Annotated in this window: 48 protein-coding genes, 1 tRNA gene and 1 pseudogene (1 of these 50 running past the window's edge); 27 read left to right on the plus strand and 23 right to left on the minus strand. The window is 68.6% G+C overall.

Annotation, left to right across the window (positions count from 1 at the left end):
* Nucleotides 1-583: 583 nt before the first annotated feature.
* The 3 genes from JD292_RS05575 to JD292_RS05585 form a co-directional block, all read right to left on the minus strand.
* Nucleotides 584-1,576 carry a C-terminal binding protein gene (locus JD292_RS05575; RefSeq protein WP_200131756.1) on the minus strand — a complete coding sequence of 331 codons (993 nt, stop codon included), beginning with the start codon at nt 1,574-1,576 and terminating at the stop codon, nt 584-586.
* Nucleotides 1,573-3,309 (minus strand): thiamine pyrophosphate-binding protein, encoded by a 1,737-nt coding sequence (locus JD292_RS05580; protein ID WP_200131757.1) that lies wholly within the window; start codon nt 3,307-3,309, stop codon nt 1,573-1,575. The genes JD292_RS05575 and JD292_RS05580 overlap by 4 nt, the downstream gene beginning before the upstream one ends.
* Nucleotides 3,310-3,406: 97 nt before the next feature.
* Nucleotides 3,407-4,900: a sodium:solute symporter family protein gene (locus tag JD292_RS05585; protein ID WP_200131758.1), complete on the minus strand. Its 1,494-nt coding sequence runs from the start codon at nt 4,898-4,900 to the stop codon at nt 3,407-3,409.
* A gap of 169 nt (nt 4,901-5,069) precedes the next feature.
* On the opposite strand from JD292_RS05585, the gene JD292_RS05590 reads away from it, so the two are divergent.
* Entirely contained in the window at nt 5,070-6,794 is a 1,725-nt protein-coding gene (locus JD292_RS05590; protein ID WP_200131759.1) for a PucR family transcriptional regulator, read from the plus strand.
* A gap of 97 nt (nt 6,795-6,891) precedes the next feature.
* Here the strand turns inward: JD292_RS05590 and speB are convergent, their stop codons facing one another.
* A complete protein-coding gene (speB, locus tag JD292_RS05595; RefSeq protein WP_200131760.1) occupies nt 6,892-7,839 on the minus strand; it encodes an agmatinase in 948 nt (315 codons plus the stop codon).
* Nucleotides 7,840-8,045: 206 nt separating this feature from the next.
* Between speB and JD292_RS05600 the strand changes: the two genes are divergently transcribed.
* Together JD292_RS05600 and JD292_RS05605 are read left to right on the plus strand one after the other, a co-directional pair.
* Complete coding sequence (locus tag JD292_RS05600; protein ID WP_200131761.1) at nt 8,046-8,627, plus strand: helix-turn-helix domain-containing protein; 582 nt, start codon at nt 8,046-8,048, stop codon at nt 8,625-8,627.
* Entirely contained in the window at nt 8,624-9,373 is a 750-nt protein-coding gene (locus JD292_RS05605; protein WP_200131762.1) for an SDR family NAD(P)-dependent oxidoreductase, read from the plus strand. The genes JD292_RS05600 and JD292_RS05605 overlap by 4 nt, the downstream gene beginning before the upstream one ends.
* Before the next feature lie 67 nt (nt 9,374-9,440).
* Here the strand turns inward: JD292_RS05605 and JD292_RS05610 are convergent, their stop codons facing one another.
* The 7 genes from JD292_RS05610 to JD292_RS05640 form a co-directional block, all read right to left on the minus strand.
* Entirely contained in the window at nt 9,441-11,009 is a 1,569-nt protein-coding gene (locus JD292_RS05610) for an SDR family oxidoreductase (RefSeq protein ID WP_200131763.1), read from the minus strand.
* Nucleotides 11,010-11,018: 9 nt separating this feature from the next.
* Entirely contained in the window at nt 11,019-11,933 is a 915-nt protein-coding gene (locus JD292_RS05615; protein WP_200131764.1) for a DUF1295 domain-containing protein, read from the minus strand.
* A 54-nt stretch (nt 11,934-11,987) separates the two neighbouring features.
* Complete coding sequence (locus JD292_RS05620) at nt 11,988-13,910, minus strand: AMP-dependent synthetase/ligase (RefSeq protein ID WP_200131765.1); 1,923 nt, start codon at nt 13,908-13,910, stop codon at nt 11,988-11,990.
* Between the two features lie 102 nt (nt 13,911-14,012).
* Nucleotides 14,013-14,816: a nitrilase-related carbon-nitrogen hydrolase gene (locus JD292_RS05625; protein WP_200131766.1), complete on the minus strand. Its 804-nt coding sequence runs from the start codon at nt 14,814-14,816 to the stop codon at nt 14,013-14,015.
* 12 nt (nt 14,817-14,828) lie between these two features.
* On the minus strand, nt 14,829-15,968 hold the full coding sequence (locus JD292_RS05630; RefSeq protein WP_200131767.1) for an alcohol dehydrogenase catalytic domain-containing protein: 1,140 nt from the start codon (nt 15,966-15,968) through the stop codon (nt 14,829-14,831).
* A 2-nt stretch (nt 15,969-15,970) separates the two neighbouring features.
* Nucleotides 15,971-17,440 (minus strand): purine-cytosine permease family protein, encoded by a 1,470-nt coding sequence (locus JD292_RS05635; protein WP_200131768.1) that lies wholly within the window; start codon nt 17,438-17,440, stop codon nt 15,971-15,973.
* Nucleotides 17,437-17,619 carry a hypothetical protein gene (locus tag JD292_RS05640; RefSeq protein ID WP_200131769.1) on the minus strand — a complete coding sequence of 61 codons (183 nt, stop codon included), beginning with the start codon at nt 17,617-17,619 and terminating at the stop codon, nt 17,437-17,439. The genes JD292_RS05635 and JD292_RS05640 overlap by 4 nt, the downstream gene beginning before the upstream one ends.
* Nucleotides 17,620-17,808: 189 nt before the next feature.
* On the opposite strand from JD292_RS05640, the gene JD292_RS05645 reads away from it, so the two are divergent.
* The gene (locus tag JD292_RS05645; RefSeq protein WP_200131770.1) at nt 17,809-18,780 is read left to right on the plus strand and encodes an Lrp/AsnC family transcriptional regulator; all 972 of its coding nucleotides are present in this window, start codon (nt 17,809-17,811) and stop codon (nt 18,778-18,780) included.
* Here the strand turns inward: JD292_RS05645 and tyrS are convergent.
* Nucleotides 18,777-20,099 carry a tyrosine--tRNA ligase gene (tyrS, locus tag JD292_RS05650; protein ID WP_304599284.1) on the minus strand — a complete coding sequence of 441 codons (1,323 nt, stop codon included), beginning with the start codon at nt 20,097-20,099 and terminating at the stop codon, nt 18,777-18,779. The genes JD292_RS05645 and tyrS overlap by 4 nt on opposite strands.
* A gap of 154 nt (nt 20,100-20,253) precedes the next feature.
* Here tyrS and JD292_RS05655 point away from each other — a divergent pair, with 154 nt between their 5' ends.
* From JD292_RS05655 to JD292_RS05670, 4 genes are all read left to right on the plus strand, one after another.
* Nucleotides 20,254-21,105, plus strand: a complete 852-nt coding sequence (locus JD292_RS05655) for an ABC transporter ATP-binding protein (RefSeq protein ID WP_200131771.1) — start codon at nt 20,254-20,256, stop codon at nt 21,103-21,105.
* The gene (locus JD292_RS05660; protein WP_200131772.1) at nt 21,102-22,427 is read left to right on the plus strand and encodes an FtsX-like permease family protein; all 1,326 of its coding nucleotides are present in this window, start codon (nt 21,102-21,104) and stop codon (nt 22,425-22,427) included. The genes JD292_RS05655 and JD292_RS05660 overlap by 4 nt, the downstream gene beginning before the upstream one ends.
* A 72-nt stretch (nt 22,428-22,499) precedes the next feature.
* Nucleotides 22,500-23,636, plus strand: coding sequence for an endonuclease/exonuclease/phosphatase family protein (locus JD292_RS05665; protein ID WP_200131773.1), 1,137 nt, complete (start codon nt 22,500-22,502; stop codon nt 23,634-23,636).
* 179 nt (nt 23,637-23,815) lie between these two features.
* Nucleotides 23,816-25,129 (plus strand): MFS transporter, encoded by a 1,314-nt coding sequence (locus JD292_RS05670; RefSeq protein WP_200131774.1) that lies wholly within the window; start codon nt 23,816-23,818, stop codon nt 25,127-25,129.
* Between the two features lie 155 nt (nt 25,130-25,284).
* Here JD292_RS05670 and JD292_RS05675 read toward each other — a convergent pair whose 3' ends face one another.
* From JD292_RS05675 to argF, 3 genes are read right to left on the minus strand one after another with little or no spacing between them, the layout of a single operon-like run.
* On the minus strand, nt 25,285-25,845 hold the full coding sequence (locus JD292_RS05675; RefSeq protein ID WP_369411160.1) for a GNAT family N-acetyltransferase: 561 nt from the start codon (nt 25,843-25,845) through the stop codon (nt 25,285-25,287).
* Nucleotides 25,842-27,305: an argininosuccinate lyase gene (argH, locus tag JD292_RS05680; RefSeq protein WP_439649265.1), complete on the minus strand. Its 1,464-nt coding sequence runs from the start codon at nt 27,303-27,305 to the stop codon at nt 25,842-25,844. The genes JD292_RS05675 and argH overlap by 4 nt, the downstream gene beginning before the upstream one ends.
* A gap of 37 nt (nt 27,306-27,342) precedes the next feature.
* Entirely contained in the window at nt 27,343-28,266 is a 924-nt protein-coding gene (gene argF, locus JD292_RS05685) for an ornithine carbamoyltransferase (RefSeq protein ID WP_200131775.1), read from the minus strand.
* A gap of 112 nt (nt 28,267-28,378) precedes the next feature.
* Here argF and JD292_RS05690 point away from each other — a divergent pair, with 112 nt between their 5' ends.
* Both JD292_RS05690 and JD292_RS05695 read left to right on the plus strand, forming a co-directional pair.
* Entirely contained in the window at nt 28,379-28,810 is a 432-nt protein-coding gene (locus tag JD292_RS05690; RefSeq protein ID WP_200131776.1) for a DUF6941 family protein, read from the plus strand.
* Entirely contained in the window at nt 28,807-29,586 is a 780-nt protein-coding gene (locus JD292_RS05695) for an HAD-IIB family hydrolase (protein WP_200131777.1), read from the plus strand. The genes JD292_RS05690 and JD292_RS05695 overlap by 4 nt, the downstream gene beginning before the upstream one ends.
* Nucleotides 29,587-29,672: 86 nt before the next feature.
* Here the strand turns inward: JD292_RS05695 and JD292_RS05700 are convergent, their stop codons facing one another.
* Together JD292_RS05700 and radA are read right to left on the minus strand one after the other, a co-directional pair.
* Nucleotides 29,673-31,178: a malate:quinone oxidoreductase gene (locus tag JD292_RS05700; protein WP_200131778.1), complete on the minus strand. Its 1,506-nt coding sequence runs from the start codon at nt 31,176-31,178 to the stop codon at nt 29,673-29,675.
* Nucleotides 31,179-31,244: 66 nt separating this feature from the next.
* A complete protein-coding gene (gene radA, locus JD292_RS05705) occupies nt 31,245-32,567 on the minus strand; it encodes a DNA repair protein RadA (RefSeq protein WP_200131779.1) in 1,323 nt (440 codons plus the stop codon).
* Between the two features lie 95 nt (nt 32,568-32,662).
* Between radA and JD292_RS05710 the strand changes: the two genes are divergently transcribed.
* The 3 genes from JD292_RS05710 to JD292_RS05720 all read left to right on the plus strand — a co-directional run bounded on the left by JD292_RS05710 (nt 32,663) and on the right by JD292_RS05720 (nt 33,856).
* Nucleotides 32,663-32,753, plus strand: a tRNA-Ser gene (locus tag JD292_RS05710).
* A 303-nt stretch (nt 32,754-33,056) separates the two neighbouring features.
* Nucleotides 33,057-33,512, plus strand: coding sequence for a prevent-host-death protein (locus JD292_RS05715; RefSeq protein WP_200131780.1), 456 nt, complete (start codon nt 33,057-33,059; stop codon nt 33,510-33,512).
* Nucleotides 33,513-33,514: 2 nt separating this feature from the next.
* Nucleotides 33,515-33,856 carry a hypothetical protein gene (locus JD292_RS05720; protein ID WP_200131781.1) on the plus strand — a complete coding sequence of 114 codons (342 nt, stop codon included), beginning with the start codon at nt 33,515-33,517 and terminating at the stop codon, nt 33,854-33,856.
* 79 nt (nt 33,857-33,935) lie between these two features.
* Here JD292_RS05720 and JD292_RS05725 read toward each other — a convergent pair whose 3' ends face one another.
* Nucleotides 33,936-34,175, minus strand: coding sequence for a PLDc N-terminal domain-containing protein (locus tag JD292_RS05725; RefSeq protein ID WP_369411161.1), 240 nt, complete (start codon nt 34,173-34,175; stop codon nt 33,936-33,938).
* Nucleotides 34,176-34,386: 211 nt separating this feature from the next.
* Nucleotides 34,387-35,109, minus strand: a complete 723-nt coding sequence (locus tag JD292_RS05730; protein ID WP_200131782.1) for a DUF4352 domain-containing protein — start codon at nt 35,107-35,109, stop codon at nt 34,387-34,389.
* Nucleotides 35,110-35,274: 165 nt separating this feature from the next.
* On the opposite strand from JD292_RS05730, the gene JD292_RS05735 reads away from it, so the two are divergent.
* The 9 genes from JD292_RS05735 to JD292_RS05775 all read left to right on the plus strand — a co-directional run bounded on the left by JD292_RS05735 (nt 35,275) and on the right by JD292_RS05775 (nt 44,748).
* Nucleotides 35,275-35,823 (plus strand): hypothetical protein, encoded by a 549-nt coding sequence (locus JD292_RS05735; RefSeq protein ID WP_200131783.1) that lies wholly within the window; start codon nt 35,275-35,277, stop codon nt 35,821-35,823.
* A gap of 543 nt (nt 35,824-36,366) precedes the next feature.
* Nucleotides 36,367-38,229, plus strand: a complete 1,863-nt coding sequence (gene hutU, locus JD292_RS05740; RefSeq protein WP_200131784.1) for a urocanate hydratase — start codon at nt 36,367-36,369, stop codon at nt 38,227-38,229.
* Complete coding sequence (locus JD292_RS05745; protein ID WP_200131785.1) at nt 38,222-39,337, plus strand: S-methyl thiohydantoin desulfurase domain-containing protein; 1,116 nt, start codon at nt 38,222-38,224, stop codon at nt 39,335-39,337. Before hutU ends, JD292_RS05745 begins: the two co-directional genes overlap by 8 nt.
* Before the next feature lie 49 nt (nt 39,338-39,386).
* The gene (locus JD292_RS05750) at nt 39,387-40,313 is read left to right on the plus strand and encodes an ABC transporter substrate-binding protein (RefSeq protein WP_200131786.1); all 927 of its coding nucleotides are present in this window, start codon (nt 39,387-39,389) and stop codon (nt 40,311-40,313) included.
* 156 nt (nt 40,314-40,469) lie between these two features.
* On the plus strand, nt 40,470-42,083 hold the full coding sequence (locus JD292_RS05755; RefSeq protein ID WP_200131787.1) for an HAL/PAL/TAL family ammonia-lyase: 1,614 nt from the start codon (nt 40,470-40,472) through the stop codon (nt 42,081-42,083).
* Complete coding sequence (locus JD292_RS05760; protein ID WP_200131788.1) at nt 42,080-43,135, plus strand: ABC transporter ATP-binding protein; 1,056 nt, start codon at nt 42,080-42,082, stop codon at nt 43,133-43,135. Before JD292_RS05755 ends, JD292_RS05760 begins: the two co-directional genes overlap by 4 nt.
* Entirely contained in the window at nt 43,132-43,794 is a 663-nt protein-coding gene (locus JD292_RS05765; protein ID WP_200131789.1) for an ABC transporter permease, read from the plus strand. The genes JD292_RS05760 and JD292_RS05765 overlap by 4 nt, the downstream gene beginning before the upstream one ends.
* Nucleotides 43,784-44,452 (plus strand): ABC transporter permease, encoded by a 669-nt coding sequence (locus tag JD292_RS05770; protein ID WP_200131790.1) that lies wholly within the window; start codon nt 43,784-43,786, stop codon nt 44,450-44,452. The genes JD292_RS05765 and JD292_RS05770 overlap by 11 nt, the downstream gene beginning before the upstream one ends.
* Nucleotides 44,449-44,748 (plus strand): hypothetical protein, encoded by a 300-nt coding sequence (locus JD292_RS05775; RefSeq protein ID WP_200131791.1) that lies wholly within the window; start codon nt 44,449-44,451, stop codon nt 44,746-44,748. The genes JD292_RS05770 and JD292_RS05775 overlap by 4 nt, the downstream gene beginning before the upstream one ends.
* Here JD292_RS05775 and JD292_RS12545 read toward each other — a convergent pair.
* Together JD292_RS12545 and JD292_RS05780 are read right to left on the minus strand one after the other, a co-directional pair.
* Nucleotides 44,743-44,874 (minus strand): annotated as a pseudogene (locus JD292_RS12545) (hypothetical protein); the annotation flags it as partial. The gene JD292_RS05775 and the pseudogene JD292_RS12545 overlap by 6 nt on opposite strands.
* A 24-nt stretch (nt 44,875-44,898) precedes the next feature.
* Nucleotides 44,899-47,325: a DUF5979 domain-containing protein gene (locus JD292_RS05780; RefSeq protein ID WP_200131792.1), complete on the minus strand. Its 2,427-nt coding sequence runs from the start codon at nt 47,323-47,325 to the stop codon at nt 44,899-44,901.
* Nucleotides 47,326-48,089: 764 nt separating this feature from the next.
* On the opposite strand from JD292_RS05780, the gene JD292_RS05785 reads away from it, so the two are divergent.
* The 4 genes from JD292_RS05785 (at nt 48,090) to JD292_RS05800 (ending at nt 51,649) form a co-directional block, all read left to right on the plus strand.
* Nucleotides 48,090-49,043 carry an ABC transporter substrate-binding protein gene (locus JD292_RS05785; RefSeq protein ID WP_200131793.1) on the plus strand — a complete coding sequence of 318 codons (954 nt, stop codon included), beginning with the start codon at nt 48,090-48,092 and terminating at the stop codon, nt 49,041-49,043.
* Between the two features lie 104 nt (nt 49,044-49,147).
* Entirely contained in the window at nt 49,148-50,206 is a 1,059-nt protein-coding gene (locus JD292_RS05790; RefSeq protein ID WP_200131794.1) for an ABC transporter ATP-binding protein, read from the plus strand.
* Nucleotides 50,203-50,982 carry an ABC transporter permease gene (locus JD292_RS05795; RefSeq protein ID WP_200131795.1) on the plus strand — a complete coding sequence of 260 codons (780 nt, stop codon included), beginning with the start codon at nt 50,203-50,205 and terminating at the stop codon, nt 50,980-50,982. Before JD292_RS05790 ends, JD292_RS05795 begins: the two co-directional genes overlap by 4 nt.
* Nucleotides 50,972-51,649: an ABC transporter permease gene (locus tag JD292_RS05800; protein ID WP_200131796.1), complete on the plus strand. Its 678-nt coding sequence runs from the start codon at nt 50,972-50,974 to the stop codon at nt 51,647-51,649. The genes JD292_RS05795 and JD292_RS05800 overlap by 11 nt, the downstream gene beginning before the upstream one ends.
* Before the next feature lie 225 nt (nt 51,650-51,874).
* On the opposite strand, the gene JD292_RS05805 is transcribed toward JD292_RS05800, so the two are convergent.
* Nucleotides 51,875-53,695: a DUF5979 domain-containing protein gene (locus JD292_RS05805; RefSeq protein WP_200131797.1), complete on the minus strand. Its 1,821-nt coding sequence runs from the start codon at nt 53,693-53,695 to the stop codon at nt 51,875-51,877.
* 424 nt (nt 53,696-54,119) lie between these two features.
* Here JD292_RS05805 and JD292_RS12440 point away from each other — a divergent pair, with 424 nt between their 5' ends.
* Complete coding sequence (locus JD292_RS12440; RefSeq protein ID WP_200131798.1) at nt 54,120-56,789, plus strand: CLIPPER-2 domain-containing protein; 2,670 nt, start codon at nt 54,120-54,122, stop codon at nt 56,787-56,789.
* Nucleotides 56,790-56,913: 124 nt separating this feature from the next.
* Here JD292_RS12440 and JD292_RS05815 read toward each other — a convergent pair whose 3' ends face one another.
* Nucleotides 56,914-57,671 carry the 3' portion of a benzoate/H(+) symporter BenE family transporter gene (locus JD292_RS05815; protein ID WP_200131799.1) on the minus strand. It continues 460 nt past the right edge of the window, so the window shows 758 of its 1,218 coding nt (coding positions 461-1,218); its start codon lies off the right edge, out of view; the stop codon is at nt 56,914-56,916.

Below are 57,671 nucleotides of genomic sequence, written 5' to 3' on the forward strand. Positions count from 1 at the left end.
CCAACACCCAAACAGGATGCCAGGGATAAAAAATTTGGCATTTGACAATCAAGTGCACACTATTGAGTTCTCAAAGACCAGACACCACCCGTCAACCCCAACCAAGGAGCCTCCGAGAAGCTACTGTCTCGCCGAGGTCATTCTGACCTCAGAAGCGCAAGCTAAGTGCCGGACCGTGTTTCCCAGTCCGGCTGCGTCGCGCTGACAAGGGAATACATTACGCCGATGGGCAGGGCAGGGCAAGTAGTGCCCGTTTCCCGGGCGTGTCTCCGCATGATTCCGCCATTTTTACATACGGGGCTGATTTGGCCAGTGGGCGGCCCCCAGGGTGAAAAGACGTTCAAACTGCCCTCATCATGCGGTTACCGCCCGTTTCCCGGGCGTTTCCTCGGGCGGCACCCCGGGGAGATCGCGCAGCGCGGGAGATCAGCGGTGGCCGAAAACAGCAGCGGGCGGGATCAGAGGCGCGCGAGATCAGCGGTGCCCGGGAACAAAGAACGCCTCCATCGCAGTATCGGTGGAGGCGTCCTCTGTCAGTCGGGTGCCGGGGATCTCCTCCCCGCGAGGGAGAGGAGGGCCCGGCTCAGGATCGGAGCAGCGGCTCCCGCTCCGTGCCCGGCACAACGGCCCGATCGAGCCGGCCAGCGCGCAGCCAGTGCAGCACGTTCCTGGCCGGGTCCACGGTGTAGTGCTCGAGGGATCCCTCGGAGAGGAAAGCAACGTGCGGGGTCACCAGCATGCGCTCGTGCACGCGGAAGGGATCGTCGCTGGCCGGGGGCTCCCCCTCGAGCACGTCGACGGCGGCACCGCGCAGCTGACCCGAGGCCAGCGCGTCCCGCAGGGCAGCTGAGTCGACGAGCTCCCCGCGCGAGACGTTGATGAGCGAGGATCCCGGACGCATGGCCGCGATGGCGGCCGCGTCGATGGATCCCGCGGTCTCGGGCGTGAGGGGCATATGGAGGGAGAGGATGTCCGACTCGGCGATCAGTTCCTCGCGCGTCACGAGCTCGACCCCGTCCACGGGACCGGTGACGAAGGGATCGTGGGCGATCACCCTGCCGAACGCGGGGGCGGCGATCTCGGCGAAGCGACGGGCGATCCTGCCGAAGCCGAAGAGCCCGAGCGTGAGCGTCGAGAGGCGACGCGGCACGGCGCTCACGTCGTCCGTCCAGCCGCCAGCTGCGGTCACCGCGAGGCTGCCGCGGAGATCCCGCTCGAGGGCGAGGGCGAGGGTGAGGGCGTGGGCCGCGACCTCCTCGGTGGCGGCGTCGACGAGGTTCACGATCCAGATGCCGCGACGTTCGGCCTCGGCGCGATCGATCATGTCGAAGCCGGCGCTCATCGTCGCGATGACGCCCACCTCGGGGAGACGGTCGAGCAGCGGCTTGTCGATGCGGGCGTAGCCGACCACGAGGGCAGCGGCGCGCTCGGCACCGGCGGGGAGATTCTGCGGCTCGCCCTCGCGGGTGGGGAGGGCGGCGAGGATCGTGTCGCAGCCGGCCTCCTCAAGGAGGGCGCGACCGGGACGCGGATCGAGGTCCGTCTCATCGGTGAAGAGGACGAGCGGGCGGGTCATGCGGGCACCTCCGTCGCGGCGCCGCCGGCGAGGCGGTCGAGATGGGTCGGCGCGAAGAGCCCGAGCACGGCGGGAAGCACGACGACGCGGGGGCCACCCGCGGCGAGCGCGCGGGCCACGGCCGCGGGCGCCTCCTCCATGCTCGTGAGCTCGGCGGGGATCCCGAAGGACTCGGCGAGCGCGACGTAGTTCGGTCGGGTGAGTTCGGTCGCGGTGGCCGCTCCGAACGCTCCCTCCATGTATTCGCGGAGCACGCCGTATCCGCCGTCGTCGACGATCAGCCACACGACCGGGAGGTCGTGCTGCGCCGCGACCGCGAGCTCGGCGATGCCGTAGAGGGCGCCGCCGTCGCCGGACACCGCGAGCACGGATCCGTTCTCGCCACGCTCGCGGCGGCCGAAGGCGGCACCGAGCGCGGCGGGCAGTCCGTAGCCGAGGCCGCCGGCGCCCTGAGCCGACGGCGACTCCGCCTCGCGCGGATCCCAGAAGGACCAGCCCCAGTAGGCGAGGATCGTCATGTCCCAGAACACGGGGGTCGCTGCAGGCACGGCCTCGCGTAGGCCGCGGAGCAGCGCGAGCTCCGCGTCGAAGCCCTGTCCCTCGACGCGTGCGAGCACAGTGTCGAGGAGGGCGCCGATGCGGGCGAGGGATGCGGCGCGACGCTCCGGATCGGACTCGCGTCCGAGCCCGGCCACGGCGGCGTCGAGGGCGGCGAGCGCGGGCTTCGCGTCGGCGTGGATCCCGATCCCGGCGTGATTCGAGCCGATCTTGCCGAGGTCGGCCTCGATCTGGATCACCCGGCCCGCCGGCCGGAAGGTGTGGTAGTTGCTGGAGAGCTCGCCGACGCCGCTGCCCACAATGAGCAGAACGTCAGCGTCTTCGAGGAACTCGGTCGTCGCGATGTCCTCGACCCAGGATCGCGCGGAAAGCTCGTGCGACCAGGGCATCGCGTTCTTGCCGCTGAAGGTCGTGACGACGGGGGCGTCGAGCCGCTCTGCGAGCGCGCGGAGCTCATCAGCGGCTCCCGCGCGCGTGACACCGCCGCCGGCGTAGATGACGGGGCGCTCGGCGTTCGCGAGCACCTCGGCGGCGAGGCCGATCGAGGCCGGGATCGGGAGCAGCGGCGCGGGCGCCGGATCGAGGTCCCCAGCGGCGAGCGCGGGAACCTCGGCGGAGGCGTCCGCGAGCAGGATGTCCTGCGGCACCTCGACGAGCACGGGTCCGCGGGGCGCGGTGTCTGCGATCCGCCAGGCCTCGGCGATCGCGGTGGGGATCTGGCTCAGCGTGCGCACCGTGACGACGTGCTTCACGACGCCGCGGAACGAGTCCGACTGCTGCGGCAGCTCGTGCAGGTAGCCGTGCCGGCCGCCGCCGAGGCCCGCGACCGGAATCTGCGCGCTGATCGCGAGCACCGGGATCGAGGAGGCCGCGGCCTCCTGCAGCGCCGCAAGTGAGGTGAGGGCGCCGGGACCGGTCGAGAGGAGCAGCGGCGCCACTCCCCCGGTGACGCGGGCGAGGCCGTCGGCCATGAAGCCGGCGTTGTTCTCGACGCGGGCGCTGAGATAGGCGATGTCGGATCGGCGGAGCGCGTCGAACAGGCCGAGCGCGTGCTGGCCCGGCAGGCCGACGACGGCGCGGGCGCCGAGCGCGATCAGCGATTCGAGCACGACGTCGCCGCCGATGCGGGCGCCGCGATCCTCCGCGGGAGCGGTGGGGGTGGACGGGGTGGTCATCTTCTCCTCCTGAGGGGGTGTCGATGGCACTCGTTTCGCGGGCGTGCCCTCCGTGGGTGCGGGCCCGGATCACCCGGGCCCGCACACCGAGATTCGGTTAGTGCGCGACCTCGTCGTAGACGACGTCGTTGACGGCGGTCCGATCGTCGAGGCTGAGGCGCGTGTTCCACTCCTCGAGCACCGGCGCGGGCGTCGGCTTCGTGGCGAGGCTGACCGCGACATAGGTGATGAGCGAGGCGAGCAGGCTGAAGTAGATCGGCTCGTTCGCCAGGACGCCCCAGATGAACATCGAGATCACGACGACGATCGTGCCGACGAGCATGCTCGCGAGGGCGCCCACGCGGGTGCCGCGCTTCCAGAACAGGCCGCCGACGATCGCGACGAGCAGGCCGCCGACCAGGATGTCGTAGGCCACGGTGAGCGCCGCGACGACGTCGGTGACGACCGAGGCGATGATCATCGTGATCGCGGACAGGGCGAAGATGGTGATCCGGTAGCTCCAGAGGTTGTCGCCGCCGACGTGCCCGTCGTGCAGGACGGCCTCCTTGCCTTTGATCCCGAACGCGCGCTTGATCGAGGGCAGCAGGTCCGTGGTGAAGACGGTGGCCGAGGCGATGAGCGAGCCGGAGGCCGTCGACATCATGGCCGACAGCGCCGCTGCGAGCACGAGGCCGCGGACGCCGGGCGGGAGCATCTCCTGCGCCATGAACGCGAACGCGTCGTTGCGGTTCTCGAGATCCGGGAAGAGCACGCGGGCGGCCATACCGATCACGGCGCCGGCGATCGCGTAGAGGAGGCAGTAGATGCCCGACGAAATGCCGCCCCACTTCGCGACGCGCGGGGTGCGCGCGGTCACGACGCGCTGCCAGATGTCCTGGCCGATCAGGAGGCCGAGGGTGTAGACGATGATGTAGGTCACGATCGTCATGCCGCCGATGGACCAGGGCGAGTAGAAGGAGTCGGCGAGGCGCTCGCGCATGCCGGAGAAGCCGCCCGCCTGGGTGACGGCGATGGGGAGCAGCAGGACGAACATGCCGATCGACTTGATGACGAACTGCACGACGTCGGTCATGGTGATCGACCACATGCCGCCCATGATCGAGTAGATCGCGACGATCGTGCCGCCGATGACGACGCCCCACACGTTCGACAGGCCGAATAGCACGTGGAAGATCGTCGCGTAGGCGAGCGTCGACGTGACCGTGAGCATGAGCGTGTAGAGGAACATGACGATGCCCGAGATCAGGCCGTTCTTTCCGCCGTAGCGGAGATCGAGCATCTCGGTGACCGTGTAGACCTTGAGCTTCACGATGCGCTTCGCGAGGAACGCGCTCAGCACGAGGATGCCGAGGCCGATCGCGACGACGAGCCACGCGCCCGAGAGGCCGTACTGCCAGCCGAGGCCGATGCCGCCGACGGTCGAGGCGCCGCCGAGCACGATCGCGGACATGGCGCCCGAGTACATGAAGCCGCCGAGGCGACGGCCGGCGACGAGGTAGTCGCTCTTCGACTTGGTGCGGCGCATGCCCCAATATCCGACACCCAGGATGCCGAGGAGGTAGACCCCCATGATGATGTAGTCCAGGACCACAGTGTCCTCCAGTGCGAGTGATCGAGTCTCGGCGCCGATGCCCGCGATCCATGCGGCGCTGCTTGTGCATGTCCGAACGTAGTCCCGGGCGCGTCGATCGGCCCGGGCCGTTTTATCCTGATTGTTGATAATCTGAGGCGAAATGTCCCAACGATGAGGAGATCCGCCCATGGTGCCCCAGCAGCCCGTTCGGGATCGGGCCTCCGTCCCGCTCGCCACACTCCTCGACGAGCCGACCTTTGCGGCCTCGCTCCTCTCTCCGGCACCCGAGGCGCTCGCCGACGATCCCGCACTCGCGGAGCGAATCCGCAACGCCCCGGTCGCATCGACGATCGTGATCGAACTCGACGATCCGGGCGCCTACATGACCCCGGGAGACCTGCTCCTGATCACGGGACTCGCGATCACCGGAGACGCCGCAGCGGACGCCGCGTACGCGCAGCGGCTCCACGCGGCCGGCGTCTCCGCGCTCGTGTTCGGCCTCGAACCCGTGCACGCCCGCGTGCCGGAATCACTCGTGCGGGCGTGCCGCGACCTGGACTTCCCGCTCGTCGTGCTGCCGCCGCCGATCTACTTTGCCGCCGTCACGAGCCACCTCAACCGCGCCCTCGAGACCGAGCGGACCCGGGCCCTCGAAGCGATGAACACGGTGGCGCGCCGCCTCACCGAGGCCACCATGCAGCACCGTCCCGCCCAGCGGCTCGTCGACGAGCTCGCGCGCGAGGGAACGGGCTGGGCGATGCTGCGCATGGACGACGAGGTGTATCTCGGCGGGACCGTACCGGAAGGGGTCGATCTCGACGCGCTCACCGGAGACCTGCGGGATCGCCTGCACGCCCCGGGCGGCACGCGCAGGGCGGGGCAGCCGGCGTTCACCACCGTTGCGGTGCCGGATCCCGGTGCGGCGGCGGGGGCCGGTGGGTCGGGTTCGCCTCACAGCGGCGACTACGCGGGCGGCGGCGCGATCAGCGGCGGCGTCGAACACGAGGTGGCCGCGGTCGAAACCACCCCGCATCGCGGGCGCGCTCGCGGCGGCAGCGCGATCCTCGCCCTGGGCCGATCGCCCCGGCTCACCCGCACGGACCTCACCGCGCTGCAGCTCGCGGCGAACCTCGTGGGCCTGATCCTGCAGCTTCCCGCCGCGCAGTCCATGGCGGTCGACCAGCTCCTCATGCACTTCATGATCGAGACGAGCGGCACCCGGATCGCGGGCGCGGATCGGGATCGTTTCGCTCGCCTCGTCGCGAACTCGCTCGGCGGCGCGAAGCACGCGCACGCGGTCGTGGCGATCCGCGATCCGGGTCGCCAGATCGGCTCGGATCCCGTGGCCGATGGCGGCACCGTCGCCTCGGATGCCGTGTGGCTTCGCAGGCTCCTCCACACCCCGTTCGTCGAGCACCGGGCGAAGCGGCTGCGCGCGTTCACCGCTGGCCCGCCGCGTCCCTCCGAGCTCGCGCTCGCGAGGGAGCTCGGCTGGCTCCTCGCCGTGAGCTCGGCCCACGACTTCGGAGAGCTGCCCGCCGCTATGCGCGAGGCGGAGGAGCTGGCGCGCGCCGCAGCCCACCTCGGCCATCACATCGACGGCGTAGCTGCACCAGCAGAGGCCGCCTGGCCGCTCGGCGCCGCCGCGGACCCTGTGGTCGCGCGCGCGGCCGCGGCGCACTGGCTCGCCCCGCTCTCCGGTCCTGATCAGGAGGAGGTTCGCGAGGTGCTCACGGCGTGGCTCCGCGCGCACGGCTCCTGGGACCGCGCCGCCCGCGACCTCGACCTGCACCGCAACACGGTGCGCCGCAGGGTTGCTGAGGCGCGCGCCCTGCTCGGACGCGACCTCGACGACCCGCTCGAGCGGGCACGGATCCTGCTCGCTCTCACCGCGCTCCAGAGCGACGCCTGAGCCGCACAGCCCCCCTTAAACGCGTCGATCCGCGCCGGAGCGGGCCCTCTGTGCAGGGACCGACCCGGCGCGGATCGAAGCGGGTGACGACTCGGCGTTAGCCGCGCGCAGCCATGGCGCTCACGAGCTCGTACACGACGTGGCTCGCGGCGACCGCGGTGATCTGGGCGTGGTCGTAGGCCGGGGCGACCTCGACGACGTCGGCGCCGACGATGTTGAGGTCGGCGAGGCCGCGGATCATGCGGAGCATCTCGCGGCTCGTGAGGCCGCCGGCCTCGGGCGTGCCGGTGCCGGGGGCGTGCGACGGGTCGAGCACGTCGATGTCGATCGAGATGTAGAGCGGCTTGTCGCCGACGCGCTTGCGGATCTTCTCGAGCGCGGCGGGCACGCCGTTCTCCTCGACGAACTCCGTCGTGACGATCTGGAAGCCGAGCTCAACGTCGTCCTCGAGATCGCCCTTGCCGTAGAGCGGGCCGCGGATGCCGCCGTGCATCGAGGCGGTCATGTCGATCAGGCCCTCTTCGGAGGCGCGACGGAACGGGGTGCCGTGCGTCGTCGGGGCGCCGAAGTAGGTGTCCCAGGTGTCGAGGTGCGCGTCGAAGTGGAGGACGGCGACGGGGCCGTGCTTCTTGTTGATCGCGCGGAGCAGCGGGAGGGCGATCGTGTGGTCGCCGCCGATCGTGACGATCTTGTCGACCTTCTCGCCGAGCTCGGTCGCCGCGGCGTCGATCTGGTCGACCGCCTCGGTCAGGTTGAACGGGTTGGCGACGATGTCACCAGCGTCGACGACCTGCTTGAGCTGGAAGGGGGACACGTCCTGCGCCGGGTTGTAGGGGCGCAGGAGGCGCGAAGCCTCGCGCACGTGCGCGGGACCGAAGCGGGCGCCGGGGCGGAAGCTCACGCCAGTGTCGAACGGCACGCCGACGACGGCGATGTCGGCCGAGGGCACATCCTCGATCCGCGGCAGCTTTGCGAAGGTCGCGATACCGGCGTAGCGCGGCGTCAGGCTCGCGTCGACCGGGCCCTGAGGGGTGTGTTCCGTCACGATGTCCTCATCCTCTCTAAGTTGTCTGACAGTAAACCAATGAAATCTATTGGTGAACTCACGAACACTATAGGCTGGTCGGAGCGACGCGGTCAATGCGAGGCGCTGCGCCGAATCACCGCGCGTGATCAGTGCTTTCCGCGCGACACCCTGAGAAGCCCCGCGAGCTCCCGCGAAGCGAGCCGAGCAGCGAAAGGCGGTGCACCGTGCGACCGATCCACCCCACCGCGGCCGAGACCCCGATCAGGATCGGGGCGCGCCTGCGCGCCTCACGCCGCGCTCAGGGCCTCACCCTCGAACAGCTCGCCACGGCCTCGGGCCTCACGAAGGGTTTCATCAGCCGGATCGAGCGCGACGAGACGATGCCGAGCGTGCCCACGCTCGTGCAGATCTGCCAGGCGCTTTCCCTCCCGATCGGGAACCTCTTCGAGGAGCCCGACACGCAGCTCATCAAGCGCGCAGACGCGCCCCGTATCAACATGGGCGGCATCGGCGCCGACGAGCGCCTCGTCACGCCCCGCTCCGAGGACGCGGTACAGGTGCTGCGCTCCACCCTCGCTCCGCACGCCAACGGCGGCGACGACCTCTACACCGTGAACTGCGAGGTCGAGGCGCTGCACGTCGTGTCGGGCGCGGTCGAGATCGTGCTCGCGGATCGGCGAGTCGCGCTCGAGGCCGACGACACCCTGACCTTCCCAGGACGCACCCCGCACACGTGGGTCACCGGCGAGACGGGCGCCGAAGTGGTCTGGGTTCTCGTACCCGCAGCCTGGAGTGGATCAGCATGACCCGACCGATCACCCTCATCACCGGCGGCAGCCGCGGGATCGGCGCCGCGACCGCCCGGCGCCTCGCCGCCGACGGCCACGACCTCATCCTCAGCTACCGCGCACGCCAGGAAGAGGCGGAGGCGGTGCGCGCCGACTGCGAGGCGCTCGGCGCGCGCGTCGAGCTGATCCGGATCGACCTCTCCGACCTCGACCAGGCCGAAGCACTGATCCCCCGCGCCATCGCGATCTTCGGCCACGTCGACAACCTCGTCAACAACGCCGGGATCACCGGCCGGATCGGGCCGTTCCTCGAGGCGCCGCGCGCCGAGATCGAGGCCGTGTTCCGCCTCAACGTGCTGTCGCAGATCCTCGTCACCCAGGCCGCGATCGCCCACATGTCGACCGCCCGCGGCGGGCGCGGGGGCGCGATCGTCAATCTCTCGAGCAGCGCGGCCTCGCACGGCGCCGCGAACATCTACATCCCCTACGCGATGAGCAAGGCGGCGACGAATATCCTCACGCTCGGCACGAGCCGCGAGTTCGCCGGTGAGGGCGTGCGCGTCAACACCGTCTCCCCCGGAACGACCGACACGGAGATCCACGCCGATGGCGGCCAGCCCAACGCGGTAACGGAGCGCGCCGGCCGCATTCCCATGGGCCGCGCTGGCCGCCCCGAGGAGATCGCTGACGCGATCGCCTACCTCCTCGGCGACGGCGCGAGCTACACGACGGGCGCCGAGATCAAGGTCACTGGCGGCAGCTGAGCGCAGCGGCCCGGGCTGCCCGGGCGCGGGCGCGCACCCGGCACGGTCCCACGCTCGCCCGGCATGCTCAGGACTCGGCCTCGGCGATGGACACGATCCGGCGCGCCATTCCTGAGAAGATGAGGCCGTGGAACGGAAGCACCGACCACCAGTACAGGCGCCCGCTCAGCCCACGCGGGAAGAAGATCGCCCGCTGCCGGTAACGCACTTCGTCATCAGGCCGTTCGATCCCGAGCTCGAGCCAAGCCTGCCCCGGCAGCTTCATCTCGGCCCGCAGCCGCAGCAGCACGCCCGGCTCGCTCGTCTCCACGCGCCAGAAGTCGATCGCGTCGCCGGCGACGACGCTGGATCGGTTGCGCCGACCCCGCTGCAGGCCGACCCCTCCGACGAGCCGATCCATCCATCCGCGCAGCGCCCACAACAGCGGCGGTGAGTACCAGCCGTTCTGTCCACCGATTCCGGCGATCACACCCCAGAGCGCGTCCCGCGTCGCGCGGGTGGGGAGCTCCCGCACGTCGGTGAAGACCGTGCGGCCCGCCCAGTCGGGGTCGCTCGGCAGCGGATCGCTCGGGGCGTCCGGCACGCGGGAGTCGCGCCAGCTCGTCTCGACCTGATCGAGTTCGACACGCCCCAGCGCCAGTTCGACGGCGTCACGGTAGCTCAGGAGCCCCGAAGCTGGCGGCGGGATGATCCCGTCGATGTCGTGGTTCTTCATCACGCAGTCGTGCTGCAGCGATTCGACGAGGGGTCTCGCGAGCTGCCGCGGCACGGGGGTCACGAGCCCGACCCAGTGCGAGGCCAGCCAGGGCGTCAGCACGGGCAGGGAGGCGATGCGTCGCTGCGGAAGCCCCGCGCACACGGCGTACCCGTTCATCATCTGCCCGTAGCGCAGCACGCTGGGCCCGCCGATGTCGACGGCGCGGTTGATCTCCGGCGCGATCCTGGGCGCTGCGAGCAGGTAGTAGAGCACGTCGCGCACCGCGATCGGCTGGATGAAGTTGCGCACCCACTTCGGGGCCGGCATGTAGGGCAGCACCTCGGTCAGGTGCCGGATCATCTCGAAGGACGCTGATCCGGATCCGATCACCACGCCGGCCTGCAGCACGAGTGTTGGAACCCCCGATCCGAGCAGTATTTCCCCGACTTCCTTGCGGGATCGCAGATGCTCCGACAGTTCGCCGTTGGCCGGCGCCAGCCCGCCGAGATAGACGATCCGGGACACCCCGTAGTCCCGGGCCGCCGCGGCGACCGTGCGGGCGATCCGCGCATCGGTCGATGCGAAGCCCGCGCCGCTCGACATCGAGTGCACGAGGTAGTAGACGATGTCGACGTCCTCCATCGCGCCCGCGACGACGGCGGTGTCTTGCGCGTCACCCTCCGCGGCCTCGACGCGTTCGCCCCAGGGGAAGGCGGCGAGCCGGCCGGGATCCCGCACCAGCACGCGCACCCGGTATCCGGCGTTGAGGAGGCGCGGCACGAGGCGGGCTCCGATGTAGCCCGTTGCGCCGATCACGAGCACCCTCGCGGCCCGGCCGGACTCGTCGACCGTGGCGCGAAGCTCGGGCTCTCGACCCGTCGGGGCGCTCAGGATTCGCGCTGGCGTTCGCGCGTCTTCCCGGGGTTCTGGATCGGTCATGACGTCACCTCACTGCTTCCTAGGAATCGGAACGAGCACGGGCGTCTTTGCCCGATATGCCTGATAGGCGGGATCATCCGCCCACTTCTTGTCGGCCTTCTTCTCGAGGGTCGGGATCCCGCTCACGCGAGTCAGGAGCAGCACGACGAAGGCCGGCGACAGCAGAGCAATCCACTGCCACCCCTGCAGCGCGGGAGCGGCGATCACGAGCACGCCGATCCAGAGCAGAATCTCACCGAAGTAGTTCGGGTGGCGGGAGAGCGACCACAGGCCCGAGGAGATGAAGCGACCCCGGTTCGCCGGATCGGCCTTGAACCGGGACTTCTGCGCGTCCGCCGTGACCTCGATCGCGAAGCCCGCCACCCACAGCGCGAGCCCGAGCCCGGTCGTCCAGTCGAGGGGCGTCGAGTGCGAGGACGACAGCGCGATCCACGCCGCAGCTGCCGTCAGGCTCACCCACAGGCCCTGCAGCGTCCACACCATGAAGAATCGCAGCTTCGACTTCATGATCTCGTCGAAGCGGTCGTCACCGCCCGAACGAATATTGCGCGCGAACAGGAAGCTCCCGAGCCGCACCGCCCACACCACCACGACCGCTGCCAAGATCATGTCGCGCGCGTCGAGGCTCGGCGAGAGCACGACGAGCATGATCGTCACCGCGATGTAGGTGAGGCTGCCGGTCAGGTCGAAGAAGCGGTCCGTCTTCGCGATCACGGCCGGGATGTAGGCGAGCCACTGCACCAGGAAGGCGATGAGCACCGCGATCCCGAATCCGGGCAGGCCGGGCGCCCCGCTCGCGTCGCTCGCCCCGTTTGCACCGCCGAGAGTCCAGCCGTTCTGGCTTCCCGCGAGCGCGAGAAGCGCGCCCACGGCGATGACCGCGACGATCACGATGGTGAGGAGAACATTTCGTGGGAGAGACATGGGGTCTCGTTTCTGTGCTGTGGTGTGTGCTGCGGTGTGCGCGGAGGGGGGTCGTCAGCGCGGGGAGGGCCGCTCGTGGGCGGCGCGGGGCTCGTAGAGTTCGTCGACGAGCGGGCCCGCTGCATCGAGGAAGGCCTGACGCTTCAGCTTCATGGTCGGGGTGATGCACTCCCCCGACTGCTCTGAGCCGAGCACGACCGCGGTCCAGGCCTGCGCCCGCTCCCCCGGCGACACTGCGGAGTTCGCGTGCGCGATCGCGGCCGAGATCTCCTCGTCCAGCCTGGCATCTCGGCACGCCGTCAGGCGCGTCGCATCGAGCGCCTCGGGTTCGGCCTCACCCCTCCCGAGCAGCCAGGAGCGGGCAGCGTCGGTGTCGATGATCACGAGCGCCGTGAGATAGGGGCGGTCATTGCCCACGAGGATCGCATAGGCCACGAGCGGGTGCGCTTCCACCAGCTCTTCCCACGGTTCGGGCGAGATCGTGCGCCCCGTTGAGGTCACGATGACGTGCTTGAGGCGCCCCGTGATCGTCAGCGCGCCGCTCGCGTCGAGCGATCCGAGATCCCCGGTGCGGAAGTAGCCGTCCACAAACGCGGCGGCATTGTGCTCGCTCGCGCGATACCCCGGGGAGACGCCAACGCCCCGCGCCAGCACCTCACCGTTGTCGGCGATCCGCACCTCGTTACCCGGAAGCGGCGTTCCGACGGATCCCGCAACGATCCTCCCCGGGCGGCCGCCCGTGAGCGGCGCGGTGGTCTCGGTCAGCCCGTAGCCCTCGATCACCGGCACTCCCATCCCGCGAAACAGGAGCGAGAGTTCCGGCCGCAGCACCGCAGCGCCCGAGAGCAGGTATTCCATGCGCCCACCCATGACGTCCCGCAGCCTGCGGAAGAATACCTGATCGGCGAGCGCGTGCCGCAGACGAAGCCCGAGGGGAGCAGGTTTGCCCCGCTCCTCGCACCGCGCCCACTCGACCGCGGTCCGCTGCGCGCCCCGCCACAGCGGGAGCAGGCGTTTCTGCTCGGCCGAGGCGGCCGCCGCGGCCTCAATCTTTTCCAGCACGCGCGGCACGACGACCAGGAACGTCGGCTTCAGCACGGGCAGGGCCTGCGTCACCTCTTTCGGGTCCGAGAGGTGGGCGACCCGCATCCCGTTCGAGATGCAGATGAGCTGGAGCGCGCGCCCCAGCACGTGAGTCAACGGCAGGAACAGCACCGTGTTGCCGCCGTCGTGCACGACCTCGGAGTAGGCGGCGGCGGTGTTGAGCACCTGTCCGACGAGATTCCCGTGGGTGATGAGCACGCCCTTGGGGGCGCCAGTCGTACCGGACGTGTACACGATCGTCGCCACGTCGTCGAGGTCGGCGTCCACCCGTCGCGCTTCGAGCTGCTCGCTCGAAATTTCTTCGCCCAGCGACTCGAGCGCCTGGAGCGAGTTGCGGGATTCGCGGGACGATGTGCCCGCCTCGTCGATCACCCAGACGATTGGCGGTTCACACCCGGCATCGGCGGCCGCGGCGAGCAGCCGATCCCGATGGTCCGGGGACTCAACAAACGCAACCACGGGACGCGCGTCCGCAATGATTGCGGCGAGCTGGCGGAGCGGAGCGGTGTCGTAAACGGGAACCACGACGGCCCCGGCGAACAGCGCCGCCTGATCGATCACCGCCCATACGTACTGCGTCGGGGCCATGATCAGGACGGGTTCACCGGCACGCATTCCGGTTGCAATCAGGCCTTTCGCGAGGCGCGCGACCTGATCCGCGAACTCGCGAGTGGTGACCTGCGTCCACGGCGCGTCGAGCGGGGCTTCCGGCCGACGAGTTTCGAAGGCGATGTGCCCGGGCACCCGCTGCACGCGATTGACGAGCAGGTCGGTCACGTTCCGGCACTGGTCCGTGGGAACGGCAGCGGGCGTCAACGCCCGATCCGGCTCCACGATCGTGGAGGACCGGGGTGCTGCGTTCCTACTGTTCACGTTTCCCAAGCTAGCGGGTTTTACCTAGACAGGCTAGCAATTATGGATCTTTGGCCCGACCAGGATCAGACCCTGCGACGAGACCGCCTTAGGGTCCGTTGCTCAGCCCCAGGAGGAGTAGAGATCCGGGCGCCGGTCGCTCAGATAGTCGGCTTGTCCCGCCGGAACCGGGGCCACATCGGGAATGTCGGCCAGAAGCAGCTCCGCCTCACGCCCCGCGAGCGCGAGCACAATGCCCTCTCGTCCGGCGACCGTGCTGAGCCCGGCAAAAGTCTCGCCGGGATCGTCGCCGCGATCCCGCTTCGCCGCATGGTCTGCATACGCCACGACCAGGGCATTCTCTGCCGCACGGGAGCGCACCGTCACCGCGGGGACGTAATCGGAGAATCCGTCGATCGCGGTCGGCACGAGGATCAGATCGGCCCCGCGCTCCGCGAGGCCGCGCGTCGGCTCGGGGAACTCGATGTCGTAGCAAATCTGGAAGCCGACCGTCCGACCGTTCCACTCCGCGACCTCGGGCCGGGCCGCCGAAGGCGAGAACGCGAGCGGCTCGTCGGCGCCCCACAGGTGCACTTTCTCGTAGCGCAGCACCTCGGCGCCGCGGCGGTCCCAGAGCCCGGCCGCAATCGCGTAGGAGCCGTCCGAGCGCGCGAACGGGAAGCTCGCCGCGATCGCGATCCCCTGATCGGCCGCCATTTCGGCGATATCGGAAGGGATCGATGCGACGCGTTCGGGGGTCAGCCACTCGGCGAGCTCGCGCGGCGCGTATCCGCTCACCCAGAGCTCCGGCGTGAGCAGGAGCTCCGCGCCATGCTCGCGGGCGGCGCCAGCGGCCTCCGCGACGGCGCGCAGATTCGCGTCGACGTCGAGCGGCAACGCCTCACCCTGCAGCAGTGCGATCCTCATCGGGGGTTCCTTTCACGCGGCATGCTGGTCCGTTTCCCCATCCTCGAACACGATCACGGTGCGGGTGCGCTCGCCGCGCCGCATCGCGTCGAAGGCTTCGTTGACGCCCTCGAGGCCCGTCCGGTCGCTGATGAGTGCGTCGAGCGGGAGTTTTCCCGCGAGGTAGGCGTCCGCGATCCGCGGGAAATCGCGCGCGGGGACGAGGCCGCCGTAGTTCGAGCCGATGATGGTTTTCCCGTCGTAGGCAAGCTGGAGCCCGTCGAGCCGGAGTTCCTGCCCCTCAGGTGGGAGACCGACGAAGACGGCACGCCCGCCAGGACGGATGAGCTCCGGCAGCTGCTGCATCGTCTGCACGCGGCCGATTGCCTCGAATGCAGCGTTTGCCCCGCCGCCCGTGAGTTCCGCGACCTCGCCGGGGAGCTCCGCACTCGCGAGCAGGCCGTGCGTCGCGCCGGCGCGTCGGGCCTCCGCGAGCTTCTCCTCGGACACGTCGACCGCGATGATCGGGTTGGCCCCCGCCAGCTTGAGGGCGGAGATGATCGACATCCCCACGCCGCCTGCGCCGACCACCACGGCGGACTCCCCCGGCTTCACCTCGGCGTTGTTTGCGACCGCGCCGAATCCCGTGCCCACGGAACACCCGATCAGGCTCGCAACGTCGAACGGGACACGATCGTCGACCTTGATCGCGGCGAAGTCAGGCACCACGATGAACTCGCTCATCGCACCGACCGCGAGATAGGGCCACGCCGCGGCACCGTCGACATCGCTCCACCGGGTCGTGCCGTCTGGCAACTGCGAGTCGTTCGAGCGGACGCGCATGCACGCCCACGGCTTCCCGCCCGTGCACTCGGCGCAGCGCTGGCAGGCCTGGTGCCAAGCCACGATGACGTGGTCTCCCGGGGACAGGTCGCGGACGCCCTGGCCGACCGACTCGATGACCCCCGCGGCCTCGTGCCCCATCACCGCGGGCATCGGCACGCGCCACTCACCGTCGATCACGTGGCGGTCCGAGCCGCACACGCCCGCCGCGCGCACCCGGATCCGCACCTCCCCGTGCGCGGGGGCATCGAGCCGCATTCGCTCGATCCCGAGACGCCCGTCGGCGTCCCCCCGATAGACGGCCGCCCGAACCTCGATCTGCTCTGCCATCTCTACTTCCTTCCCGCGGCCGCGAAGATATCCGGCTGACCGTATGCGCCACGGCCGCGCCGCACATAGAGCAGAGTGTTGAGTACCAGGTAGCAGACGATCGCGATCAGGACCGCGGGAATCGTCGCGGTGCCGTAGCGGAAGATTCCCTGCGTCTCCAGCGTGATCGGGTTGTAGACCCACAGGTAGAACACGGAGGAGACCGCGACCGACACCAGCGCGGCGATGTTCACGCCGCCCGTGAACCGCAACGGGTCTTCTGGTCCGCTCGCGTACAGGGCACGCAGCGGGACCACCTGTCGACGCAGGATGAAGTAGTCGGCGATGATTACGCCGCAGATCGCTGCGATGAACGCGCCGGAGATCACGACGAAGGTCATGAACTCCTGGTACATGAACGCGGGGAAGAAGCTCAGCACCGCGGGCAGCGCGAGGAACGCGGCCGCGAGCACCGGCCAGCGCAGTCGGGACAGGGCCCTTCCACTCGACTGTTTCACCGCGAGCACCGTCGAATAGGCGATCGAGGCCATGCTGCCAACATTCGCGAAGCCGACAAACAGCAGGGTGAGGACACCCAGGATCGGGCCGCCGAGCGGGACCATCCAGGTCGTGGGGTCCGCTTCGCCGAGCAAGAGCCCTGCGGCCATACCGACGATCTGGGCGACGACGGTCCCCACGAGAATCCCGGTGAAGCTCGGCCACAGCGCCGCTCGGGGTCCGCGCGTGAGCCGCGCGAGCGTTCCCATCACCGGCCACCAGGACAGTCCGGCCCCCAGGTTGAACTCGACCGCCATCATGAAGTTGAGTTGCGTATCGGGAAACGGCGATGCCGGCTTGGCCGCGAGGAGGTCGTCCCAGCTGTACTGGGACATCAACAGCACCATCATGAGTGCGACGACGACCAGAAGCCCAGGCGCGATGAAGCGGTTGAGCTTGCTGATCGTGACGGGTCCGCGGGCGAGGATAATCCAGCCTACGAAGATTGCGGCGAGCGCGAACACGGTGACGAGGGGACCGAACTGGTCGAGATGCGTTCCGAATCCCTGGTTCGAGATTTCGGAGAAAGCTCGCCCAAACATGACCCCGAGCAGCGAGGTCCACCCCATCTCGATGAGCAGCACGATCACGAACACGACGATTCCAACACCGACGATGCCGAACACCGACTTCAGGGCTCGGTACTGCTCGACCCCGAGGCGTTGGCTGAGCACGACGCTCCCGAGCGCCATGATCGCGAGCCCAATGCTGTTTCCGATGAGCATCGCCGCGATACCGTCGGTGAAGCCAACGAGCAGCACGGTGGAGCCTCCCGTGAGGAACGCCCAGGTCGCGATCGCGAGGCTCAGATTCACCCAGCTGAAGTCCGCGGCGCTCCAGATCCGCTCCTGCTTGAGGAGCGGGAACGATCCGTAGGTCGCTTCCTTGGCGACGTCCTGCTCGGCTTGCGAACGCGGTTCCGTCGCGCCGTTCACAGCGCTACCCCGAGGACGGAGAGGACCACGATTCCCGCGGCAACCCCGAGGAAGAGCGCGAGGCTCCTCCCGCTCAGTGCCGCGTGCACCGGGTCGTTTGCCTCGCTCGTTTCGACCTCCGCCAGGCGGTGAGCGAGTTCCTGCTCGAGCTCTGTGCCGAGCTGTGCTGACTCTGACATGCGGGTCCTACCTCCTCGTGATTCCCGGAACTACGGCTTCGTAATTCGGGGAAAGCCTAGGGACGCACCGAGCGCTACACAATCGGAATTGCACACACAATTCAGCGAAACTGCACAAACGCACGGACTCCGGGCAGATCCGCATTTTTGTGACCCGAAATGTCCGTCTGAGCTGCGAAAATAAAGATCATGAATCGACGAAATACGGCCCAGGGTCCCGGCGACTCAACCGAGTTCGACGAGCTGCGCGCCCACGTCTTCCGCGAACTCCGCGCTGACGGCCGCGCAAGCTATGCGCGGATCGCGGAGCGCCACGGCGCGACCAGACGCCAGGTCACACAGATCGTGCAGGGGGCGCTCGCCCGCGGAGAGCTGCGGATCACGGTTTCGATCAGCCCGGATCTGCTCGGCCACCGACGCTTCGCATATTTGCAGATCGACGTCGACGGACCGATTGCCCCGACCCGCCGCGCGCTCCTCGAAATGACCGAAACGACCTTCGTCGCCGAGATTAGCGGGAGTTACGCGATCGACGCCGAGCTCCGCGTCGGGGCCGACCCCCACCTCAGAGACACCGTCGATCACATCCGCCAGCTCCCGAGCGTCCGGGAAGTGCGACTCCACCTCTACGAGAGCATCGAGGTCAACCTCTACTCACCGCTGCGCACTGGCCGCGTCGCCGTCACCCTCGACGACGCCGACCGGTCGATCGTGCGCCGTCTCCAGCAAGACGGTCGTTCGACGTTCCGCGAACTCGGCGACGCCGCCGGGATCTCGGCGAGCGGCGCCCGACTGCGTCTCAGCCGCCTCACCCGAGCGGGTGCCGTAAAGGTGGTGGGTATCCCGGTGCGCGGCAGCGGGCACGAGTCGCCGACGCTCGGTGTGGGCGTCCAGGTGCACGGTCGCATCTCCCAGGCGCTCGCGAGGATCCGCGAACTTCAACCCGAGTTCATCGCGATCTCGGCCGGGGGCTTCGATCTCATCGTGACGCTCTCGGCGGACAGCAACGAAGAGCTCCTCGAGCTCGCGGACCAGCTGAGATCGCTGCCCGAGGTCGCCCACATTCAGTCGTGGGCCAACCTGCGCATCCTGAAGGAGCAGTACGGCGAGGGGGACCGCCTGAGCGGAGCTGCCCCCGGACCGTCCACCGAAACTTCCTAGGCCCGGATCCCCGCGAGCGTCTTCTTCCCGCGGCGCAGCACCGCGAATCCGCCGTGCAGCAGATCGTCGGCGGCGAGCGCCTGATCCTCGGCGGAAACGGCGACGTTGTTGACGTAGACGCCGCCCTGCGCGATCGCGCGGCGGGCCTCGCCCAGGCTCTTCACGAGCTCGGCGTCGACCATGAGCTGCGCGATCGGATCACCGGCGGCGCCCGTCGCGGTCGGCAGCGCGGAGATCGCGGCCTCCAGGGTCGCGGCGTCGAGCGCGGCGAGCTCCCCGCGGCCGAACAGCGCCTCGGACGCGTCGATCGCGCCCTGCGTCGCCTCGGCGCCGTGCACGAGCGTCGTCACCTCGAGTGCGAGGCGCTTCTGCGCGGCGCGACGGAACGGCTCCTCGGCGACCTGGCGCGCGTAGTCCTCGATCTCGGCGCGCGACAGGAAGGTGAACACCTTGAGCCGATCGACCACGTCGGCATCGGCCTGGTTGAGCCAGAACTGGTAGAACGCGTACGGCGAGCACATCTCCGGGTTCAGCCAGATCGCGTTGCCCTCGCTCTTGCCGAACTTCGTGCCGTCCGCGTTCGTGATCAGCGGGGTGCCGATCGCGTGCGCGGTGGCGCCCTCCGCCTTGCGGATCAGCTCGGTGCCGCTCGTCAGGTTGCCCCACTGGTCGCTGCCGCCCGACTGCAGCTTGCAGCCGTACTGGCGGTAGAGCTCCAGGAAGTCGAGGCCCTGCAGGATCTGGTAACTGAACTCGGTGTAGCTGATGCCCTCGTCGGAGTCGAGGCGCTTCGCCACGATGTCCTTCTTGATCATCGTGCCGACGCGGAAGTATTTGCCGATCTCGCGCAGGAAATCGATCGCCGAGAGCGGGGCGGTCCAGTCGAGATTGTTGACGAGGCGGGCCGCGTTCTCGCCCTCGAAGCTGAGGTAGCGGGAGACCTGCTCGCCGAGCGACTCGACCCACTGCGCCACGGTCTCACGCGAGTTGAGGGTGCGCTCCGAGGTGGGGCGCGGGTCGCCGATCAGGCCCGTCGACCCGCCGACGAGGCCGAGGGGGAAGTGTCCCTTGAGCTGGAGACGGCGCATGAGAAGGAGCTGCACGAGGTGTCCCAGGTGCAGGCTCGAGGCCGTCGGGTCGAAGCCGCAGTAATACGTGATCGGCTCGCCCTCAAGCAGCTCGGACAGCGCACCCGCGTCGGTGGAGACGTGGATGAGGCCGCGCCACTCCAGCTCGTCCCAGAGAGTCTCGAAGCTGTCGTCGTTGGCCTGAGCGGCCATGAGCTCGGTGCGATCGTTCAGTGCAGACACGCCTGCCATCGTACCGCGGATGCGGGCGGGTCGGCCCGTCCGCTCCTCTCCTCCCAACGAACGAGGGGATTCCCGGGGCGAATGCGGCCGATCGGCACCCAGGTACCACTCGGCGGGACCTGGGGCGGATCCGGAAATCGAGCGCGACCGGGAGTCTGGATGCATGACCGACATGATTCTCCAGGCGAGCTCGCTCACGCATCGTTTCGGCGCCACCCGCGCCCTCGACCGCACCTCTCTGAACATCGTCGAAGGAACGTCGACGGCGATCATGGGGGCTTCCGGATCCGGCAAGACCACCCTGCTGCACATGCTCGCAGGGATCCTGACCCCCGATGAGGGCACCATTCAATACGGGGGCCGCGACATCACGCAGATGTCGGACCGGGATCGCAGCCGGCTCAGGCGCGAGGAGTTCGGGTTCGTATTCCAGCAGGGGCTCCTCATTCCCGAGCTCACCGCGATCGAGAACGTCGCCCTCGCGCTCATGCTGACGGGCACGCCGCGCGCGAAGGCGCTCGGGCCCGCGGCACAGTGGCTCGCCTCGCTCGGCCTCGCCGGTATGGAGGACCGCCGGATCGGCCAGCTCTCCGGCGGTCAGGCGCAGCGCGTCGCGATTGCGCGCGCCCAGATCACGGGCGCGCGAGTCATCTTCGCTGACGAGCCGACGGGCGCCCTCGATTCCGAGACCTCACGCGAGGTGATGGACGCGCTCATCGGCTCGACCGTTGCGAACGGCCGCACCCTCGTGCTCGTGACCCACGACCCCAACGTCGCCGCCCGCTGCACGCGCACGGTGCTCATGCAGGACGGGCGGATCATGCCGGGCGCTGCCGCGGCATCCGAGGTCACCGGGCGCGAGATCACGCAGACCGGGCCGAACCCGATCGTTCCGGGGCCGGCGGCTGCTCCCGGGGCGGCTGCGCACCCGAGCCCGCCGTCGGCCACCGCACCCGCACCGGCGTCCGCCCACGTGAACGCGCAGGCGAACACCGCGACGGGGGTCGAGCGATGATCCTCCGTCTCCTCCCCCTGCTCACCAGGCCCAGCCGCCAGGGCATCGGCATGATCCTGCTGCCCGGTGTCGCCTTCGCGACCGTTACGGCGCTGCTCGGGATCGTGATCGGCGGCGCACGCCCGCTCCTCACCTATCAGGACGAGATGGCCGGCACGTACATGGCCCTCACGGTGATCGCGCTCGCCCTGCTCGCGATGCCGCTGCTGACCCTCGGGCACGCGGCCGCGCGGCTCGCGACGCGACGCCGCGACGATCGACTCGCGGTGCTGCGCCTGCTCGGGGTCACTGGCCGCGATACCGCGCTGCTCGCGGTCATCGAATCCGGCGCGATTGCCCTGATCGGGGCGGTTATCGGCGTGGGTATCTCGTACCTCTGCTCCCCACTGATCGGCCTCATCCACTTCCGCGGCGAAGCGATCGGCGCGGAGGGCGCGGCGCTTCCCCCGCTCACGGCCGTGATCCTCGTCCTCTCGATCACCCTGATCGCGATCGTGAGCGCGGCCCTGAGCCTGCGGACGGTCGTCGTCTCGCCCCTCGGCGTCGCCAAGCGCGAGAACCCGCCGAAGCAGGGGTGGATCGCTGCGATCGCTGCCGTGCTCCTCATCGTGATCGTGGCGCTCATCCTGGGCCAGCTTGGCAGCCTTGCCGAGATGCTCGGCGCGACCGCGCTGATCCTGATCCTCGGCGGCGGCTTCGCGCTCACCCTCCTCGCGATCGATCTCATCGGCGGCGCGCTGCTTGGCGTGATTGCGCGTGGACGCCTCAAGCGGGCGGAGACCCCGGACAAGCTCATCGCCGCGCGCCTCGTCCTCGAGAACCCGAAGTCCGCCTGGCGGCAGGTGTCCGGTGTCGCGATGGCGAGCTTCATGGCGGTGTTCGCGGGCTCCGGGATCGCGCTCCTCGGCATGGTCGGCGACGAGGACGCCGCGGCGATGGAGCTCTTCACCGACATGCGCACCGGCATCATCATCACCGTGATCGGGTCGTTCATCATGGTGGCCTGCTCTGTCGGGGTCAACCAGGCCTCCCAGATCCTCGATCGCAGGGATGTCGAGCGCTCCCTCGACATCATGGGCACCCCGTTCGCGGTGCAGGATCGGGCGCGCTATCGGGCCACGATGATGCCGCTCCTCCTCGCCGCGCTCGGCTCCGCCGCGATCGCTGGTGTGCTGCTGTTTCCCCTGGTCGGCGCCACGATTCTCATCGCGCCGCTGTCCCTGCTGACGATCCTGAGCACGATCATCGTCGGGTGCGCTGTCGTGATCGCCTCGCTCCTCGCAACGAAACCGCTGCTGCGGACAACAACCCAGAACGGCTGAGCATAGACTTTCAATAGGACTCACCCAGACATGGCTGCGCGTGAGCGGTGAAGAGAAAGCTATTACCCGCGCATGAACGAGCCCCAGACCACCCGAAACACGGCCGACCGCCGATCCCCGCGGGATCCCCTCGGACCCTTCCGGCTGATCACGGGCCTGATCCTGGCGGCGGGCACCGCGATCCTGCTGGTCCTCGTGCTCGCCCCTGAGCTCGAGTGGTCGCGCACGCTCAGCGAGACCGTGGGAATCGCCCACGCGCTCGCCTTCGCCCGGATCACGGGTGGACTGCTCGCGCTCATCGCTGCACTGTCGCTCCTCGTCTCCCTCATCGCGGGCCGCCGCGGCCGCAGGCGCGGCTCCTTCCGCGCCTACCGGCCGCTCTACCGGCTCATCGGTGTTGCGCTGCTCGGAACGGGCATCGCGCTGATGATCTGGCCCGCGGGCTGGGTGACCGCGCCGAAACTCGCGGCCGACGCCCCGCCGAGCGGATCCGGGTTGCTCGCGAGCGGTGAGCAGGAGCTCGCGCACGACGGAAAGACGATCACGATGGTCGTCTACAACAGCCAGGGCACGCTGGACTGGGACAACCTCCGCAGCTTCGAATGGTCAGTCGACCCCGACCTGTACATCCTGCCCGAGGCAAGCGCCGAGAGCGTGAGAACGGAAATCGCGCCCGCAACGGCAGAGTTCGTCGTGCACGAAACCCGGGACAGCGGCCTCACCGGGGACTTCGACGGCTCGATCCCCCCGACGACAATCCTAAGCCGCTCAGACCGGATCACACTCGATGACGCAGACGCCACCCCCACCACCTACGGATCCGTCGCCGTGCGGCTCGCCAACGATCCGGAGTTCACGATCCTCGGCGTGCACGCGGCCCCGCCGCTGCCCTCGCTCATGCCTCAGTGGCGAGCCGACCTGCACCGGATCGCACAGGCCGCGGAATCCGACCAGGCCCCCAGCGTGATCGCGGGCGACTTCAACGCGACGCTTCGCCACGGCCCGCTCGCCAACCTTCCCGGCTACCGCGATGCGACTCTCGCCTGCGCGCCCCAGGGCGTCGGCACCTGGCCCGCGAACATCCCCGAGACGCTCTCCGCCCCGATCGACCACGTCCTGATCAGGGACGACCTCACCGTGCACAGCTGCAACACCGTCCCCGTCGGGCGAGGGGACCACCGGGCCGTGATCGTCACGATCGAGCGATAGGGGCGGCCGGGGCGGTCGACCTGCCACTCGGAATACTGGGGTGCGCCCGCACCGCGGGATTGCTATGCTCCTTCGCATGTTCTCCCTCTGCGATTGATCGGGCCGCGCGCGACAGCGCACGCATCCCGAACTGATCAGCCGCGCGTCCATGACGCGCACTTCATTGGAGAACCTCACTCGTGTCCCCCGTTCAGCGGGCGCGCTATCTCGACGTGCTCGCGCTCCCCCACGTCCCCCTCACATTCGCCATTTCGCTCGTCGGCCGAACCGGCTTTGCACTGGTGTTCCTGCCGCTCCTCTTCGCGATCTTCGACGCGACCGGGTCGTATGCTGCGGCGGGTGTCGCCCTCGGCCTGTATGGCGCGGGCGCCGGTTTCCTCGGTCCGCTTCGTGCGTGGTGCGTCGATCGCGCTGGCGCGCGCCCCGCCCTCACGACCTTCACCGTGGCGTTTGCCGCAGTCACCGCCGGAATCGCGATCCTCTCCTTCGTCGGCGCAAACGTCCCGGTATTCACCACGCTCGCCACGCTCGCAGGTGCGGTCGCGCCGCCGCTCGGTCCCACCATGCGCGTCGTCTGGGGCGAGCTCTGCCCCGGCGAACCAGAGCTCCGCACTGGGCTCAGCCTCGACGCCATCGTCGAAGATGTTCTGTACCTCGGCGGGCCGGCAGTCGCAGGGTTCTTGCTTGCCGGAATGCCGCCGGGTCTCGCGCTGCTCGTGCCCGCGGCGCTCATCGCTGTGGGCGGCACCGTGTTCGCCTCGCTTCCCGCGGTCCGCGCGCTGCGGGGCACGGGAGGCGCGACACCAAAGACCCCCGCGGGAAGCGCCGCTCGGTCCGCCCAGGCAACAGAGCCAATCAATGATGCCTCGGGCGTGCGCACAAACGCGCGTCCGAGGCGACCCAAATGGAGGTCTCGTCGCGAGTTCCGGCCAGGGATCCTGCTCCCAGTGGTCGCGGCAGGAGCGCTCTCGGGCGGGATCGGGGTTGCCGTCCCGAGTCTCCTCGCTGACTCTGGCGGCCCAGCCGCCGCAGGAATCGCTCTCGGCGCGTTCGCGTGCGGAAGCATGGTTGGTGGGCTCCTATTCGGCGGCCTCCCCCTCCCGCTGCCAACGGTCCGGCAGCTCCGGATCCTCGCGCTCGCATTCTGCGTCGCGTGCGCACCGATCGCGATCGCGACTGGTTCGATTGCAGTCCCCCTCGCGCTCGGGGGCGCCGGACTCTTCTTTGCCCCGATCCTGATCGCCGCAACCTTCGTCGCGCAGACTCAGGCGCATCCCGCGTTCCGCAACGGGGCAACGACCTGGGTGACGACGGCTCACAACATCGGTGCGGCCGCGGGCTCAGCGCTGGCGGGTGCCTATACGCAGACCCTGGGCGGCGGCGCTGCGATCGGGATACTAACGCTCGGCGGACTGGTTCTGGTGTCATCCTCCGCGCTGCTCGGCAGTGGGCCCGACAAATCAGACGATCGTCGCTCTGAGAAAACCGGGTGACTGCTCCAGATCAGCACCTCACCTCCGGGCATTCGATCCCGCCCGACGCCGCAAGTTCAAGGCAACAGCCAGGGTGGTCTCACCAGACCGAAACATCGCCCCGGCACAACGGGCCCCGTCTCACGCTGCCAAAAGAACAGACGCTCGCGCCCTCGCTACGCAGGTGGGTTCGCCTCCCGGCGCAGAGCCCACACCGTTTCACCGTCGAGGAGCTGACCGCTGGCGCGGAAACCGAGTTTGTACGCAACGGCCTGCGAAGCCGAGTTCTCCGAGTGAATGCTGGCGCGGAATTCCGTGATTCCTTTTCCGTGCAGCCATTCCAACATGACTTGGGCGGCCTCGGTGGCGTAGCCCATGCCCTGCCACTCCGGCGCGATCACCCAGGCAAGATTGGCGATCCGGATATCCGACTCCTCGGAGACGGTCGCCTGCACATATCCCGCGGCGCGACCGGACCCCCGGGAGCGCACGATCCAGTTCAGCCAGCCTTGGTCTCCGCGGGGCGAGCTCCCCGCGGCCTGGCGCGCATACTTCGCGCGAAGATCCTGCACGGTCGGTGGCTCTCCACCGATGTACCGGTACAGCGCCGGGTCCGAAAGCACGGCGGACATCTCTGCGGCGTGCACCTCAGCGATGGGCTCCAGCCGGAACCGGGCCGTGCTGATCACGCACGCGCGGGGCCACCGGGCCGATCCGCGCGCGCGTTCCCCGGTCACGCCGAAGCGCGGAACTCCGCGATCCGCTCGGCGAGACGGGCCAGCTGCTCGTCGACCCGGACGCGCGCGGTGCCGCCAGCGCCGGTGCGGGAGTTCACGGATCCCTCGATCGTGAGCACGTCGCGCACGCCGGGCGTGAGGTGCTCGGAGACGGTGAGGAACTCCTCATCGCTCGGCTCGTGCAGTTCGATCCCGCGCTCTTCGCAGTAGCGGACCAGCTCGCCCGAGATCTCATGCGCGTCGCGGAAGATGACGCCCTGCTTGACGAGCCACTCGGCGACGTCGGTCGCGAGCGAGAAGCCCTGCGGGGCGAGCGCCGCCATGCGCTCGGTGTCGAAGCTCATCGTGGCGACCATGCCCGTGAACGCGGGGAGCAGCACCTCGAGCTGGGAGACCGAGTCGAAGACCGGCTCCTTGTCCTCCTGCAGATCGCGGTTGTAGGCGAGGGGCATCCCCTTCAGCGTCGCGAGCAGGCCGGTCAGGTTGCCGATGAGGCGTCCGGACTTGCCGCGCGCGAGCTCCGCGATGTCGGGGTTCTTCTTCTGCGGCATGATCGACGAGCCCGTCGAGTAGCCGTCGTGGAGGCGGACGAAGCCAAACTCCTTCGTGTTCCAGATGATGATCTCCTCGCTCAGGCGGGAGAGGTCGATGCCGATCTGGGCGCAGATGTATGCGAACTCGGCGATTACGTCGCGGGCAGCGGTGCCGTCGATTGAGTTCTCGAGCGGCTCGCCGAGGCCGAGCTCGTCGGCGACGACGCGCGGATCGAGGCCGAGCGACGAGCCAGCGAGCGCACCGCCGCCGTAGGGCGAGGCACTCGCGCGCACCGACCAGTCGCGCAGGCGCTCAAGGTCGCGGACGATCGGCCACGCGTGCGCGGCGATCTGGTGCGCGAGCAGCACCGGCTGCGCATGCTGCAGGTGGGTTCGACCGGGGAGGATCGCCTCGGGGTGCTTGCCCGCCTGCTCCGCGAGCGCGTCGAGCAGGTCGAGCAGCATGCCGCGGATGATCGCGGTGTGATCGAGCAGGTAGAGGCGGACCAGGGTCGCGATCTGGTCATTCCGGCTGCGGCCCGCGCGAAGCTTGCCGCCGAGCTGGACGCCAACGATATCGATGAGGAGCCGCTCGAGGGCCGAGTGCACATCCTCGTCGTCCTCGGCGGGGACGGCGCTGCCGTCGGCGACGCGGGCCGCGAGCTCGTCGAGCCCGGCGCGCATCTCGCGCAGTTCATCGGCCGTGAGGTAGCCCGCCTCGGCGAGCGCCGTGGCGTGCGCCTTCGATCCGCGGATGTCGTAGTCGGCGAGCACCCAGTCGAACTGCGTCGACTTCGAGAGCGCCGCGAGCGCGGGCGACGGCCCGCTCGCGAATCGGCCGCCCCACAGCGCGCCGGCCTCGGCGGCGCGGTTGCCGTGCTCGTCTGCCTCGTTGCCTGCGGGGGTGTTCACGTTCGCGTCAGTCACCCCTCCAGCCTAGCGGCGGCGGGCGCGGTGCGCGGGATCAGGCTTTCGCGAGCAGCCAGGCCATGAGCGCCTTCTGCGCGTGGACCCGGTTCTCCGCCTCGTCCCAGACGACGCTCTGCGGGCCGTCGATCACCTCGGGGGCGACCTCGTACTCCCGGTACGCGGGGAGGCAGTGCAGGAAGATCGCGTCGTCCTTCGCGTGCGCCATCAACTCCGGCGTCACGCGATAGGCGCCGAAAGTACTGATCCGCTCCGCTTTCTCGGCTTCCTGGCCCATCGACACCCAGGTGTCGGTGATGACGGCATCCGCGCCCGAGACCGCCTCGATCGGGTCGGTGACGACGGTGACGGATCCCCCGGTCTCCGCGGCGATCCGCTCGGCGTCGGCGATGATGTCGGCGCGCGGGTGATACCCCTCGGGCCCCGCGACCCGGATGTGCATGCCGGCCGTCGCGAAGCCGAGCAGGTACGAGTGCCCCATGTTGTTCGCGGCGTCGCCGACGTAGGTGGCGGTGAGCCCAGCGAGCTCGCCCTTCCGCTCCCGGATCGTCTGCAGGTCGGCGAGGATCTGGCACGGGTGGAAGTCGTCGGTGAGCGAGTTGATGACCGGGACGCTCGCGCTCTCCGCCATCTCAACGATGCCCGCGTGATCGAAGGTGCGCCACACGATCATCGACACCATCCGCGAGAGCACCCGAGCGGTGTCCGCGATCGTCTCCTTGACCCCGAGTTGCGCTTCCCCCGGGTTCACGATGATCGCGTTCCCGCCCAGCTCCGCAATCCCCGCCGCGAAACTGAAGCGGGTGCGCGTCGACGTCTTGTCGAAGAACACGGCGACGGACCGCGGCCCCTCAAGCGGTCGCGCGGCGAACGGCTCGCGCTTGAGGTCGGCGGCGAGGTCGAGAACCTCGCGCTGCTCGGCGGGGCTCAGGTCATCATCGCGCAGGAAGTGTCGTACCACCCGTCCAGTGTACTGGGCGGGTGGTACCCGACGCGGGGAACAGGATCCCCAGCTCCGCTCGCCCGGCCCTGTGGCAGAGTTGGATCAGAATCCAGACTGACGGAGGTACCCAATGCGGGTTGCAGCAGCATTTCTCGCTGACGCGGCGAACGTGCGGGAGGGAACGCTCGGCGTGCTCTCCGGTTTCATCAACACGATCAACCGGCAGGAGTTCCCCGCAAAGCTCGGGGCGACGCTCGTCGTTGTGGTCGAGTATGACGAGAACGAGGCCCGCCGGGGCGATCCGGAACGGAGTTTCCGCGCCCGCTGTGAGCCGGCGGTCGGCGGGGGCGAGCTGTTCAGCCTCGAGGGCAACTTCAGCCTGGGCGGCGGCAATGACAGCTTCGGCTACATTCCCATGGTGTTCGCGCTGCAGGATGCGCAGATCCCGATGCCGGGCTCGTATCGGATCATCTTCGAGGGAACCGGTCTGGAGCGCGTCGACGTCCGCTTCTACGCGAACTCGACGACCATGCCCGATGTCGACGGGGAGGGCGGCGAGTGACGGGCGAGCGCGTCACGGCACCCGTCCCTCCGCTCGTCGCGTTCGATCTCGACGACACGCTCGCGCCGTCGAAGTCTGCGGTCGAGCCGCGCATGCTCGAGGTGTTCGGTCGCCTGCTCGATCGCACCACGGTCGCCGTGATCTCGGGCGGGAATTTCGAGCAGTTTCAGACGCAGCTGCTCGAGCGGCTCGAACGCGCGGGTGTCGCCGAGGCGTCCCTCGCCCGCTTGCATCTGCTGCCGACCTGCGGCACGCGCTACGAGCAGCGCGTCGATGGCGGCTGGTCGACCCTCTACAAGGAGGATCTCTCACCCGAGGAACGGGATGCGGCCTTCGTCGCGCTCCGCGAGGAGGCCGAGCGGCTCGGGCTGTGGGAGTCGGAGACGTGGGGGGAGATCCTCGAGGATCGCGGCTCGCAGGTCACGTTCTCGGCGCTCGGGCAGCGCGCCCCCGTCGCCGCGAAGCAGGCGTGGGATCCGGACGGGTCCCGCAAGAACGCGCTGCGTGCGGCGGTTGCTGCCAGGCTTCCCGAGTTGGAGGTGCGCAGCGGTGGGTCCACGTCGGTGGATATCACCCGGCGCGGGATCGACAAGGCGTACGGCATGCGCAAGCTTGAAGCGCAGACGGGGATCCCGCTCGCGGAGATGCTGTTCGTCGGCGATCGGCTCGATCCGGACGGGAACGACTTCCCGGTGAAGGCGCTCGGGGTGCCGTGTCACGCGGTCGCGGACTGGGAGGACACCGCGGACTTCCTGGAGGGGCTGCTCGCCGAATAGCCCGGTTGTGATGGAAACGAAAAGCGGGCGGTCCGAATGGACCGCCCGCTTTCGCGTTTCCGTTCCCGGTGTTCCCGGGTGGGTGCCTAGTTGCCGGGCTCGAGTTCGGCCGCGGCCGGCTTGAGGTTGAGCGCGGCGTTCGTCGCGGCGAGGCTCTTCGCTGCTGCCTCGGGGTTCGCGTTGAGGCTTTCACCGAGCGAGGGGACCTGCTGCTTGAAGACGCGCTTCCACTGCTGCTCGTACTGCTCGGGGAAGCAGCGCTCGAGCACCGCGAGCATCGCGTAGACCGCGGTCGAGGCTCCGGGGGACGCGCCGAGCAGGCCGGCGATCGTGCCTTCCGCGCCGGTGATGATCTCGGTGCCGAACTGGAGGATGCCGCCCTTCTCGGGGTCCTTCTTCATGACCTGCACGCGCTGGCCCGCGGTGATCATTTCCCAGTCTTCGGAGCGAGCGGTCGGCATGTACTCGCGGAGCGTCTCGATCTGCTTCTCGCGGCTCGCCATGAGCTCGCCGAGGAGGTACTTCTCGAGGCCCCACTGGGTGAGGCCGACCTTGATCATGGGGCCGAGGTTGTGGAGCCGGATCGAGCCGGGCAGATCCCACCAGGAGCCCTTCTTGAGGAAGTTCGGGCTGAAGCCCGCGTACGGCCCGAAGAGGATGCTCTCCTTGCCGTCGACGATGCGCGTGTCGAGGTGCGGGACCGACATGGGCGGCGCGCCCACTGCGGCCTTGCCGTACACCTTGGCGCGGTGCTCCTTCACGATCTCCGGGTTGGAGGTCTTGAGGAACTTTCCGCTGATGGGGAAGCCGCCGAAGCCCTTGATCTCGGGGATGCCCGAGGACTGGAGGACCTGCAGGGCCCCACCGCCGGCGCCGACGAAGACGAACTTCGCGTTCACGATGCGGCGGCCGTAGCCGGAGCGGTTGCGGGTGAAGACGTCCCAGGTGCCGTCTGCGCGACGCTTGACCTTCTTCACCTCGGTGCCGAGGTGCAGCTTTGCGCCGTTCTCGGAGAGGTAGGTGAAGAGCTGGCGGGTGACGGCGCCGAAGTCGACGTCGGTGCCGCTCTCGGAGCGGGTGGCCGCGAAGACCTCGTCTTTTGCGCGGCGGTCGACGAGGAGCGGGGCCCACTCGGCGATGACCTCGGGGTCGTCGCTGAACTCCATGTCGGAGAACAGGGGCTCCTGCTTGAGGATCTCGTAGCGGCGACGCAGGTAGTCGACGTTGTCCTCGCCGCGCACGAAGGTCATGTGCGGGGTCGGGTTGATGAAGGTGGAGGGCTCTCCGAGGATGCCCTGCTCGACCAGCGTCGACCACCACTGGCGGGACAGCTGGAACTGCTCGTTGATGTCGATGGCCTTGGCGGGCGACAGGCTGCCGTCCTTGCCCTCCGGCATGTAGTTGAGCTCGCAGAGCGCCGCGTGGCCGGTGCCCGCGTTGTTCCACGCGTTGGTGCTCTCGGTGGCGACCTCGGTGCGCGACTCGAAGATCTCCATGGACCAGTCGGGCTGGACCTGCTTGATGAGGGTGCCCAGGGTGGCGCTCATCACGCCTCCGCCGATCAGGACGACATCTACCGTGTTCTTACTCACAGGGCGCAAGTCTACTCGCCATTCCGTAGTGCTTCGTGCGGCAAGTGTCGTGCACCGCGGCGACGCCTACAGCCCGGCATGCTTCCTGGCCTGATCGAGGGTGCCGGATCCGGCGTCGACGATGCGCGCGTAGCCGAGTCTCCGCGCCTCTCCCGCGCGCTGCGTGCCACTGACGACGGGGCGGACCTCGCCAGCGAGGCTGATCTCGCCGAACGCGGCGAGATCGTGCGGGAGGGGACGATCCGTGATCGCGGACACGATGGCGAGCGCGATTGCCAGGTCGGCGGCGGGTTCGGCGAGTTTTACCCCGCCGACGGTAGAGACGTAGACGTCTTGGTCGTGGAGGCGGGCGCCGGCCCTTCGTTCGAGGACGGCGAGGATCATGGCGACCCGCGAGGGATCGACGCCGCTCGTGACGCGGCGCGGATTGGGCGTCGCACTCTTCGCGACGAGCGCCTGCACCTCGACGGGGAGCGCGCGGCGCCCCTCCATGGCGACGGTGGCGCAGGTGCCGCTCACCGGTGCCGCTGCGCGACTGAGGAACAGTCCGCTCGGATCGGGGACCTCCGAGATGCCGCGATCCGTCATCTCGAAGCAGCCGACCTCGTCCGTGGGGCCGTAGCGGTTCTTGAGTGTGCGGAGGAAGCGGAGCGCGGTCTGCCGGTCCCCTTCGAAGTGGCACACCACGTCAACGAGATGCTCGAGCAGGCGCGGGCCGGCCACCGAGCCATCCTTGGTGACGTGCCCGACCAGAATGACCGGAGTGCCCCGCTGCTTCGCTGCCCTGATCAGGGCCGCCGCGACCTCGCGCACCTGCGAGGGGCCGCCGGGCGCCCCGTCGATCTGGTCGCTCGCGAGCGTCTGCACCGAGTCAACGATCACGAGCGCGGGATCGACGGCCTCGATGTGGCCGAGCACCGTCGCGAGATCCGTCTCGCTCGCGAGGAAGAGCGTGTCGTGCAGCGCGCCCGTGCGCTCGGCGCGCATGCGGATCTGGCCCGTGGATTCCTCACCGCTCGCGTAGAGCACGCGCTCCCCGCCCTCGGCCGCCCTCGCGGCCGCGTCGAGGAGAAGCGTGGACTTGCCGACCCCGGGCTCACCCGAGAACAGGATCGCGGCGCCCGGCACGACCCCTCCCCCGAGGACCCGATCCAGCTCGCCGATACCGGTGGGGCGATGGCGCACCGCATCACCCGTGAGCTCCGTGATCGGCCGGGCCTCTCGGCCAGCGCCGGGCACCACGACCTGCGTGGTGCGCGCGAGCGACGCGCCAGCGCGAGCGCGCTCCTCGACCGTGCCCCACTGCTGGCACTCCCCGCAGCGGCCGACCCACTTCGTGGTCTGCCAGCCGCACTCGGTGCACGCGTATCCTGCCGTTGCTTTCGCCATGCCGCGAGCCTAGCGGCGGCCACCGACACGCACGGGATCCGATGCGATTCCGCGTCGATTCGCGCGAGCACCCCGAATCCCGTATGCTTTTCCGCGGTGACGTGTCCGAGCGGCCGAAGGTGCGACTCTCGAAAAGTCGTGTAGGGTAACCCCCTACCGTGGGTTCAAATCCCACCGTCACCGCCACTGAAACCCCCGCTTGATCCCCTGGAAACACTGGGATCGCGGGGGTTTCTTCGTTTCACTACGCCTGACGGCAGCAGCGTCCTCGCCATTCAGTTCGGCACGTGCCCGATCGCTCGCGGACAGGCCCGTGTTGAAATTGCACGGGCCAAGGCGGAGCAGACATTTCCGCGGGCGCGTCGCCCGAAGCACCCGCTCGAACGCCCAGGGGTTGACATCAGGGTTCATCCCGAAGCGTCTCCAACTCGTGCCGTGGAGTACAGAGCACCCTTGAGTTCAGATCGTGATCTGAATTACCCTGCCCCCATGAACACAAGTGCTGCGGCACGCCCCGAGTTCCAGTCGTCGGAACTGAGCCGGAACCCCAGCGCCGTTTTTGCCGCGGCCGAGAGCGGCGCGGTGACGGTGACCCGCCGGGACGCAGAGTCTTTCGTGCTCATGAACGAGCGTGAGGCTGATTCGCGGCGGCAGCTGTTCGAGTTTGCGGCTCAGTTGATCGCGATCACCACGGACGATCGCGGGTCCCTCACGGAACGCATGGCGGATCATTTCCCCTGGATGTTCGCACTGTCAGCAGCTGATCGAGATCAGTGCGCGAAGGATTTGGTCAACGCCGCGCGCGCCGCGTTCGCCACTGAGCAGCCACATCTCGCCGTGGTTGAGCTCCAGTCATGGCGAGAAACGGCAGAAGCGCTTGCGGCCGGTTTTCGAGGCGAGCCGGTTGAATGGCTCAACCGAAACGACACGATCACACGCCCATAACCATGGGCAAAGAGCAGCAGGTCAACCGGCCGATCAGGAACTCCGAATACAAGACAGTGGCAGGATCGGCGGCTGCCCAACGGGGGTGGCGCGACTTGATTGCAACTCACCGGAACCTGATGGTGGAGGCGCGGGAATTCCTCACGCCGGCTCCTCACCGCAAGACGCCCACGAACTATCCGTTGAGGGGCGAATTGGCAACGGTGAGCCGAAATGGTGCGAGCCATGAACGATGGCAGCACAAACCTTCGCAGGGGAATGGCGCCCGCATCTGGTTTTATGTCGAGGACCAAACGGCATGTCTCGAAAAGGCATGCACGAACCACCCGAAGCAAACTGAGTAGTAGACCGGCGGGGATAATCCGGGTCGACTTTGAACTTCCGCTCGTCCGGCTCAGCCTCAGCTCTCAGCGCCGAGGGCCATTACTCCACTGCTGCGGCCGAACGCACTGGGCGGCCCGCAAGCAGCCAGGCGGCCGGCCCGATGACGGGAAGGAAGATCGCCAGCAGGCTCCAGGTCAGCACTTGCCCCGAGGTAAGCGCGGGGCGGTGACGGCGCAGAGAGACGAGTGCGATGACGAGGAGGGTCATCGCGGCGAGCGCGAGCGCCGTCCACACAAGGTCGTATGCAGTGGGGATGAGGGGATTTGCTGCGTTGTCCACGGGTCAGCCTCCTGTTGCCTCAGAGCGGTACCGCGCTCCCGTGCATTCTCCCACGGCGAGCACCGCCACAGCCGTTGAGTGCCCGAAGTGCTCGGCCATTTGGAGTCCACAACATGAGGCATTCGGCCGTTTTGCCCTCACCACCAAGCGCCGTGTTGGCGACTTGGGACGGTCGCGCAACGGGCGGGTGTCCTGATGCCAGGACCCCGCGCTATTCGGCTGGAACCGCCCATTCCCAATGCCAGGCGCCGGTCATTCCCGCGTAGGACGGTTGAGCGATGAGGGTTCCGTGCGTGTCAGGCACGTCAAGAACGATGCTTCCGGTGGCCTTTTCCGCGGGCCCGATGTAGCGCGGAAGAGATTCCGAGTCTGCGAGGCACATGTACCCGTTGCCGTCCTGGCCCGGATCGACATTTGCCGTCGTCCCGTCAGGACGAATCCACTTCCAGAATGCGAAGTCAAAGTCACCGGTGCCCTGCTTCGTTGACTCGACCTGCACATCCAGCCTGATGAAGTGACCGTTCTTCGGCTCCTGCGGATACTCGCCCGAGCAGGTGGGATCGAGCGTGATCTTGGTAACGGTGAAACTCACCTCGTCCGCCTCGTTTTGCCCCAGTGCGGCGACTTCTCCGACACGCTTGATGGGGTTGCCGCGCTCACTCAGGTGCGGGTCCGACTCCGCTGCCCCGAAACCTGTCTCCGTTTCGGGGCTAACGGAAGAGTCGCTCTCGGTCGACGATGCCGCCTCGTCCGTTGGGCTCGCCGCCGTGCCGCGCTCCCCGACGGAATTCGCACCGACGACGTATCCGAGCGCGGATCCCACGAGGAGACCGGCCGCCCCGGCAACACTGAGGAACGTGATCATTCGACCCCGGCCCCGCACCGGGAGGTCCGTCACAGGCCCCGCTTCCACGGTCGTTTCGTCGTTGGTCATGGCCGCTCCATCTCGTCTCGCTCGATTGCCGTCACAGACACGGCGGATCCGGACGCGTCCAGTACACCGCAGCGAGGATCGTCCCCCGGATCCGTGGCTCCATCCTGGTCCGCGCGATTTGCAGCCCGAAACAAGGAAAGTCGAGATCGACGCTATTCTTTGCCTGTGCACAATAATGTACCCACATCCTTTCCCGAGCGCAGCGGAGGCGATGGTTTTCCGCCAACTCCCCGTCGGCGCCATACGTGGGCGATCTGGGTGGCGGCCGCCGCAGGCACGCTGGTGCTTCTCCTCGCAGCCAGCGCGGCACTCATCCTGTTCATCAAGCTGAGCGGCGAGATCAGACACGCCCATAAGCTGACGCTCCTCAATCGAGAGTACGAATTTGGCGAGTTGGCGGACGCGTGCGGCATCAACTCACTCGGATACAGCGTGCAGGATGACGGAGAGTCGATCCGGTTCGATGATGCAGCGAAGTTTGAACCGAACCGGGCAAGTGCGAGCGAGATCGAATGCTTTGCGAGCAGCATCGGCGCACCCGATTCCCTCGAGTTCAAGATCGGAAACACCCGAGCGGTCGACGGCACCCTCAATGAACGGTGGAAAGACCACCAGGCGACCTGGACCTACCACCCGGAAAGCGGGCTGAACATCGTCTTCGAGCGGACCGACTCCCCTCCGACCCTGGCGGAGTTTCTCCGCGGCGAACGGTAACTGGGTCTTCACCTCCTCTGCGGCTGCCGACCACGACGGCCGCAAGCGACTCCTGGGCCAGACCGCTTCGTCCCTGGCCTGAGAGCGACGACTTGACTCACGGGCACGCGGTGACTGTGATCTATTCGCCTCTCTACGACTCGACCCGATTTCGGTCGGCTCGCCCGAGCGGCTCCGAGGGTCTCCCCTCCATCCACGGCTCACCGGAGCTCCGCGCACGCTACCCACCCCACCCCGGAATCTTCCTCAGCGCAGCACGCGGACCCCAGTTCGCGCCCCTTTTCCTGGCAGTTTTCTGTGCACCCTTCGGCGTCGCACGAGGCAGATATTCCGGCGACTGCGCTCGCGCGAAAAACGTGCCGGGGCGTACGCCCCAGAAGCACCCCCAGATCACCCGTTATTTTCGAGGCAAACGCCCCACATCCAGGCGGGCCGCAACAAACATTCCGCTCCGAAAAGTGGCGGAATTCCGCGGCGGAACAGAGGTTACATACCTTTACGCACGGTGTGTAAAAGTTCATTCTTGTGCATCACAGTTGGCGCATGCTCGCCTCCTCCCCTTCCGAGAACCCCGCCCCCTCGGGCCTCCGCGGACACTCCGCGGACTCGACTCCGCGCGACCCCGAGCAGGCGGCTTCGCAGCCTCCGGTCAGCCCAATCCTCGCTCGCGGGTCCGAGCCGATCGCCGCGGCCCGCGGCGCCACGCTCAGGGCCAGGAACTGGCGCGCCGAGGCGCTGCTGCGCATGTTCGAGAACGTGCTCGAGGTGGGCGAGCGACCGCAAGACCTGATCGTCTACGCGTCCCTCGGAAAGGCGGCGCGGAACTGGGACGAGGCCTGCGCGATCGCCCAGGCCCTGCTCGCGCTGGAGGAGAACGAAACGCTCGTGCTGCAGTCTGGCGCCGCGATTGGCGTGCTCCCCATGCACGCGGACGCGCCGCTCGTCGTCTCCGCGGTGAACAACACGGTGGGGCGGTGGGCAACCCCGGAGCGCTTCTACGAGCGCGCGGGGAACGGCCAGACGATCTGGGGCGGTCTGACCGCGGCGGCGTGGCAGTACATCGGCCGCCAGGGCGTCCTGCAGGGCACCTACGAACTGCTCCGGGTGATCGCGCGCAGGCACCTCGGCGGCGAGCGCCCAGAGGATCTGCGCGGGCGCTGGCTGCTCACCGCCGGACTCGGCGGGATGGGGTCGGCGCAGCCGATCAGCGCGAAGATGCTCGGCCTCAGTTCGATCACCGTCGAGGTCGATCCTGCCAGGGCGGGGCGTGCCTTCGCCGCGGGCGCGATCGACCTGCTGACAGGCGATCGTGACTGGGCGTTCGCAGAGCTTCGGCGCGCGCAGGAGGAGGACCGCGTGATCGCGATCGGTCTCGTGGGCAACGCGGCCGATGTCTTCTCCTCGTGCCTGCCCAGGGGCCTCACCCCCGACGTCGTCTCGGACCAGACCGCGGCGCACGATCCCCGGTACGGCTACGTTCCCGTCGGCTACACGATCGACGAGTGGGTTGCGGCGAGGGAGAGCGACCCCGAGTCCATCGAGCGCGCTGCACGGGCTTCGATCACGTGGCAGGTCGAGGCGATGCTCGAACTGCAGTCCCGCGGCTCGATCGTGTTCGAGAACGGCAACAATCTCCGCGTGCAGGCCATCGAGCATCTGGGCGAGGCGGACGCCCCGCGGATCAACGCGATCCCCGGGTTCATGGAGGCGTATCTGCGCCCCCTGTTCGCTCGCGGGATCGGGCCGTTCCGCTGGGTGTGCCTCTCGGGATCCGAGAAGGATCTGCGCGTCATCGACGAGCTCGCTTCCCGGCTCTTCCCGGACCGTCCCGAGGTCGCTCGCTGGATCGAGCTCGCGCGCGCGCACGTGCCCCCGCAGGGTCTCCCCGCGCGATCCTGCTGGCTCGGCCACGGGGAACGCTCCCGGATCGCGGGCGCCGTGAACGCCCTGGTCGCAGATGGCACCCTGTCGGCGCCCGTGCTGTTCACGCGCGACCATCTCGACTCGGCGGGGATGACGCATCCACGGATCGGCTCCGAGAGGATGCGCGACGGCTCGGACGGCGTCACCGACTGGCCGCTGCTCGACGCCATGCTCCTCGCAGCGGGCGGCGCGGATCTCGTCGCCGTGCACTCGGGTGGCGGCGGCTACTCCGGGTGGATGCAGTCCGCCGGTGTCTCGGTCGTTGCCGACGGTAGTGCGGGGGCCGCGCGCCGGATCACGCGGACGCTCGATTCCGATACCGGGCTCGGCGTTCTGCGCCACGCGACGGCGGGCTACCCCGAGGCAATAGAGACGCTGGCGGCCGCGGGACCCGCGGGAACCACGGGGGCCGCGAAGGCCACCGAGACGGCGCGCCTCGCGCACGAGCCCGACCCCACCGAAAGGAGCACCAACCGTGCGTGAACTCACCCCTGACGATGCCGTCGCCGCCGTGCGCGGAGGCGGGATCCTCGCCTGCGGCGGCGGCGGCTGGAAGCATCACGGCGAGCTCATGGGCTCCCTCGCGACGAGCCTGGAACGCCCGATCCTGGCCTCGATCGACGAGCTTCCCGAGGACACGTGGGTCGCAACCGTCACCGCGATCGGCGCGCCCGCTGCGAAGAACTGGGAGATTCGTCCGGTCGATTACGTGCACGCCCTCCAGGAGCTGACCCGCCGCAGCGAGGCCCCGATCAGCGCGGTGATGACGGCGCAAAACGGGTATTCGACGACGCTGAACGGGTGGATCCAGTCGAGCGTGCTCGGCGTGACCGTGCTCGATGCCGCGGGCGACGTGCGCGCGCACCCCACCGGCAAGCTCGGCTCTCTCGGCCTCGAGGAGCGGGCCGGCTACGTCTCGACGCAGGTCGTAAGCGGCGGAAACCGGGAGCTGAACGGCCACTTCCTCTCCATCAACGAGGGCAGGATCAACACCTGCGACGACGTGCTTCGCGACATCTCGGTGCGCACGGGCGGCTTCATCGCCGCCGCGCGCAACCCCGTTGAGCTCGCCTGGGTCCGCGACACCGCGGCCCACGGGGCCATTTCGCTCGCGATCGACCTCGGACACGAGATGAGCGCGGCCGGCGCGGGAGATGACCTGATCAGCGCTGTGGCGCGCCGCCTCGGAGGCACGGTGATCGACCGCGGACCGCTCGGGATCGAGCGCGGCACCGAGACTCTCGGCGGCTGGGATCGCGGCGTCTTCCGCGTGGGCGACCACACGATCCCGTTCCTCAACGAGTACATGGCCGTCGACTGTGAGGGGGAACGCGTGGCGAGCTACCCCGACACGATCGTCCTCATCGACACCGAGCTCGGCGAGGGCCTCGCTGTGAAGGACGCGGGAGCGGGCGGCCGCGATACGGCGCTCATCGTCGTTCCGGCGGGCGCGCTCCCCGTCTCAGCCTCCGCGATCGACCGCACGGGGCTCGCCGAGTGCGAGGCCATCATGGGGATCCCGTTCCTCGAATTCCTCGACCCGGATCTGCGCGGCGGATCCGGCGCTTACGCCTCGCAGCTTTCAACCTGACTCACCCACCCCAACCTGCACCACACCACCCCCCCCCTAGGAGTGCACCATGAAGATCGCCCGTCCCCGTACCGCAATCACCCTCTCCGCCCTGGCCATGGGAGCGCTCCTGCTCACCGCGTGCTCGAACCCGACGGACGCCAGAACTCCGGGCGAGGGGGCCGATCAGAAGATCGTCGTGTCCTCCGCGAACTTCGTCACCTCGGAGGTGGTCGGCAACGTTTACGCTGAGGCGCTCAGGGCGGCAGAGGTTCCGGTCGAGACCAGGTTCAATGTCGGATCGCGCGAGGCCTATGTGCCCGCGCTCAAGGACGGCTCGATCGATCTGATCCCCGATTTCACCGGGAATCTCCTACTCTTCCTCGACAAGGACGCAAAGGTTTCGTCGACGGAAGAGATCAACACGCAGCTCGCAGCGGCGCTCGAGAAGGACGGCCTCGAGCCGCTCGACCCGGCACCGGCCGAGGACAAGGACGCGCTCGTGGTCACCGAAAAGCGGGCGAAGGAGTGGAAGCTCAGGTCGATCTCGGACCTCGCCGCGCACAATTCCGAGCTCCGGATCGCGAGCGCGCCGGAGTTCAAGGAGAGGCCCGTTGGCCTTCCCGGGCTCGCCGAACACTACGGGGTCGTCCCGAAGCAGTTCGTCGCGATCTCGGACGGCGGCGGACCCGCGACGTTGAAAGCCCTGCTCGACGGCAACGTCGACGCGGCAAACATCTACACCGCGAGCGCGAGCATCCCCGCAAACCACCTCGTGATCCTCGAGGACCCCAAGTTCAACTTCCCCAGCCAGAACGTTGTCCCCGTGATCAACAAGAAAAAGGCCAGCCCGCACGTGAAAAGCGTGCTCAATGAGGTCTCCAAGCGGCTCACGACGACCGAGCTGATCGCGTTGAACGAGCTGGTCACCGGCACGAAGAAGCTCGAGCCAACGGCCGCAGCGAAGCAGTGGCTCGAGAGCCAGGGCCTCGGCTGACCCGCTGACCCGCGGTACCGGCGAAACGCCGAAACGCGAAGCACCGAAACGCGAAGCACCGAAACGTCGCGCCGCAGAGCCACTCGCACCCAGAGCCCGCCTGCGACGCGCCACGCACCGCCCCCACTCCCGGGCGAGAACAGAGAGAGAGCACGCATGCTGACGCAGGAATACACCCTGCACCTGGGCGCCACTCGGGTGACGCCCGATGAGGTTGCGCGGGTGAGCCGGGGTGAGGCACCGGTCCGCCTCGACGAGACAGCCCACCGCCGGATCGACGCGGCGCGGGCCGTCGTCGCGGGACTCATCGCCAGGGGCACGCCGGCATACGGCGTGACACGAGGCCTCGGACCACTGCAAGATCAGCCGATTCCCCCGGAGCTGCAGCGCGATTTCCAGACCTTCGTGTTCGCCTCCCACCACGCGGGATGCGGGGAGAACCTCAGCCGTGCAGAGGCCAGATCGGTCATGATCGCCCGGCTCGCCGTCATGGCCCAGGGCAACTCGGGCGGCAGCCGGGAGCTCATCACGGGCCTCGCCGAGCTCGTCTCGCGAGGCGTCACCCCGGCGATCCCCGTCGCGGGCAGCGTCGGATCCGCCGATCTCGCCCCCCTCGCCGCCGTCGGCACGGTGCTCGTGGGGCGGGGACGCGCGCTCGGGCGGGACGGCACGCCCATCCCGGGAGATGAGGCGCTCCGCGCCGCAGGAATCGAGCCGGTGAGCCTGCAGGCGAAAGACGGCCACGCCCTCGTCGTCGCGAACGCGGGCGCGGTCGGGATCGGCTGCCTGGCGCTCGTGGACCTCGAGCGGCTCGCGAGGATCGCGGATCTCGCCGCGGTGCACTCCGTCGAGGCGCTCAGCTGCAACACCGACGTGTTCGATGACGCCGCGCTCTCGGCGCGCCCGCACCCCGGCCAGGTCCGTTCCGGCGCGCGGCTCAGGCGCCTCCTCGCGGGGGGCGCGCTCTCCTCCGGCGAGGTGCGCCCGGCTCGCCTGCAGGACCCGCTGTCCTTCCGCACCATCCCCCAGGTCCACGGCGTGATCCTCGAGCAGGCCGCCCACCTGCGAGAAGTCCTCGACATCGAGCTGAACTCGATGCCGGAGAACCCCTTCATCGACGAGTCCTCGGGCACCCTGATCGCCAACGGGAATTTCTCGGCTCTGCGGCTCGCCCTGTCGCTCGATCAGTGCCGGATCGCACTCGCGCACCTCGGGCTCCTCGCCGAGCGCCGCATCGCGGTCCTGATCGGGCGCCTGCGCGCCGATCGGCCGCTCTCCGAACAGCTCGTCGCGTTCGCGAGCGGCTCGGCGCCCGTCGTCCCGCCCATCCTCGCGAACGTCGCCGCCTCGATCTCCGCTCGCCTGCAGCATCTCGCCGCGCCGTTCTCGATCCTGCCGTCGATCGTTGGCGACGGGATCGAAGACCACAACTCTCAGGCCTACTCGGCCGCGCTCGCCCTGCGCGACGCGATCGAGCTCGCCGAGCAGCTGTTCACGATCGAGGCGCTCGCCGCGAGCGGGGTCTCCGCGAGCGAACCCGAGACGCACGCGCGCCGGCGGGGCCCAGGCCTCGCACCGTTCGCGGCACTCGCCTCCCGGATCCTCGAGTCCTACGAGCCCACCGGCGGCACCCAGGCCCAACTCACCGCGATGCGCTGCGCGCTCCACAAGAACTCCAGGTGCAAGGCCAAATCAGCCGGCCCAGTCGGCCTCGGTGCCGACACCGTCTCCCCGCCGGCACACACCGACCCCGAACGGGTGCTCACGTGATCACGTTCGAGAACGCGACGAAAGTCTTCGCGGACGGGACGACCGCGGTCGAGGGCCTGTCGCTCAAGGTCGAAGCGGGCACGCTCACCGTGTTCGTCGGCCCCAGCGGCTGCGGCAAGACGACATCGATGCGCATGGTGAACAAAATGGTCGCCCCGACGAGCGGCCGGATCCTCGTCGGAGGGCGCGACATCGCCGGGCTCCCCGCGGTGCCGCACCGGCTCGGGATCGGCTACGTCATCCAGCACGGCGGCCTCCTCCCCCACCGGACGGTGCTCGACAACGTCGCCCAGGTGCTGCGCCTGCGCGGCCTCCGCAAGCGCGTGGCCCGTGCCCGCGCGCACGAGGCGATCGAGCGGGTGCGCCTGCGCCCGGAACTCATCGACCGCTACCCGGCCCAGCTCTCTGGCGGGCAGCAACAGCGGGTCGGGGTGGCGCGGGCGCTCGCCGCCGATCCCCCGATTCTCCTGATGGACGAGCCGTTCAGCGCCGTCGACCCCGTGGTGCGCGAGGAGTTGCAGCTCGAGATGCTCCGCATCCAGAGCGAACTCCGGAAGACGATCATCCTCGTCACCCACGATATCGACGAGGCGCTGCGTCTCGGGGACCGGATCGCGGTGTTCGCCCCGGGCGGCGCGGTCCAGCAGTACGCCGATCCCGAGACGGTCCTGACGCGCCCCGCGAACGCGCACGTTCACGCGCTCGTAGGCCGCGATCAGGGGTATCGTTCGCTCGCCTTCGCCAGCGCCGACGCAATCCCCACGCTCCCCCTCGGCCCCGTTCTCGCGGGAAGAATCCGCGTCGGGGAGGCCTGGGAGCTCGAGGTGGACGAAAACGGCCGCGCCTCGGCATGGATCGATCGGCGGGGCGCGAGACGCGCGCCCGGGTCCCAGGTGCCACCCGGCGGCAGCCTCCGCGCGGCACTCGAGGCGATCCTCACGTCCCCCGCTCCGTACGGCATCCGAGGTGATGGATCCGGGCGCCCCACGGCCCTCATCGAGGCCGCGGACGTGTATCGCGCTCTCGCGCTCCGCAACGGTTCCTTGCGATGAACTGGGCCATCGACAACGTCGAACAGCTGCTCGGGATCGTGGCGCAGCACGCCGTCCTCGCCGTCGCCCCCACCGCGATCGGGCTGGCGCTCGCAATCCCGCTCGGAATGATCCTGCACCGGACCCGCACCGCGCGCGCCGTCGCGGTTGTGGCCAGCGGCATCGTCTTCACCGTGCCCTCGCTCGCGCTCTTCGTCGTGATTCCATCGCTGATCGGCACACGGATCCTCGATCCCGTGAACGTGGTCGTCGCACTTTCCCTCTACTCGGTCGCCCTGCTCCTCCGTTCGGTTCTGGAAGCCCTCGACGCGATCGACCCCGCCGTGCTCGACGCGGCGGAGGCGATCGGGACCTCGCGGACGCGACGAGCGCTCGGCACCGAGCTCCCGCTCGCGATCCCCGTTCTCGCGGCGGGAGCGCGGGTCGTCGCGGTGACGAATGTCTCGCTCGTCTCGGTCGGCGCCGTGATCGGGGTCGGGGGACTCGGTCAGCTCTTCACCGCCGGGTTCCAGCGCAACGCGCCCGAGCAGATCGCCGTCGGAATCCTTGCGACGCTCGCGCTTGCGTTCCTGATCGACCGCGCGCTCGGAATCTCGGCACGGGCCCTCACCCCCTGGCTGCGCGTTCCTCCCGTTCAGGAGGCCGAGCGTGCTGGCTGACGCGCTGCGATTCCTCACGGACGGCACACACTGGTCGGGGCCGGACGGCATTCCCGTGCGCCTCGCCGAGCACCTCGGCCTTTCGGCGCTCGCGATCCTCATCGGGGCCTGCGTCGCGATCCCGATCGGGGTGCTGATCGGGCACACCCGACGCGGGATCGCGCTCGCCGTCGGCGCGATCAACGTGCTCCGCGCGCTCCCGAGCCTCGGGCTGCTCACCCTCCTCGCGCTGCTGCTCGGCCTCGGACTGCTGCCACCACTCGCGACGCTCGTTGCGCTCGCGATCCCGCCCCTGCTCGCGGGCAGCTACTCGGGCATCGCGAACATCACGGCGGCGACCGTCGACGCTGCCCGCGCGATGGGGATGACGGAGTGGCAGATTGTCGCCAGGGTCGAGGGCCCGCTCGCCGCACCGCTCATCCTGACCGGGCTCCGCAACGCGGCGCTCCAGGTGATCGCTACCGCGACCATCGCCGCCTACGTGAACGAGGGCGGGATCGGGCGATTCATCTTCGACGGCCTCGCGCTCCACGACTACGGCCGCATGCTCGTGGGGGCCGCGCTCGTGACCGCTCTCGCGCTCGCGGTGGACGGATGCCTCGCCCTGATCGAGAAGTTCGCTGAATTCCCCGGTGTCAGGGGTAGGGTCACCGCATGACCCAGAACGAGCTCATCACCGTCGTCGCCCTTGCCGCGTTCGCGATGCTGCTCCTGTCGGTGTGGCAGTTCGACCGGCGTCGACGCCGTCAAGAGTCTCAGGGAGCAGGTGGATCTGGTGGATCGGCCGCCGCGGGGATCTTCGGGAGCTGTGACGAGGTATTCCATCCGGAAGGGGCGCGGGCCTCGGAGATTCGCGAGATCCAGCGGGAGCTCCCCGCTGAGGCAGCAGTTCCCGGCGATCCGATCCGACCTGACCGTCCGCTCACCATCACGCTTCCGCCGCCGACGGAATAGCACCCAACCGAGACCAAGAATCGCAGCGCCGAACCGCGCGCGAACGCAACGATCCCTCCCGCCGAAACCGGTTCGGCGGGAGGGATCGTTGCGTTGAGCAGGTGATGCGGGCCCCGGATTCGACATCCGTCGGCCCGCACCACTCAGGCCCTATCGGCGGGAAGCGATGCGCTTCCGAGCCATGAGGGTCACACCTGCCGCGAGCATCAGGCCGGCAACCCCGGCCAGCCCGAGGAGTGCACCGTCCTCAGCGCCCGTGACGGGGAGGCCGGGCTGCGCCGGCTTCTCCGGAGTGGTCGGCGTCGTCGGCTTGGTGGGCTTCTCCGGGGTCTTCTCGTAGGTGTTCGTCAGCACCACGTTCTGCACCGTGCCGTCGCCAGCGGTGACGTTCTCGATGTCGAACGTGCCGCCGGTCCACGTCACACCGGGAACCGCACCGGGGGTGAGCTCCTTCAGCGTGACCGTCGCCCCGTACGGGATCGGGTCGGACTGCACCACGACGCCGTCAGCGCGCACCACGATCTCGCCCGAACCCGCTTCGAAGCCGGTGCCAGCCGGGTAGCTGTACTCAACCGTGAACTGGGTATCTGCGGGGATGAGCGTCGAACCGTTGCCCTCGATCGCCTTGCGGATCCCGATCGCGCCCTGGCGGAGCTGGGTCGGGTTGTCGAGATCGATCGCGATCACCGTGCCGGGCAGCACCGTGAAACCGTTCTCGGAGAACACGGGATCGAGCCAGTCGACGCCGGCGATCGGATCCGCGGCCTTCTCCGTGAGCGTCACGACCGCGCCAGCGGGCACGCCCTCGACGGTCACCGGGTCGCCGCCAGCGGGGACCTCGACGGTGCCGGAGCCGGTCTTGCCGTCATCCGTCGTCCAGGTGTAATCGACCGTGAACAGGGTGCCCTCCGGGACGAGGCCGCTCGCGCCGCCCGACACCGACTTCTTCAGCGAGAATCCGCCGAGCGTCTCCGTCACCGGGTTCGTCACCTTCACCTCGACGGCCGTGCCGTCAGCGACCGTGAAGTTCTCGGGAGAGATGACCGGCTTGCCCCAGGCGAGGCCCTCAACCGGGGCGGGCGTCTGCTCGGTCACGGTCACGTTCGCGCCGACGGGGAGATCGCCGCTCGTGACGGGCTTGCCGTCCGCGCCGACCGTGAGCGTGCCCGATCCGGCCGGGAAACCGACGCCAGCGGGGTACGAGTAGTCGAGCACGAACTGCGCGTCGGAGGGGACCAGGTCCAGCGCCCCGGCGGTGCCCTCGAGCGACTTCGCTGCCGAGAAGTTCCCGACCTTCACGTCGGCCTTGTTCGTCAGCACGACCTCGGCCAGCTTGCCGCCCTCGAGGGTGAAGTTGTTCTGCGAGAACGTGGGCTCACCCCAGGCGATGTTCGCGGGCGAGGTGGGCTTGACCTCCATCAGGGTGACGGTCGATCCGCGCGGGAACTCCGGGCTCTTCCAGGTCCCGTTGGCCGCGACCTCGAAGCTTCCCGTGAGCGCTGCGCTATCCGGCACGTTGACCACGTAATCGCCCGTGAACTTCAGATCGGCGGGGAGATTGACGGCGTTGCCCTCGACCTTCTTCGTGATCTGGAACACGCCGACGTTCTCGCCGATGCCGGTGCCGCCGCCACCCGCGTAGCGGACGAGGCCGTTCGCGCTGCCGTCGGTCTGTCCGTTGATCGCGAACTCGGCGGTGTTGGTGTACTCGGTTGCCTGGCCCGGGTTGGTGACCTTCGTGCGGTACTCAACCTGGTAGTAGTAGCCCTGCTGGGTGGTGAACTTCACCACACCGGTGGTGGGATCGACCGTGTACTCGGAGCGGGGAACCAGCTGCCAGTTGATCGGACGGGTCGCGCCGTCGCCCGGTCGCGGGCCGATCTCGTTCGTTCGCTGCAGCTCGGGGGTCGAGTCGTTCACGATGAGTTCCTGGTTCGGGCCGGGCGTATCGCGCACCTCGACGTTCAGCCCGCCGGCCATGCCCCCCAGGGGCGCCTCGACGTGCACGTACCAGTCGACCTCGTCCTTGGCGTAGTCGTAGGATCCGTCCTTCTTGTAGTTCCAGACGAAATCGCAGTTCGTTCCGCACGTCTCAGTGGAGGGGGAAACGTTTACCTTGACGGTCTGGCCGCCGACCTCGAAGGTCTCCTCCTGCGTCTGGGTGACGGTCTTGTTCACCTTGACCCAGAAGTTGACGTTGCCCTTCAGGTTGCGCGAGTTGTCGGAGATGTACGCCGAATCGAAATCGCACACGAGCTGGGTCGGCTGAGCGACACACGTCGCGATCGTTGCTCCGGTGTCCTGAGCCTTGATCGTGAAGGTGTCCCCGCGACCGGCGAGCTCCGGCGGGAGGGCGATCGTGAACCCGGCCGGCGATGAAGGGTTGTCCGGGAGCGTCCAGTCTGCGGTCATCTCCGCAGAGCTGCCGCTCGTAACCGTATTGTTCACGAACTGAATATTCGTGACCGTGGCCGTGGTCGCATACGGCGGAGCTGCCATCGCGGCACCCACGCCGCCGGTCACGAGCAGCAGGAGCGCGGTCGAGGCCGCGGCGACACTGCGCCCGAGCCCCCGCATCCTGAAGCCACGACGTGCAAACCGCCTCGTCTTGCCCTGATTCATCTGTATTTTCCCCTGATCAAACAACAAAGCTCAGATAGCACATCATAATTACGTTCCGAAGTCGAACGAAGTGTAGTTATTCACCATTTCACCTCGGTTCCACGCAATGGCAACGTGGCTCACTTGTAGGCTTCGCACAACAGAGAGAAAGTAAATTCTCAGGTTTAATTTATGGCCAAAATGTCCGAGCGGCGGGGCGGGGCCGCTTCGCCAGCTCGGGACCCGCGAATCTCGCTCCCGAGCGTTGAGCGGATCGGGCCGACCCCGCGGCGATTCGCTTCCGTCGGCGGCGGAGACGAGGAGCGGCCCGCGGGGTCGAGCGACCGGGGCCTCCGAGCCGTTCGGGCACGAGCGCCCTCGTCGATGCCGGAATCGAGAGATTGCCCGTGGCCGCGAATGCCGATGCGGCGGACGTAATACCGCACCGACCGTTGTGCCCGTCCAGTTACGCCCTGTATCGTCGTCAGCCACCGATCCCTACGGGCTTCGAGAATGCGAGTTGATCATGGGTTTTCCATTCCTCCGGTATCTCGACCCCGTCCTGGGCGGCCGAGCGGCCCCCGCGGACCGCGAGGGCGCCAGAACGTTCGCTCCGCCGACGCCCGCCGCATCGCCGCTCGCCGCCGCATCGCCGCTCGCAGCCGGCATCGCCCCCTCCGCGGCCCGTCCACGACTCCCCTCTTCCCACTGACCAGCGCACGATCGCTTAGGAGAGCACCATGCACCACGCCCGCACGCACACTCGCAAGCACACCCTCGCGGTTACGGCGATCCTCGCCGCGGGAGCGCTCCTCCTCGCGGGGTGCTCCGATCCGACGACGCAGAAGGGCGGTGATTCGTCGAGTTCGAGCCCGGACGGGAAAGACCCGATCATCGTCTCGTCCGCGAATTTCACCACCTCGGAGATCGTGGCCAACCTGTACGCTGAGTCGCTGCGCGACGCGGGAATCCCCGTTGAGACGAAATTCAATGTCGGCTCGCGCGAGGCGTACGTTCCCGCGCTGAAAGACGGATCGATCGATCTGATCCCCGACTTCACCGGCAACCTGCTGCTGTTCCTGAACAAGGACGCCGACATGTCGTCACGCGAGAAGATCGACACGCAGCTCGCCACGGCACTGCAGGCCGATGGGCTCGAGATGCTCGAGCCTGCGCCGGCCGAGGACAAAGACGCGCTCGTCGTCACCGAGGAGCGCGCGAAGCAATGGAAGCTACAGAGCATCGCGGACCTCAAGGCCCACAACGACGAACTGAAGATCGCCGGGGCGCCGGAGTTCAAGCAGCGCCCGGTCGGGCTTCCCGGACTCGAGAAGAACTACGGCGTCGTGCCCAAGGAGTTCGTCTCGATCTCCGATGGCGGCGGCCCAGCGACGGTGAAGGCGCTCGTCAACGGCGACGTCCAGGCCGCGAACATCTACACCGCCAGCTCGAGCATCCCAGCGAACAAGTTCGTCGTGCTTGAGGATCCGAAATTCAACTTCCCGAGCCAGAACACGGTCCCCGTGATCTCCGAGAAGAAGGTGACGGATCAGGTGAAAAAGGTACTGAACGGGGTCTCGGCGAAGCTCACGACGGAGGAACTCGTGAAGCTTGACGAGATGGTGACGGGTCCGCAGAAGCTCGAGCCGAACGCCGCGGCGAAACAGTGGCTGAAGGAGAAGGGCCTGATCTAGCACGTGCGGGCGCCGGATCGCGGCCGGATGCGCCGCCGATCCAGCACCGCGCCAGCAGCCCCTCCGCCCAGCACCGCACCACGCTCGACCCAGAAAGCCCGCGCATGATCTCCTTCCAGAACGCATCGAAAGCCTTTCCCGACGGCACCGTCGGGGTCGACGACCTGAGCCTCGAGGTGGAGACCGGGTCCCTCACGGTATTCGTCGGGCCGAGCGGCTGCGGCAAAACGACCTCGATGCGGATGGTCAACAAGATGGTGACGCCCACGAGCGGCCGCGTGCTCATCGACGGTCGCGACATCGCGGACCTCCCCACCGTTCCCCTCAGACTCGGGATCGGCTACGTGATCCAGCACGCTGGTCTCCTCCCCCACCGCACGGTACTCGACAACGTCGCGCAGGTCCTCCGCCTCAAGGGACTCAGCAGGCGGGAAGCGCGGGCCCGCGCGCACGAGGCCATCGAGCGCGTGCAGCTGCGTCCCGAACTCATCGATCGCTACCCCTCGCAGCTCTCCGGCGGACAGCAGCAGCGCGTTGGTGTGGCCCGAGCGCTCGCCGCGGATCCCCCGATCCTCCTCATGGATGAGCCGTTCAGCGCTGTCGACCCCGTCGTGCGCGAGGAACTGCAGCTCGAGATCCTCAGGATCCAGCGCGAGGTGCAGAAGACGATCCTGTTCGTCACGCACGACATCGACGAGGCGCTCCGCCTCGGCGACCGGATCGCGGTGTTCGCCCCGGGTGGCGAGGTCCAGCAGTACGCCGCTCCGGAGACCGTGCTCACGCAGCCCGCGAACGAGCTCGTGCGCTCCATGGTGGGCCGTGATCGGGGATTCCGTGCGCTCTCCTTCGCCGGGGCTGAATCGGTCCCCGTGCATCAGCTCCCCGGGGCATCGGACGGCACGATCCACGTCGACGGCGCCTGGGCGTTCACGCTCGACCCGGACGGCCGCCCGGGCGACTGGCTCGGCAGCGACGGCGCACCGCTCGGGCTCGGGACCCTGATCCCGCCGGACGGGAGCCTCAGAACCGTGCTCGACGCCGTGCTGTCCTCGCCCGCGCCATACGCGATCTGCGTCGATGCGGCGGGACGCCCCTCCGGGATCGTGCAGGCCGAGGACGCCTATCGCGCCGTCGCGCGGCGCGGAAGCGGTGAGGCGCCGTGAACTGGGCGTTCGAGAACTGGCAGGCGCTGCTCGGGCTGATCGCGCAACACGCCCTGCTTGCCGCGGCACCGACCCTGATCGGACTCGCGATCGCGATCCCGCTCGGGCTGCTCCTCCACCGGACTCGCGCGCCGCGCGCCATCGCGTTCGCGGTCGGCGGGATCATCTTCACGATCCCCTCCCTCGCCCTTTTCGTGGTCATCCCGTCGATCATCGGCACCCAGATCCTGAACCCGATCAACGTGGTCATCGCACTGTCCTGCTATTCCGCGGCGCTGCTGCTGCGCTCGGTCTTCGAGGCGCTCGACTCGGTCGACCCAGTGGTGCGTGATGCCGCCCTCGCGATCGGCACGTCGCGCGTTCGGCTCGCACTCGGAACCGACCTCCCGCTCGCGATTCCCGTGCTGACCGCGGGAGCCCGTGTCGTCGCCGTGACGAACGTGTCGCTCGTGTCCGTGGGTGCGGTGATCGGCGTCGGCGGCCTCGGCCAGTTGTTCACCGCCGGGTATCAACGCAATTACCCCGATCAGATCCTCGCCGGAATCCTCGCGATTCTCGTGCTCGCGTTCGTCTTCGACCGCGTGCTCAGCCTGATCGGGCGGATCCTCACCCCGTGGACCCGCGCGGGAGTGGCTCGTCGCGGCAGCGGCAACGGCAACGGTAGCGGCAGCACCGAGACGCCCGGTGCAGCCCTCACGGGCACCGCGTCCACCGCTCGCGCGAGCAACAGCCGGGCCGGCGCGCACCCGAGCGAGGAGGTGGCCGATGTTCGGTGACATGCTCGGCTTCCTCGCAGACGGCGCCAACTGGATCGGCTCCGACGGCATCCTGAGCCGCCTCCTCGAGCACCTCGGCATCTCGGCGCTCTCCGTGCTCATCGCCGCGGTGATCGCGATCCCGATCGGGATCCTGATCGGGCACACCGGCCGCGGCGTCACCCTCGCGGTCGGGGCGATGAACACGCTGCGCGCGCTCCCGAGCCTCGGCGTCATGACCCTGCTCGCGCTGTTCATCGGCCTCGGGCTGATCCCGCCCGTGATCGCGCTCGTGGCCCTCGCGATCCCGCCGCTGCTCGCCGGAGTCACCTCCGGGTTCCGGAGCGTCGACCCGACGACCGTCGACGCCGCGCGCGCGATGGGCATGCGAGAGGGCCAGATCATCACGCAGGTCGAGCTTCCGCTCGCGGTGCCGCTGATCGCGGCGGGGTTCCGCAACGCCGCGCTGCAGGTGATCGCGACCGCCACGATCGCCGCCTACGTCAACCTCGGCGGTCTCGGGCGCTACATCTTCGACGGACTCGCCGTCTACGACTACGGGAGCATGCTCGTGGGCGCGGTGCTCGTGTCGATGCTCGCGCTCATCGTCGACGGGACGCTCGCCGGTCTCGGCGCGATCGCGGCGCCCCGGACCGGCCGCCGCTCCCGCCGCTCCGGCCGAACCTGACACGAGCGCCGGGATGCTCACGCGCGAGGCGGGCCGGGCGATCCCGCACCGTCAGCGGGCGGTGGGGCCCTGACCGGTCCTTCCCATGGCTGAACCGGAGATCCTCGGCCGACGCTCGCGCACACGCACGAATCCCCGCCTCGAATGGACTTCGAGGCGGGGATTCGTGCGCTGTTCACGGTGTCGGGAAGGAGGGGCCGAGCCCTCCTCCCCGCCACTCAGCCCTTAGCCGCGGGAGGCGAGGCGCTTCCGCGCCATCAGCGCCGCTCCGGCCGCGAGCATGAGACCCGCGACACCGGCGAGGCCGAGCATCGCGCCGTCGCCCGCACCGGTCACCGGCAGCTCCGGCTTCGCCGGCTTCTCCGGCGTGGTCGGGGTCGTCGGCTTCGTCGGCTTCTCCGTGACCGGGTTCTTCACCTGGATCGCAACCTCAGTGCCATCGCCGATCGTGAACGTCGACGGCGAGATCTCCGGGGTGCCCCAGACGAGCCCCTCGACCGCTGCCGGCGCCTTCTCGGTCACGGTCACCTCGGCCCCCATCGGGAGATCCGGGCTCGAGACCCGCTGACCGTCGGCGCCGATCTTCAGCGTGCCCGAGCCTGCGGGGAAGCCCACTCCGGCCGGGTACGAGTAGTCGAGATCGAACGTCGCGTTCTCGGGCACGAGATCCTGCGCGGCCTTCGTGCCGTCGAAAGACTTCGCGGCCGAGAACTTGCCGAGCTTCACCGACGCGGTGTTGGTGAGCTGGATCTCGGTGAGCTTGCCGCCCTCGAGCTTGAAGTCGTTCTTCGAGAAGACCGGCGTGGCCCAGTTGATGTTCGACGGGCTCGTCGGCGTGACCTCGTTCAGGTGAACCGTCGAGTCTCGGGGGAACTCGTCGCTCTCCCAGGTGCCATCGGCAGCGACCTCGAAGTCGCCGTCCAGCACGTCACCCGCGGGAGTGGTGACGGTGTAGGTACCGGTGAACTTCAGATCGGACGGAAGATTCGCGGCGTCGCCTTCGACCTTCTTCGTGATGCTGAACACGCCGACGTTGTCGCCGATGCCCGTGCCGCCGCCACCGGCGTAGCGGACGTGACCGTCAGCTCCGCCGCCGCTCTGGCCGTTGATCGTGAAGTCGGCCCGGTTGGTGTAGTCACCCGTTGCGCCGTTGTCCGTCACGTCGGTGACGTACTTCACCTGGTAGAAATAGCCCTGCTTCGTGGTGAACACTACGGTTCCGTTGGCGTCGACCGAGTAGTCGGCGCGCGGAACGATCTGCCAGTTCTGGGGCCGGATCGCGCCGTCGCCGCGCGGGCCCTTCTCGTTCGTCTCCATGAGGAGCGGGTTCGTGTCCGTGACCGTGAGGCTCTGGTTCGGGCCCGGGGTGTCCGTCACCTCGATCTTCTGGCCGCCGGCCATTCCGGCCTCGGGCGCCCCGATGTGGACGTACCAGGAGATCGTGTTGTTCGCGTAGTCGAAGGCGCCGTCCTTGCGGTTGTCCCACAGGAAGTCGCAGTTCGTGGTGCAGGTGCCGCCCGGCGGGGTCACGGTGACCGTCACGACCTGACCGTTGACGGTGAAGGACTCTTCCTCGGTCTGCGTCACGTCCTTCTTGACGACGACCCAGAAGTTCACGTTTCCGTGCAGGTTGCGGGGATTCTCCGAGATGTACCCCGCGTCGAAATCGCACTCCAGCTGCGTCGCGCGCGCCACGCAATTCGCGATCGTCTCGCCGGTGTCCGAGGCCGTGATGACGAACGTGTCGCCGCGACCCGCGAGCTCCGGCGGGAGCGCGATCGTCATGCCAGCGGGCGGAGTCGGGTTGTCCGGCAGCGTCCACTCGGCGGTCATCTCGGCCGAGGAGCCGCTTCCGACGGTGTCCTTCACGAAGTTGATGTTCGAAACCGTCGCGTTCGTCGTGTACGGCGGTGCCGCGACAGCCGCTCCGACGCCGCCGGTGACGAGCAGCAGCAGCGCGGTTCCGGCGGCCGCGAGGCTTCGGCCGACGTTCCAGAATCTTCCGGAAGCGGGCTTCGCCCCACCTTTTTGGGCGCGATGAATCATTGCAATATCCCCCCTGGATAGACAAACATGTCCCCGCCATGCCAGCACATTCGGCACCACATGTCGAACACTGATCGAAACTTCACTGAAAACCCTAGGAATCCTCTGAAATCTATGAAGCAGGTTTGTAGGGGATACATTACGGAACGAGTGCGGCTCTCCGGGCCAGGGTCCCTCCTGCCGCACACCGCGGAGCTCCGATCGCCACGCCGCCCTCAAGGAAGTGAAGGCGCTCGCGAGCCACTCCGCCAAGAGCCGGCCGAGTGACAGCGAACTCCAGATCAGACAACACTTGTCGATGAAATAACCCAACGAACTTTCCCGGAAAACAAAATTGCTCCCCGTCTCAAAACCTGTGAGAGAATTCCGAAACGGAACGCGATGAATCTGTGTCGCCGCGTTCCTGTACCCGGGGGGATACCACGTGAAACTTACGAAACGATTCAGCGCGCGCGCAGGAGCCATTCTTGCCGCAGCGGCACTCATGATCGGCGCCGTCGCCGTCGCCGATCCGGCGCTTGCGGAAACGAATCCGTATCCGCAGCCTGATCTGCCAAGGCACCTCACAAACGGCACCGGTGTCTTCGAAACACAAACCCTGTACGTCTACATGAAAGCCGGCGAGACGCTCACCGGAGACGCAGGCGCGCTCACTGGAAAAGAGAACCCGGCTGACACCTATACCATCGGGCTTGGCAAAGCGAGGATGGTGGTGACGTCCCCCTCCGGTGCCGTGATCGCCCAGAAGAACGGGCTCGGGATGTTCGATGCGGGTACCGCCTCCGACGTCGGCCCGCTCGTCGTCGAAGCGCCAGCTGACGGCATCTACCAGGTGACTGTTGGCCCGGAGGCCCCGCGGTACGGCAGTTCCAGCCGGCCCTGGGTCCTCAATGTCACTTCGGGCGGCGTCCGCCAGCCGGGTCGGGTGTTCACCACCTCGTACCAAATCATGCAGCCCACCACGAACTTCAACCAGAATCTCGCGTTCTGGGCGGTCAGCGAGCAGGGCTACCGGTACAAGATCGACCTTCCGAAGTACAACGGCTGGAACTCGGTCATCGCCGCGAACGCGTTCGGCAACGTGGACCGCGCGAGCTGCCAGCCCACCTACGCGTCGGACCTGCGCAATCAGGCCGTGGCGAGCGCCGACGCCGCGAAGTGCGGCGGGAGCTATCTGCTATTCTTCGAGGATCCCTCCCCCGACTTGCCGGCAAGCGCGGCGATCGCCCCAGCGACCGCCCTGTCCGGCGGCGCAGCCACCCACTGGCTCAACCCGGCAATCGCAGCGCCCACCGTGCGGGACCTGCAGTTCACCCCGTCAGGCGCGCAACCCCGATCGGGAACGCTGAGCTACTCCGTGGGCAGCCACAATGGCAGCTACACGATCCACATCGACGCCGACGGCGACGGATCCTACGACGGACCGCTCGACCGTCATGTCCCCGCGAACACCGCGACCGGCGCGGGTAGCTACGCATTCGACGGGCTCGACGCGAACGGGGCACCGATCTCGGCGACCACCTCGGTCGGGTTCAAGCTCACGGTCAACCAGGCGGCCGAGATCCACCTCGTCCTCGTCGACGTCGAGACCATGGCGGGCGGCGTCAAGATGACGCGTCTGAACGGCGACGGGATCGCAGACGACCGGACCTACTGGAATGACTCGATGTTCGCCGCATACGCGAATTGCGGCCCACGGCCCGCGTCGATCAACTCGCTGCCGGACGGCGTGCCCATTGGCGACGCGGCGACGCGCGGCTGGTCCTCCACGAATGGCACTTGCAACAACTCAGATAGCGCACAGACCGGCTCGTGGGGCAACAACAAGTCGCTTGACACCTGGACCTACGCGAAGTCCGACGTTTCCGCGGAGACCCGCTACGGAGGAACCGCCGCGTTCACGCTCGCGAAGAGCGCCGACGCGCAGACTGTGCAGGTCGGCGACGAGATCGGTTACTCCTTCACCGTCAAGAACACGGGCACGGCGGGCCTGAGCAACGTCGTAATCTCCGACCCACTGCTCGGGATCACCGACTTCGTGTGCGCACAGGATCTCGCGGTGGGCGCGGAGACGACGTGCGACGCCCCCGTGAAGCACAAGGCCACTGACGCCGACGGCGCGGCAGGAAAGGTGCACAATATCGCCACCGCGAACGCGACTCCGGGCCCTGGCGCATCGGCGCCGGAGGAACAGACCGCCACCGCAGACGTCGCCGTGACGGTTCCGGTCGTGTTGACCCCCGGGTTCACGCTCGCCAAGACCGCAGACGCCACAACGGTCGAGGTCGGCGAGAGCATCTCCTACTCCTTCACGGTCAAGAACACGGGCGAGACCCCGCTCACGAACGTCACGATCGACGATCCGCTGCTCGGCGTGTCCGACTTCGTGTGCGCGAAGGACCTCGCGATCGGCGCCGAGGCCACCTGTGACGCCCCGTCGACCTACACGGCGACCGACGCCGATGGAGTCTCTGGCACGGTGCACAACGAGGCCACCGCCACGGCAACCTCCCCCGGCACCGACGCCCCGCCGAAGCAGACCGCCACGGCCGACGTGAAGGTGACCGTTCCGGCCGTGCTCACCCCGGGTATCTCGCTCACCAAGGCCGCAAGCGCGACTTCCGTCGAGGTCGGCGAGAAGATCTCCTACTCCTTCACGGTCAAGAACACGGGCGAGACCCCGCTCACGAACGTCACGATCGACGATCCGCTACTCGGCGTGACCGACTTCGTGTGCGCGAAGGACCTCGCGGTGGGCGCTGAGGCCACCTGCGATGCCCCGTCGACGTACACCACGACGAAGGCCGACTACCGCGCGGGCAGCGTGACGAACCACGCGACCGCGTCCGGAACCGCGCCAGGCGGCAAGGTGACGGCGAAGGCGTCGGCTCTGGTGAGAGTGACGGAAGCCGGCGTGGTCGTCCCGCATCCGGGCACGCCGACTCCGGACCCGAAGCCGAAGCCCACTCCGAAGCCGGGGGACGATCTGCCGGTCACCGGCGGCGCTGACGTCGCCGGTCTCGCACTCGGAGCAGTCGCGCTGATCGCAGCCGGTTCCCTGCTGCTCGCGCGCCGCCGCGGCTCGCGAGCGTAGCCGCCGCAACGTGAAGCGGGTCCCGTGGTGTTCGCCACGGGGCCCGCTTCACGATCAGGCAGCATTGGCCAGAGGCTCGGTCGGGCCCCCTCACCCGGCTTCTCGGGCAGGACATCCACGCTGCTCAGGAATGCGCAGTCCGCCGCCCATCGATCCTGCGTCGGATGGCGAGCACCCAGGACACGAGGATCCCCGCCGCGAGCGCCCAGAATGCCGAGCCCAGGCCGATCGCGGTGACGCCGGAGGCCGCCACGAGGATCGTCACCGCCGCGGGCACCCGCTCGTGTTCGACGCTCATCGCCCCCGCGCAGGCCGCAGCGAAAGCGCTGATCATCGCGACGCCCGTGATGGCCTCGATCGCGCCCTGGGGCGCCGCGAGTACGAGGGCGGTGAGCGCGGAACTCAGCACGCCGAGCACGAGATAGGTCACGCCCATGGAGACGCCCGCGATCCAGCGTCGCTCCCGCGGCCCGGCGTCAGGTCCCGCGGTGAGAGCGGTGCTGATCGCGGCGAGGTTCGCGGCGTGGCCCCCGAACGGAGCGGCGAGCATCGTGGCCCCGCCCGTCGTGACGAGCGATGCCCGCCACGGCGCCGCGAAACCGAAGCCGGCGAGCACCGCGACACCCGGGATGTTCTGCGACGCCATCGTGACGAGGTAGAGCGGCAACGCGATCCCCGTCAGCGCCTGCAGGGTGATCGTCGGCATCGTGAACTCAACGGTCGGAACGAGGTCCTCGAGCGGGATCCGCTGCCCGCCCGTGACGAGTCCGATCGCGATCACCGCGATACCCGCAACCAGCGCGAGCGGTACCGCCCATTTCGGGGCCAGGATCAGCATCACGAGCCAGACGACGAGGATCGGCGCGACGACGAGCGGATGCT

It is taken from the genome of Leucobacter edaphi, assembly GCF_016522535.1.
GTDB classification, from domain to species: domain Bacteria; phylum Actinomycetota; class Actinomycetes; order Actinomycetales; family Microbacteriaceae; genus Leucobacter; species Leucobacter edaphi.

Coding starts and splice junctions, on each gene's coding strand:
- JD292_RS05610 (WP_200131763.1), bottom strand. CDS start 11,009: ATGACCGATCCAGAACCCCGGGAAGACGCGCGAACGCCAGCGCGAATC.
- JD292_RS05640 (WP_200131769.1), bottom strand. CDS start 17,619: ATGTCAGAGTCAGCACAGCTCGGCACAGAGCTCGAGCAGGAACTCGCT.
- JD292_RS05730 (WP_200131782.1), bottom strand. CDS start 35,109: ATGACCAACGACGAAACGACCGTGGAAGCGGGGCCTGTGACGGACCTC.
- JD292_RS05580 (WP_200131757.1), bottom strand. CDS start 3,309: ATGACCACCCCGTCCACCCCCACCGCTCCCGCGGAGGATCGCGGCGCC.
- JD292_RS05790 (WP_200131794.1), top strand. CDS start 49,148: ATGATCTCCTTCCAGAACGCATCGAAAGCCTTTCCCGACGGCACCGTC.
- hutU (WP_200131784.1), top strand. CDS start 36,367: ATGCTCGCCTCCTCCCCTTCCGAGAACCCCGCCCCCTCGGGCCTCCGC.
- JD292_RS05665 (WP_200131773.1), top strand. CDS start 22,500: ATGAACGAGCCCCAGACCACCCGAAACACGGCCGACCGCCGATCCCCG.
- JD292_RS05655 (WP_200131771.1), top strand. CDS start 20,254: ATGACCGACATGATTCTCCAGGCGAGCTCGCTCACGCATCGTTTCGGC.
- JD292_RS05750 (WP_200131786.1), top strand. CDS start 39,387: ATGAAGATCGCCCGTCCCCGTACCGCAATCACCCTCTCCGCCCTGGCC.
- JD292_RS05715 (WP_200131780.1), top strand. CDS start 33,057: ATGAACACAAGTGCTGCGGCACGCCCCGAGTTCCAGTCGTCGGAACTG.
- JD292_RS05660 (WP_200131772.1), top strand. CDS start 21,102: ATGATCCTCCGTCTCCTCCCCCTGCTCACCAGGCCCAGCCGCCAGGGC.
- radA (WP_200131779.1), bottom strand. CDS start 32,567: ATGGCGAAAGCAACGGCAGGATACGCGTGCACCGAGTGCGGCTGGCAG.
- JD292_RS05625 (WP_200131766.1), bottom strand. CDS start 14,816: ATGAGGATCGCACTGCTGCAGGGTGAGGCGTTGCCGCTCGACGTCGAC.
- JD292_RS05645 (WP_200131770.1), top strand. CDS start 17,809: ATGAATCGACGAAATACGGCCCAGGGTCCCGGCGACTCAACCGAGTTC.
- JD292_RS05805 (WP_200131797.1), bottom strand. CDS start 53,695: ATGATTCATCGCGCCCAAAAAGGTGGGGCGAAGCCCGCTTCCGGAAGA.
- JD292_RS05785 (WP_200131793.1), top strand. CDS start 48,090: ATGCACCACGCCCGCACGCACACTCGCAAGCACACCCTCGCGGTTACG.
- JD292_RS05605 (WP_200131762.1), top strand. CDS start 8,624: ATGACCCGACCGATCACCCTCATCACCGGCGGCAGCCGCGGGATCGGC.
- JD292_RS05755 (WP_200131787.1), top strand. CDS start 40,470: ATGCTGACGCAGGAATACACCCTGCACCTGGGCGCCACTCGGGTGACG.
- JD292_RS05575 (WP_200131756.1), bottom strand. CDS start 1,576: ATGACCCGCCCGCTCGTCCTCTTCACCGATGAGACGGACCTCGATCCG.
- JD292_RS05690 (WP_200131776.1), top strand. CDS start 28,379: ATGCGGGTTGCAGCAGCATTTCTCGCTGACGCGGCGAACGTGCGGGAG.
- JD292_RS05590 (WP_200131759.1), top strand. CDS start 5,070: ATGGTGCCCCAGCAGCCCGTTCGGGATCGGGCCTCCGTCCCGCTCGCC.
- JD292_RS05720 (WP_200131781.1), top strand. CDS start 33,515: ATGGGCAAAGAGCAGCAGGTCAACCGGCCGATCAGGAACTCCGAATAC.
- JD292_RS05630 (WP_200131767.1), bottom strand. CDS start 15,968: ATGGCAGAGCAGATCGAGGTTCGGGCGGCCGTCTATCGGGGGGACGCC.
- tyrS (WP_304599284.1), bottom strand. CDS start 20,099: ATGGCAGGCGTGTCTGCACTGAACGATCGCACCGAGCTCATGGCCGCT.
- JD292_RS05775 (WP_200131791.1), top strand. CDS start 44,449: ATGACCCAGAACGAGCTCATCACCGTCGTCGCCCTTGCCGCGTTCGCG.
- JD292_RS05765 (WP_200131789.1), top strand. CDS start 43,132: ATGAACTGGGCCATCGACAACGTCGAACAGCTGCTCGGGATCGTGGCG.
- JD292_RS05800 (WP_200131796.1), top strand. CDS start 50,972: ATGTTCGGTGACATGCTCGGCTTCCTCGCAGACGGCGCCAACTGGATC.
- JD292_RS05780 (WP_200131792.1), bottom strand. CDS start 47,325: ATGCGGGGGCTCGGGCGCAGTGTCGCCGCGGCCTCGACCGCGCTCCTG.
- JD292_RS05615 (WP_200131764.1), bottom strand. CDS start 11,933: ATGTCTCTCCCACGAAATGTTCTCCTCACCATCGTGATCGTCGCGGTC.